The organism is Agrobacterium deltaense RV3, assembly GCF_900013505.1.
GTDB classification, from domain to species: Bacteria; Pseudomonadota; Alphaproteobacteria; order Rhizobiales; family Rhizobiaceae; genus Agrobacterium; species Agrobacterium leguminum.
The window spans coordinates 230,687-288,357 of sequence record NZ_LT009747.1 but is presented as its reverse complement, the minus strand read 5'-3'; the positions used below and the strand labels follow the sequence as shown (position 1 = coordinate 288,357).

At 57.6% G+C, this 57,671-nt stretch carries 52 protein-coding genes and 5 pseudogenes (2 of these 57 running past the window's edge); 27 read left to right on the top strand and 30 right to left on the bottom strand.

Going from position 1 to position 57,671, the window contains the following annotated elements:
* Positions 1–547 (top strand): annotated as a pseudogene (locus AGR7B_RS26595) (IS110 family RNA-guided transposase) (it extends 521 nt beyond the left edge of the window).
* A gap of 423 nt (positions 548–970) precedes the next feature.
* On the opposite strand, the gene AGR7B_RS25085 reads toward AGR7B_RS26595, so the two are convergent.
* The gene (locus AGR7B_RS25085; protein ID WP_080858426.1) at positions 971–2,317 is read right to left on the bottom strand and encodes an enoyl ACP reductase FabMG family protein; all 1,347 of its coding nucleotides are present in this window, start codon (positions 2,315–2,317) and stop codon (positions 971–973) included.
* An 828-nt stretch (positions 2,318–3,145) separates the two neighbouring features.
* Between AGR7B_RS25085 and AGR7B_RS26130 the strand changes: the two are divergent.
* The 3 genes and pseudogenes from AGR7B_RS26130 to AGR7B_RS25770 form a co-directional block, all read left to right on the top strand.
* Positions 3,146–3,595, top strand: a pseudogene (locus tag AGR7B_RS26130) (IS3 family transposase); the annotation flags it as partial.
* Complete coding sequence (locus AGR7B_RS26590) at positions 3,529–3,768, top strand: DDE-type integrase/transposase/recombinase (RefSeq protein ID WP_162934273.1); 240 nt, start codon at positions 3,529–3,531, stop codon at positions 3,766–3,768. The pseudogene AGR7B_RS26130 and the gene AGR7B_RS26590, both read left to right, overlap by 67 nt.
* Positions 3,765–4,067, top strand: a complete 303-nt coding sequence (locus AGR7B_RS25770) for an IS3 family transposase (protein ID WP_121490468.1) — start codon at positions 3,765–3,767, stop codon at positions 4,065–4,067. Before AGR7B_RS26590 ends, AGR7B_RS25770 begins: the two co-directional genes overlap by 4 nt.
* 123 nt (positions 4,068–4,190) lie before the next feature.
* On the opposite strand, the gene AGR7B_RS25070 is transcribed toward AGR7B_RS25770, so the two are convergent.
* The 8 genes from AGR7B_RS25070 to AGR7B_RS25035 form a co-directional block, all read right to left on the bottom strand.
* Positions 4,191–4,523 (bottom strand): hypothetical protein, encoded by a 333-nt coding sequence (locus tag AGR7B_RS25070; protein WP_080858425.1) that lies wholly within the window; start codon positions 4,521–4,523, stop codon positions 4,191–4,193.
* Positions 4,524–4,695: 172 nt separating this feature from the next.
* Positions 4,696–6,057: an MFS transporter gene (locus AGR7B_RS25065; RefSeq protein ID WP_080858424.1), complete on the bottom strand. Its 1,362-nt coding sequence runs from the start codon at positions 6,055–6,057 to the stop codon at positions 4,696–4,698.
* 89 nt (positions 6,058–6,146) lie between these two features.
* A complete protein-coding gene (locus AGR7B_RS25060) occupies positions 6,147–6,989 on the bottom strand; it encodes an intradiol ring-cleavage dioxygenase (protein ID WP_080858423.1) in 843 nt (280 codons plus the stop codon).
* Positions 6,990–7,004: 15 nt separating this feature from the next.
* Positions 7,005–8,087, bottom strand: coding sequence for a maleylacetate reductase (locus AGR7B_RS25055; protein ID WP_080858487.1), 1,083 nt, complete (start codon positions 8,085–8,087; stop codon positions 7,005–7,007).
* 3 nt (positions 8,088–8,090) lie between these two features.
* Entirely contained in the window at positions 8,091–9,299 is a 1,209-nt protein-coding gene (locus AGR7B_RS25050) for a flavin-dependent oxidoreductase (protein ID WP_080858422.1), read from the bottom strand.
* Positions 9,296–10,939, bottom strand: coding sequence for a benzoylformate decarboxylase (gene mdlC / locus AGR7B_RS25045; RefSeq protein ID WP_080858421.1), 1,644 nt, complete (start codon positions 10,937–10,939; stop codon positions 9,296–9,298). Before mdlC ends, AGR7B_RS25050 begins: the two co-directional genes overlap by 4 nt.
* Before the next feature lie 36 nt (positions 10,940–10,975).
* Complete coding sequence (locus tag AGR7B_RS25040; protein WP_080858420.1) at positions 10,976–12,424, bottom strand: aldehyde dehydrogenase; 1,449 nt, start codon at positions 12,422–12,424, stop codon at positions 10,976–10,978.
* Between the two features lie 37 nt (positions 12,425–12,461).
* The gene (locus AGR7B_RS25035; protein WP_080858419.1) at positions 12,462–13,793 is read right to left on the bottom strand and encodes an MFS transporter; all 1,332 of its coding nucleotides are present in this window, start codon (positions 13,791–13,793) and stop codon (positions 12,462–12,464) included.
* Positions 13,794–14,204: 411 nt separating this feature from the next.
* Here AGR7B_RS25035 and AGR7B_RS25030 point away from each other — a divergent pair, with 411 nt between their 5' ends.
* Positions 14,205–15,098, top strand: a complete 894-nt coding sequence (locus AGR7B_RS25030; protein WP_162791740.1) for an AraC family transcriptional regulator — start codon at positions 14,205–14,207, stop codon at positions 15,096–15,098.
* Between the two features lie 88 nt (positions 15,099–15,186).
* On the opposite strand, the gene AGR7B_RS25025 is transcribed toward AGR7B_RS25030, so the two are convergent.
* Together AGR7B_RS25025 and AGR7B_RS25020 are read right to left on the bottom strand one after the other, a co-directional pair.
* Positions 15,187–15,945: an SDR family NAD(P)-dependent oxidoreductase gene (locus AGR7B_RS25025; protein WP_080858417.1), complete on the bottom strand. Its 759-nt coding sequence runs from the start codon at positions 15,943–15,945 to the stop codon at positions 15,187–15,189.
* A 48-nt stretch (positions 15,946–15,993) separates the two neighbouring features.
* Positions 15,994–16,437, bottom strand: a complete 444-nt coding sequence (locus AGR7B_RS25020; protein WP_162934272.1) for a MarR family winged helix-turn-helix transcriptional regulator — start codon at positions 16,435–16,437, stop codon at positions 15,994–15,996.
* A 64-nt stretch (positions 16,438–16,501) separates the two neighbouring features.
* On the opposite strand from AGR7B_RS25020, the gene AGR7B_RS25015 reads away from it, so the two are divergent.
* A complete protein-coding gene (locus tag AGR7B_RS25015) occupies positions 16,502–17,602 on the top strand; it encodes an NAD(P)-dependent alcohol dehydrogenase (protein WP_080858415.1) in 1,101 nt (366 codons plus the stop codon).
* Between the two features lie 522 nt (positions 17,603–18,124).
* Here the strand turns inward: AGR7B_RS25015 and AGR7B_RS25010 are convergent.
* The 9 genes from AGR7B_RS25010 to AGR7B_RS24970 form a co-directional block, all read right to left on the bottom strand.
* A complete protein-coding gene (locus tag AGR7B_RS25010) occupies positions 18,125–19,042 on the bottom strand; it encodes a LysR substrate-binding domain-containing protein (protein ID WP_080858414.1) in 918 nt (305 codons plus the stop codon).
* 43 nt (positions 19,043–19,085) lie between these two features.
* Complete coding sequence (locus tag AGR7B_RS25005; RefSeq protein WP_080858413.1) at positions 19,086–20,702, bottom strand: ribulokinase; 1,617 nt, start codon at positions 20,700–20,702, stop codon at positions 19,086–19,088.
* Between the two features lie 8 nt (positions 20,703–20,710).
* Complete coding sequence (gene araD, locus AGR7B_RS25000; RefSeq protein WP_080858412.1) at positions 20,711–21,415, bottom strand: L-ribulose-5-phosphate 4-epimerase AraD; 705 nt, start codon at positions 21,413–21,415, stop codon at positions 20,711–20,713.
* A gap of 10 nt (positions 21,416–21,425) precedes the next feature.
* The gene (locus AGR7B_RS24995; protein WP_080858411.1) at positions 21,426–22,400 is read right to left on the bottom strand and encodes an ABC transporter permease; all 975 of its coding nucleotides are present in this window, start codon (positions 22,398–22,400) and stop codon (positions 21,426–21,428) included.
* Positions 22,393–23,928 carry a sugar ABC transporter ATP-binding protein gene (locus AGR7B_RS24990; RefSeq protein ID WP_080858410.1) on the bottom strand — a complete coding sequence of 512 codons (1,536 nt, stop codon included), beginning with the start codon at positions 23,926–23,928 and terminating at the stop codon, positions 22,393–22,395. Before AGR7B_RS24990 ends, AGR7B_RS24995 begins: the two co-directional genes overlap by 8 nt.
* Positions 23,929–23,981: 53 nt before the next feature.
* Entirely contained in the window at positions 23,982–25,058 is a 1,077-nt protein-coding gene (locus tag AGR7B_RS24985) for a sugar ABC transporter substrate-binding protein (protein ID WP_080858409.1), read from the bottom strand.
* A 94-nt stretch (positions 25,059–25,152) separates the two neighbouring features.
* The gene (locus AGR7B_RS24980; protein WP_080858408.1) at positions 25,153–25,557 is read right to left on the bottom strand and encodes a cupin domain-containing protein; all 405 of its coding nucleotides are present in this window, start codon (positions 25,555–25,557) and stop codon (positions 25,153–25,155) included.
* Positions 25,557–26,024: a cupin domain-containing protein gene (locus tag AGR7B_RS24975; protein WP_080858407.1), complete on the bottom strand. Its 468-nt coding sequence runs from the start codon at positions 26,022–26,024 to the stop codon at positions 25,557–25,559. Before AGR7B_RS24975 ends, AGR7B_RS24980 begins: the two co-directional genes overlap by 1 nt.
* 9 nt (positions 26,025–26,033) lie before the next feature.
* Positions 26,034–27,536 carry an aminoacyl-histidine dipeptidase gene (locus tag AGR7B_RS24970; RefSeq protein ID WP_080858406.1) on the bottom strand — a complete coding sequence of 501 codons (1,503 nt, stop codon included), beginning with the start codon at positions 27,534–27,536 and terminating at the stop codon, positions 26,034–26,036.
* Between the two features lie 742 nt (positions 27,537–28,278).
* Here AGR7B_RS24970 and AGR7B_RS24965 point away from each other — a divergent pair.
* The 15 genes and pseudogenes from AGR7B_RS24965 to otnC all read left to right on the top strand — a co-directional run bounded on the left by AGR7B_RS24965 (position 28,279) and on the right by otnC (position 41,665).
* Positions 28,279–29,190 (top strand): TolB family protein, encoded by a 912-nt coding sequence (locus AGR7B_RS24965; RefSeq protein WP_080858405.1) that lies wholly within the window; start codon positions 28,279–28,281, stop codon positions 29,188–29,190.
* Positions 29,191–29,220: 30 nt separating this feature from the next.
* Positions 29,221–29,742 (top strand): heme-degrading domain-containing protein, encoded by a 522-nt coding sequence (locus tag AGR7B_RS24960; protein WP_080858404.1) that lies wholly within the window; start codon positions 29,221–29,223, stop codon positions 29,740–29,742.
* A gap of 89 nt (positions 29,743–29,831) precedes the next feature.
* A pseudogene (locus AGR7B_RS25765) lies at positions 29,832–30,003 on the top strand (sugar phosphate isomerase/epimerase); the annotation flags it as partial.
* Positions 30,000–30,412, top strand: a pseudogene (locus AGR7B_RS26515) (gfo/Idh/MocA family oxidoreductase); the annotation flags it as partial. The pseudogenes AGR7B_RS25765 and AGR7B_RS26515, both read left to right, overlap by 4 nt.
* Positions 30,399–31,862 (top strand): substrate-binding domain-containing protein, encoded by a 1,464-nt coding sequence (locus AGR7B_RS24955; protein WP_245317771.1) that lies wholly within the window; start codon positions 30,399–30,401, stop codon positions 31,860–31,862. The pseudogene AGR7B_RS26515 and the gene AGR7B_RS24955, both read left to right, overlap by 14 nt.
* A gap of 56 nt (positions 31,863–31,918) precedes the next feature.
* On the top strand, positions 31,919–33,502 hold the full coding sequence (locus AGR7B_RS24950; protein WP_080858402.1) for a sugar ABC transporter ATP-binding protein: 1,584 nt from the start codon (positions 31,919–31,921) through the stop codon (positions 33,500–33,502).
* Complete coding sequence (locus AGR7B_RS24945) at positions 33,492–34,472, top strand: ABC transporter permease (RefSeq protein WP_080858401.1); 981 nt, start codon at positions 33,492–33,494, stop codon at positions 34,470–34,472. Before AGR7B_RS24950 ends, AGR7B_RS24945 begins: the two co-directional genes overlap by 11 nt.
* Positions 34,473–34,502: 30 nt before the next feature.
* Positions 34,503–35,363, top strand: a complete 861-nt coding sequence (locus AGR7B_RS24940) for an NAD-dependent epimerase/dehydratase family protein (RefSeq protein ID WP_080858400.1) — start codon at positions 34,503–34,505, stop codon at positions 35,361–35,363.
* Positions 35,364–35,389: 26 nt separating this feature from the next.
* A complete protein-coding gene (locus AGR7B_RS24935; protein ID WP_080858399.1) occupies positions 35,390–36,100 on the top strand; it encodes a GntR family transcriptional regulator in 711 nt (236 codons plus the stop codon).
* Between the two features lie 17 nt (positions 36,101–36,117).
* Complete coding sequence (locus AGR7B_RS24930; protein WP_080858398.1) at positions 36,118–37,233, top strand: isocitrate/isopropylmalate dehydrogenase family protein; 1,116 nt, start codon at positions 36,118–36,120, stop codon at positions 37,231–37,233.
* Positions 37,230–37,544, top strand: coding sequence for a putative quinol monooxygenase (locus tag AGR7B_RS24925; protein ID WP_080858397.1), 315 nt, complete (start codon positions 37,230–37,232; stop codon positions 37,542–37,544). Before AGR7B_RS24930 ends, AGR7B_RS24925 begins: the two co-directional genes overlap by 4 nt.
* An 11-nt stretch (positions 37,545–37,555) precedes the next feature.
* Positions 37,556–38,266, top strand: coding sequence for a haloacid dehalogenase type II (locus tag AGR7B_RS24920; RefSeq protein ID WP_080858484.1), 711 nt, complete (start codon positions 37,556–37,558; stop codon positions 38,264–38,266).
* Positions 38,267–38,280: 14 nt separating this feature from the next.
* Positions 38,281–39,759 carry an aldehyde dehydrogenase gene (locus tag AGR7B_RS24915; protein ID WP_080858486.1) on the top strand — a complete coding sequence of 493 codons (1,479 nt, stop codon included), beginning with the start codon at positions 38,281–38,283 and terminating at the stop codon, positions 39,757–39,759.
* A gap of 5 nt (positions 39,760–39,764) precedes the next feature.
* A complete protein-coding gene (gene otnK, locus AGR7B_RS24910; protein ID WP_080858485.1) occupies positions 39,765–41,024 on the top strand; it encodes a 3-oxo-tetronate kinase in 1,260 nt (419 codons plus the stop codon).
* A complete protein-coding gene (gene otnC, locus AGR7B_RS24905) occupies positions 41,024–41,665 on the top strand; it encodes a 3-oxo-tetronate 4-phosphate decarboxylase (protein ID WP_080858396.1) in 642 nt (213 codons plus the stop codon). The genes otnK and otnC overlap by 1 nt, the downstream gene beginning before the upstream one ends.
* A 461-nt stretch (positions 41,666–42,126) precedes the next feature.
* On the opposite strand, the gene AGR7B_RS24900 is transcribed toward otnC, so the two are convergent.
* On the bottom strand, positions 42,127–43,257 hold the full coding sequence (locus AGR7B_RS24900; protein ID WP_080858483.1) for a metallophosphoesterase: 1,131 nt from the start codon (positions 43,255–43,257) through the stop codon (positions 42,127–42,129).
* Positions 43,258–43,440: 183 nt separating this feature from the next.
* Here AGR7B_RS24900 and AGR7B_RS24895 point away from each other — a divergent pair, with 183 nt between their 5' ends.
* Positions 43,441–44,688, top strand: coding sequence for an FG-GAP repeat domain-containing protein (locus tag AGR7B_RS24895; RefSeq protein ID WP_080858395.1), 1,248 nt, complete (start codon positions 43,441–43,443; stop codon positions 44,686–44,688).
* 13 nt (positions 44,689–44,701) lie between these two features.
* Here the strand turns inward: AGR7B_RS24895 and AGR7B_RS26075 are convergent, their stop codons facing one another.
* The 8 genes and pseudogenes from AGR7B_RS26075 to AGR7B_RS24855 all read right to left on the bottom strand — a co-directional run bounded on the left by AGR7B_RS26075 (position 44,702) and on the right by AGR7B_RS24855 (position 51,291).
* Entirely contained in the window at positions 44,702–45,142 is a 441-nt protein-coding gene (locus AGR7B_RS26075) for a hypothetical protein (protein WP_080858394.1), read from the bottom strand.
* 599 nt (positions 45,143–45,741) lie between these two features.
* Positions 45,742–46,401: an HAD-IA family hydrolase gene (locus AGR7B_RS24885; protein ID WP_080858393.1), complete on the bottom strand. Its 660-nt coding sequence runs from the start codon at positions 46,399–46,401 to the stop codon at positions 45,742–45,744.
* A 72-nt stretch (positions 46,402–46,473) separates the two neighbouring features.
* Positions 46,474–46,892, bottom strand: a pseudogene (locus AGR7B_RS24880) (GlcG/HbpS family heme-binding protein).
* 181 nt (positions 46,893–47,073) lie between these two features.
* Complete coding sequence (gene derI / locus AGR7B_RS24875; protein WP_080858392.1) at positions 47,074–47,538, bottom strand: D-erythrulose-4-phosphate isomerase; 465 nt, start codon at positions 47,536–47,538, stop codon at positions 47,074–47,076.
* 28 nt (positions 47,539–47,566) lie between these two features.
* A complete protein-coding gene (locus AGR7B_RS24870) occupies positions 47,567–48,343 on the bottom strand; it encodes a triose-phosphate isomerase (protein WP_080858391.1) in 777 nt (258 codons plus the stop codon).
* A 4-nt stretch (positions 48,344–48,347) separates the two neighbouring features.
* Complete coding sequence (locus AGR7B_RS24865; protein WP_080858390.1) at positions 48,348–49,121, bottom strand: DeoR/GlpR family DNA-binding transcription regulator; 774 nt, start codon at positions 49,119–49,121, stop codon at positions 48,348–48,350.
* Positions 49,122–49,196: 75 nt separating this feature from the next.
* Positions 49,197–50,255, bottom strand: a complete 1,059-nt coding sequence (gene fba / locus AGR7B_RS24860; RefSeq protein ID WP_080858389.1) for a class II fructose-bisphosphate aldolase — start codon at positions 50,253–50,255, stop codon at positions 49,197–49,199.
* Position 50,256: 1 nt separating this feature from the next.
* A complete protein-coding gene (locus AGR7B_RS24855; RefSeq protein ID WP_080858388.1) occupies positions 50,257–51,291 on the bottom strand; it encodes a class 1 fructose-bisphosphatase in 1,035 nt (344 codons plus the stop codon).
* Between the two features lie 231 nt (positions 51,292–51,522).
* Between AGR7B_RS24855 and AGR7B_RS24850 the strand changes: the two genes are divergently transcribed.
* Positions 51,523–52,503 (top strand): aldo/keto reductase, encoded by a 981-nt coding sequence (locus AGR7B_RS24850; RefSeq protein ID WP_080858387.1) that lies wholly within the window; start codon positions 51,523–51,525, stop codon positions 52,501–52,503.
* Positions 52,504–52,541: 38 nt separating this feature from the next.
* Here the strand turns inward: AGR7B_RS24850 and AGR7B_RS24845 are convergent, their stop codons facing one another.
* Entirely contained in the window at positions 52,542–53,504 is a 963-nt protein-coding gene (locus AGR7B_RS24845) for an L-threonylcarbamoyladenylate synthase (protein WP_080858386.1), read from the bottom strand.
* 113 nt (positions 53,505–53,617) lie between these two features.
* Here AGR7B_RS24845 and AGR7B_RS24840 point away from each other — a divergent pair, with 113 nt between their 5' ends.
* The 4 genes from AGR7B_RS24840 to AGR7B_RS24825 all read left to right on the top strand — a co-directional run.
* On the top strand, positions 53,618–55,144 hold the full coding sequence (locus AGR7B_RS24840) for a sugar ABC transporter ATP-binding protein (protein WP_080858385.1): 1,527 nt from the start codon (positions 53,618–53,620) through the stop codon (positions 55,142–55,144).
* Positions 55,145–55,218: 74 nt separating this feature from the next.
* On the top strand, positions 55,219–56,205 hold the full coding sequence (locus tag AGR7B_RS24835; protein ID WP_080858384.1) for an ABC transporter permease: 987 nt from the start codon (positions 55,219–55,221) through the stop codon (positions 56,203–56,205).
* A gap of 31 nt (positions 56,206–56,236) precedes the next feature.
* Entirely contained in the window at positions 56,237–57,217 is a 981-nt protein-coding gene (locus tag AGR7B_RS24830; RefSeq protein WP_080858383.1) for a substrate-binding domain-containing protein, read from the top strand.
* A 58-nt stretch (positions 57,218–57,275) separates the two neighbouring features.
* Positions 57,276–57,671, top strand: partial view of an aldo/keto reductase gene (locus tag AGR7B_RS24825; protein ID WP_080858382.1) — the 5' portion only. It continues 657 nt past the right edge of the window; the window shows 396 of its 1,053 coding nt (coding positions 1–396); the start codon lies at positions 57,276–57,278; its stop codon lies off the right edge, out of view.

Genomic DNA, 57,671 nt, shown 5'->3' with positions numbered 1-57,671 from the left:
GCTCGCTGCGATTGACGTCTCAGAAATCGACCGCGTCCAGATCGATCGCGAGCTTGATTTCATCGGCGACATCAATGAGCGGATCAAGCAGTCTGAGCCACGATCCGGGCTATGACGAAGACCAATGGCAAGGTGAAGCTTTTGAAGGCCATCCCCGGTATCGGGGAGTTCTTCGCCAGGCTGATCGACGCCGAGATTGACGACATCAGCCGTTGCCGCGATCCGAAGAAGTTGGCCGCCTATGCCGGCCTTGTGCACTCGAGCTATTCGTCGAGCGGCAAGACTTACCACGGCAAGATTATCAAGCAGGGCAACAAGTGGCTGCGCTGGGCTTTTGTCGAGGCCGTTCAGCCGGCCATCGCGACAGACCCGCAGCTTCGCGCCCAGTACGAACATATGAAGTGCAGAGGAGTGAACAAGGCGTATGTTGCGATCGCGCGCAAGCTTTTGACGATCACCTTCCAGATTCTGCGTAACCAGCCCTCACGAGCGGCGCGGTACCAACAGCGAAGAAGGTCTGCCGTCGACGATATCCCGGCTGTCCTGATTGTCTTCTAGCGAGCCTGGCAGGTCCGGGCAGCGCTCTTCAGGAGCATGGGAATCCGGGAGCCGAACGCCACTCTGTGACCGAAACCGACAAACAGGCCAGTGTTAGGAGCACGAATTGGAGAATGGTTCAGCACCGCAGGACGGCAAAGGCCCGTCCTGCGAACGAAGAAGATTTAGCCCATCGGTGGAAATGCCGGTCTCGACACAATAGAGCCCAGGGAATGCGACGCAGAATAAGCATTTTGCCCCGTGAGTTCTTTCATTGGAGATGACAAGGCCGGCGGACGCCATCAAAGACATCCATCGATTGCCAGAACTGGTTGCTCCAGTCGAAGCTAACCGTTCACCACGTACGCTTGGTAGACAACTATATCGCCATCAGATGCAGTCTAACGGAAATTTGCGATCATTGCTGCTAGGATTATCGCAAACTACGGGGCCTCGCTGGCCCGGCGTCGTGTGTCGCGTTCAGTTGGCGAGCGACGATATCGTGGTTGAGCCACTGGATTGGTCCAGAGGGCGCGCTGGATGACCGGAAAATCAACTGTCCGGTTGCTTCCACGACAAGCTTGCTCAGATGGTCACTGATCAGCGCATTGCTGTCACGGTGCATCTGCGTGATTTCGTGCGATGTCCCGATCGTGAGATCGGCCTGAGCCTGACTGTTCGGCATAGGCCATGCCGAGAAATTGTAGAACGGGATCATCACATCGCTGGCCTGCATGGCGCTGATTTTTTCGATAATGTCGTTGATGGTGACATCGTCGACCAACAGAGCCTGGCACGCCTGCCACTGTTGTTCTGCCCATTCTTTCCCGCCTTCTTTTTTCAAGGCTAGCAGCAGGGGAATCAGTGGCAGTTCGATACCTGTGAACACATCAGATGAGTTCGTGCGGATTTCCGGGCAATTGTAGACGCTTGCCTTGATTCCGTCCACCCATGCCCGCTCGGCAATGCCCTCCAGCCGCATCTTGGCGTAGCCTTGGGTGTAGTTGGTGTAGGTCTGCCAACGATATTTGCCATCGATGAGGATTTCGGTGCCATGATAGCCATAGGCGATATATCGAACCTGTCCGCCAGATGCTTCGACGCGTTCACGAATGGCCGAGCTGAAATCGATCAAATGGCCGAACGTGTCCGCCGATACCGCATCGAAATTCTGCAGGATCAGCTTGCCCAAATCACTCTCGATGAGCGCCTGAGAGGACATGTGCCGGGCTCCTGTCCCTTTGTAGATGCGATTGGCGAGAACCAGAAAAACCTTTGCTTTCGGTATTCCGCCCGCCATCGTGTGGGCGAAGAACACGTTCTGTCCTTCGGAAATCATGCCGTCTACAACGCCCATTACCTCCGTGAGTGCGCCCGTGAAGCGCTCGGCGGCGATATCACGACATTGGGCTACGTAGTCCCAGTCGAGTTTGTCGCTCTCCCAACTGCCAATGGTCATTTTGGCCAAGAAATCCGTGGGCGTGGGGCCACCTTCCGGCGCATCGAGATCGAAGCCGGCCATGAGGGGAATGTTGATGACCTTGCCACCCAGACGTTCTTCGGCCGCTGCGAGCTCCTCGTCATTCAGCGGGCGCAGAGCATTGTCTTCGCCTCGACGTCCTACCGTGATTCCGACAATTTTCATGCCGACGTTGCGCGCTTCGTCAAGCAGCCCCGTGGCATAACCACGTCCGAAAAGTTCGCCAAAAAGAACAAAGACATCTCCGCATTTGAAGACGTTGCTCTCTGGGATCTGGTGCAGAGAGGACGAATTATTCAATTTCCTACACTTCTTCATTTGAGGCTTCGAGCGTCGAATTACCTAGCTGTAATGCCAAAATACGAATAAACAGGGAACTCATATTGGGTTACAGAGCATCGTATAACGTGAGTACTACTCGTATTCTTTCGACCCGCGATGCGCTCATTTCACGCGGACTCAAGCCAGCCTTCGCATAGACCCGTTAGACGGACAAGCAACGGGCATTTATTTAAGCCAAGCGCTGGAAAAGCCGATGTTCAAATTCTGTTCGCGACCTGCAGCTAAGGAGAGTATATTTATCGGCGTCGTTTGCGAATATCTCGTGGCATTCTCTTTCAAATTCGTCATAAAGTTCTCTACCTCACTTTATGAAGAATGTCTGTTGGTTTCCGCACAGAACTGAGCCGGTTATGGAGTGAACCCTTCGGGCTGGACCACGGGACACGGAAAAACTGATACACTCTGCGGGCCTCAATCGGAGAAGGCTCATGAAGTCCCGAGGTCCATATCGCCGGCATTCGACGCCGTTCAAATTGCAGCTTTGCCAAGATATCCGAAACGGCGTCATTGGACGGCGCGACGCACAGCGCACCTATAGCGTTTCGGCTAACCTCATCCAGTTGTGGCTCACGCAGTTCGATCTTGGTGAACTGAACGACGAGGAAGCAGAGGCTAGTGTTATTGCCGAGTACGAGGCACACATTGCGGCGCTTGAACGCAAGGTCGGCCAGCTTACCATGGAGCTGGACCTGGTTAAAAAAACTCCGCGCCAGCCGATCGCCGGCGACAGCGGGAACTCCTCCATCATCACCGGTCCCCGGACTGTTCTATCAGACGGGGTGCAAAATGATCGATCTTCCGAGAAGCAGCTATTATTATCGATCAACTGCGAAAGCGTTGAACCATGGGGATGCGGAACTCGTTGCAATCATCGAAGACATCCAGGACGAACTGCCCTGCTACGGATACCGACGCGTAACGCACGAGCTTCAGCTAAGAGGCCACTTGGTCAACCACAAGCGTGTCGCCCGCGTCATACGGGTCAACGGCTTCGGGATCAAGCCTCGCAAGCGGTATGTTCGCACGACGGATAGCAACCACGATTCACCGATCTACCCGAACCTTTATCGCAATGTGATCCCGTCGCGGCCTGACATGGTCTGGGTGGCTGACTTCACATACATCCGCATAGCCGTCGGCTTCTGCTATCTTGCAGTTATTCTGGATGCTTGCAGTCGGAAAGTCGTCGGTTATGGTCTGTCAAAACGCCTGGTACGCCGCTGGCATTGGCAGCGTTGCATTCGGCGCTTGAGAACAGAAAGCCTCTACCCGGCTGCATCCACCACACGGACCGCGGATGCCAATACGCGAGTGAGACCTATCGACGAGCGCTTGATGCTGCCGGTCTGCAGGGGTCCATGAGCGCCGTCGGCAACCCTTATCACAATGCTCAGGCAGAGAGCTTCTGAAAACCCTGAAAGTCGAGGATGTCTACATCGCCGGCTACGAGACCTTCGCGGATGTGGCCGAACGCTTGCCCAGGTTCATTGAGGAGATCTATAATGCCAAGCGGCTACACTCGGCCCTTGGCTATATGTCGCCAGCAGAATTTGAAACCCAACTCGCCCAGCAGGCGGCTAAGTTTGAAGCGCCTCGCTGGTCCAGCCCGAAGGGTTCACTCCAAAACAGGCTCAGTTCTGCGCGGAAACCAACAATCATGTCGCCGTTCGTGCCGGCGCGCTCGATCCTGAGACCTACATCGCGCTGAAATAACCCGATTCCTTATCAGACCAATGCCGCGGGGAGTGCACCCGTTGCCGATTTCCAGACATCGTACGGCGCCCGCCGCCCTTTGAACAAGCGCACACAAACGGCGACGGGGCGAAACGCGTCAGGACTTCAACACGACATAGGCCTCGGGATCGAGTGTCGCGATCCGCACGGCGATCTTACCCGCCACGAGCGCCGCCAGCAATTGCTGTATCGCCGCTGCGAGCGAGGTGAGCAGGTCGCGCGTCCGGTCAGGCGCGGGCAGAATATGCAATTCGACATTGATCAGGGGCTGATCGGGCAGTCCATGGACAGGAAGAACGGCAAGCTGGCACGCGGCGGGAGCGACACTCAACCGGTGGCAGACCAAGTCCCGCAACTGAGGCAGGAGGGCAACGATATCCTCCTTCTGGCTGCCGACGGTTTGGTCGATATAGATTTTGGCGTTGGGCAAAGGATCCTCCTGGCAGTTAGAGCAATTCCAGCAAAGGTGGGAACTGGCTCTGCGTCCGGAGCTGCGTGAAAACACAGGGACAGAGCATCGGAGGCGATTCTGTTTCCGCCGGAACGCTCTGGCTCGGTTGCCCACCCGAGCATCGCTCCTCCGGGTGGGCCGTTGAGAAAAGTCAGTGTGCTAGTTCGGAACGAACCGAGCCCCCAGGCTGGTCTTTCCGGGTCAGCCCCCATATGGCGACGGCGGCAACGATGGCAGGCAATGCGCCGACCGTGAATAGCGTCTGAAGAGGCATTTGCGCGGCGAGCAGCATGCCGCCAACCACCGGGCCGAGAATTGAGCCGATGCGGCCGATCGCGAGGGCGAAACCAAGCCCCGTTGCTCGGGAGGGCGTGCTGTAAAGTCCTGCGGCCAACGCATTCATGTTGTTCTGGGCACCGTTGACACAGAAACCAGCAACGAAAATCGCTACACCGAGCAGCAGGCCGCCCTGCGAGCTGACATACCCGACGGTCGCGATGGCCACTGCGGCCGCTAGCAGCACAAGCCAGAGAATGCGGAACGAACCGATGCGGTCGATGATGCGCGCCAGCACAATCGTGCCGACAATCCCACCGAAATTAAGAAGCGCCGTGAAGAGGATAGCCTTCGACAGGTCTATGCCGGCGCTCTGCAATGTCAGCGGTAGCCAATTGATGAGGAAGTAATACATCAGCAGGTTCATGAAGAAAGCTGCCCAGAGCAGCAGCGTTCTGGCAATTCGGTCGGAACCAAACAGTTCGGCCCGCGCGGCTGCCCGGTTGCCGCCCTCGACCTTCGCCGTCTCAAAACGAGTGTCCGTCGGCAGGTTGGCCTCGGGAACGGCCCTCGCGACAAGTTTTGCGACAGTCCGGTCGGTGGCGCGCCGGCCCACGAGGAAGCGGACCGATTCCGGCAGCAGTGGCACCAGCACGAACAGCAGGAGAAGAGGCGCGATGCCCCCCACCAGGAAAACGCTTTCCCATCCGAACGCCGGAATGATCTGCGCCGCAAGAAGCCCCCCAAGAACGGCTCCGAAAGGGAAACCACAGAACATCACGCCGACGGCGGTCGAGCGCCACCGGGTCGGCATATATTCAGCGCTCAGCGCAAGGACGTTAGGCATTGCCCCGCCGAGACCCAGACCCGTTAAGAAACGAAACACCAGCAGCGTTTCGACCGAGGTGGCAAATATCGTCGCCAGCGAGAACAATCCCATCAGCGCCACCGAAATGACGATAGCGAGCTTACGTCCCTTGCGGTCTGCAACTGGACCAAGCGACAGCGCTCCGACCATCATCCCGACCAGGCCGGCGGCGAAGACTGGACCGAAGGCCGTAGGCGTCAGGCCCCAGCTTTTTGCAAGAACTGGTGCGACATAAGCGATTGCTTGCGTGTCGAAACCGTCAAGGACGACGACGGCGGCGCACAGTCCGACCGTAAGCGTCTGGAAGGACGTCCATCGCCCCTCGTCGATCAGCCGATCAACGTTGATCATCTGCGCATTCTCAGCCATGTTTTCTCCTCCCAGGCTATGAATGATGGGTGTCCGGACCTTCAGTTCCGGAGCGGCCTCGATTTGCCGATGTAAATTGCCGACGGTCGTCAGCCGGACGGCGCAAGAACGAAATCGAATGGCGATCGCCAGAGCGTCTTCGCTCCGCTCAGGCGTTCATAAGGTGCGATAAGGGTATTCTTCACCCCGAAGACAGTGTCGGATTCGAGATACGGGTCCTCCCCAACGAAGGTGTGCGTGACAAGCTTCTGATATCCATCCGCCGTGACCATGTAGTGCATATGGGCCGGACGATAAGGATGGCGCCCGAGATGACCGAGCATCCGGCCGACCGGACCGTCATCGGGAATGGGGTAGGAAACCGGCCTGATCCCCACAAAACTGTATCGGCCGTCCGGGCCGGTGACGAAGATGCCGCGATTGTTCCACTTCGGCTGGATGCCCGGCTGCTGGACATCGTAGAAGCCCTCGGCGTTGTCGGACCAGACATCGATCCGCGCGCCTTCGATCGGCTGACCCTCGAGGTCCAGAACCTTTCCTTCGAAAAGACAGCTTTCGCCCTTGCCATCGAGCGAGATGCATTCCTCCATGGACCTGACCGGCGCGCCGACAACATGGAACGGTCCAAACACCGTATTTTCCGTTGCCCCAGCCGGCCGGCGATTGTTGATGGCGTCGACCAGCATGGAAAAGCCGAGCGTGTCGGACAGCAGGATGAACTCCTGCCGCTCGTCGCTGCAGATCTGCCCGGTCTTCGTCAGGAAATCGATGCCGCTTTCCCATTCCTCCTGGGTCAGCTGAATTTCCTTCGCAAAGGCATGCAGATGTTTGACGAGACACGCCATCACTTCGGCAAGGCGCGGGTTCGTGCCCGGCCCCATGCGGGCGTTTACGGCCTCGACCGAGCCGTCCTCGGTAAAATAGGATGACATTTCATTCCTCCGTAATCATCGTCCGAAGCAGCTCAGCGATCGGGGACGGCTTCCTTCCCATGCGCCTTGCAGTAGCGCCCGGATTCCAGCCTTCTCAATGGGCCTGGGGTTCCAGTAGGGGTTCCTGACCGCGAGCTCAGCGGCCTCGTCGAGGTCCGTCTCCACTACGCCGAGCGCCCTGAGCGCCTGCGGTGCACCGAGGGAGGCGGCGAAGTCATAAAGCCCTCCGCCGACCGGCCCGCCGAGGAGCTCTGCGACCGGAGCCAGCGCAGCCGACACCGCCACCTCATTGTAGCCCGCTGTGTGGGGCAGCAGGATCGCGTGCGTTTCGGCATGCGGCAGATTGAAGCGTCCGCCCAGTGTGTGACAGAGCTTGTGATGCAGCGCCATGCCGACCTGGGCGAGAACCGTCCCGCAAAGCCACGAGCCGAAAAGCGTTTCCTCGCGGGCGGCGAGATCGCCCGGCGCCGCCACCACGCCCGGCAGGCCGCTGACGAAGGCGCGGATGCCGCCAAGCGCAAGCTGGTCGGAGAGCGGGTTGCTGTCCCGCGCGTAGAGCGCTTCGATGGCGTGTGCGATCGCGTTGAGCCCGCTGGTCACCGTCATGGTGACCGGAAGCGTTGCCACGAGTTCGGGATCATAGAGGATCACTTCCGGTTGGACCTTCGGGGAACGGAGCGTTTCCTTCACGCCGTTTTCGGTCTGGCCGAGGACCGGCGTCGCCTCCGATCCCGCATAGGTCGTCGGCAGGACGATCTGCGGCAGACCCTTGCGTAGAGCAATAGCCTTGCCCAGACCAATCGTCGATCCGCCGCCGATCGCCACAAGGCAATCGGCGCCAGCCGCGGCATCAATTGCTGCCATCGTGATGTCGAGCGGTGTGTGCATGGCAGCGTCGCTGAAAAGACCATGACCTAGAGGCCCCAGAGCCGATAGCAGGGCTTCACCCTGGGGGGCCTGTTGCGGCGTCGTCAGTACAAGCGCCTTCCGCAGCCCGAGCGTCTTTAATTCAGCGCTAACCTCGTGCCGAATACCGACGCCGAGGCCCACCTTCACTGGAGGATGTCCCGCTTCAAAACCGGCATAAAAGGTCTTCATCAATCATACCGCTTTCTTCAGGAAGCCAGCAACCTGGCGGTAGTTCGCCGCGACCTCTTCGAGCTCGGCGGCAGAGATGAGGTCCTCGATCCGGTCGTCCGGGCCTTTAACCCGTGACGCTGCAATGTCCAACACCCGCTCGGGGCCGGACTTGCGATTGTTTATTACGACGTTGGTGGTGATCGGGCGACGTATCGCCTCATAGGCAGCAAGCCCCGCCGGTCCCGGCTGTGCAGCCAGTGCATCCGCGAGCGCCCGGCCGTCAAGGATTGCCTGCGACGCCCCGTTGGCTCCCATCGGATACATCGGATGTGCAGCGTCTCCAAGGAGTGTTACGCGACCGAGGGTCCACCATGGCAGCGGATCACGGTCGATCATCGGGTATTGCGTGATTTTCTGAGTGTTTGTGAGAAGCGTCGTAATATCGAGATCGGGCATATGGAAGCCAAGATATTCGGAGATAAAATCGCGATCAGCCTCCCGCGTCCAGTCTGCTTCCTCGGCCGCACGTGGATTGTCGTGACGAACCTCAGCCACCCAGTTGATTAGTGCTTTGCCGTCGCGGGCCGCGCGACCGCTGATCGGATAACAAACGAATTTCACATCGTGGTCGCCGGCGATGAACATGGTCCGGCCATCGGCGAATGGTGCCTGCAGATTGGCCCCTCGCCACATCATCGTTCCTTCATAACGGGCTGGTCCCTCATCTGGATGAAGCTGTTGGCGCACCCTCGACCTGAAGCCGTCCGCGCCCACCAGGAGGTCTCCTTCATAGAACGACCCGTCATGAAAGCTGACGCGAACACCCCGATTATCCTGTTCGAAGCCGGAAACGGCTTTACCGGTGATGACTGCGTTCTGGCCGAGACGGTCGCGGACCGTATCCAGCAGAAGGAACTGCAGCTCGCCACGATGCACCGAGTACTGCGGATACTCAAACCCGGCCTCGACACACCGCGGGTCGGACTGGATGAGATGGCCAAAACGGGTGCGGTACTCGATCGCCCGGGTGCGGATTGCAATGTCATCGAGCGCGTTGCCAAGCTCCAATCCGAACAGCACGTCTGAGGCGTGCGGCATGACATTGATCCCGACGCCGAGTGGCTGTAGTGCATCTACCGCTTCAAACAGCTGAACCTCAAAGCCTTTTTCATGAAGGCAAAGTGCGGCAGCAAGGCCACCGATACCGGCACCGGCAATTACAATCTTCATTTGGTTGTCTCCTTGGAAGGTGTGGTCTCTTCCTGTTTACGTTCTTCGAAAAGGATCGAGACAGCTTCATCGACCGCGATGTCGATGAGGGAAGGTCCGTTATGGGTGAAAGCCTGAGTGAATGCGTGATCCAGATGCTCAGGTGCCGTCACGCGCTGCGCCGAGCATCCGAACCCGCAGGCGAGCGAAACGAAGTCAAGCCCGGGCAGATCAATGCCGGGTGGTCGTTCGGCCTGCATGATCCGGCTGAAAAATCGCATGGCGCCATAACCGGAATTATTCATGACCACGAAAGTGATCGGCAGCCTGCGCTGCGCAGCCGTCCATATTCCCTGGATCGAATACATGGCCGACCCGTCACCGATCAGACACACGATGCGCCTCCCGGGGCGTGCGAGAGCAACACCCACCGAGGCCGGAAGGCTGTATCCCAGTCCGCCGCTTGCCATTGTGTAAAAACTGTCGGCTCCCCGCATGGGAAAATAGGCCTGAATTGCTGGCCGATGTGATGGCGCTTCCTCTACCACAATAGCATCTGGCGGCAGAAGCTGACAAAGTCGGCTGAGGGCAAACCCAGGCGGAATTGGCGTTGCCGATGGTGGTGCCGGCGGAATTTGCCGGCGAGCGGGGAGCTGCCTTTCCGCCGTCTCAGGCAATGCCGCCAGGAGCGCCGCGAGGGATTTCGGCATCGTGCCAATCAGGCTTTCTCCGACCGGCGACGTCGCAGCCTCGGACGGGTCGTCCGTGATCTGCCAGATAGGCGTCCCATTAGCAAAGAGATCGCAATATCCTTCCACGTGAAACGTGAAAACCGGAGCGCCAAAAACGGCGATGAGATCCGCGTCCCGCAAGGCTTCGGCGAGCGCGCCGGGCGCGGCATGCAGAAATCCCGCGAAAAGCGGATGGCGCTCGGGAAAGCTCGCTCGGCTCGACATCGGGCTTGCCCAGACAGCGGCCTTGGCGCGCTCAGCTATCGCGACCATCAGACCGACGGCACTATTACGGTCGACATCCGGTCCAACGACAAAGACGGGTCTCTTCGCCTTCGCGATCACCTCGGCAAGACGCTTGATCGCCGCGGTGTCGGGCCCAAATTCGGTGGCGATGGAGCGCATGGGAACGACGGGGGCTGTGCGAGCCCAGTCATCAGACGGAACCGAGACAAATGTCGGCCCCCGGGGATGTTGCATGGAAATCCGGAACGCCTTCGCGATCGCGGCGGGAACATCATCCGCCCTGGCCGGCTCTATACTCCACTTCACATACGGCTTCGGAAACTGGGCGGCGTCCTCGGCAAACAGATAGGGCCTGAGCGGCAGGATGCTGCGGGCCTGCTGACCAGCAGTCACGACGAGCGGCGTCTTGTTGCGAAACGCCGTGAACAGATTGCCGAGAGCGTGGCCGAGGCCCGCCGCCGAGTGGAGGTTGACAAAGGCTGGCCGTCCGGTTGCCTGGGCATAGCCGTCCGCCATACCGACGACGCAAGCCTCCTGAAGGCCCAGGACGTAATCGATGTCCGTGGGCCAATCGTGCAAAAATGCAAGTTCGGTCGAGCCTGGATTACCAAAAATCCGGTCGACCCCGAAGGAGCGCAACACGTCAAGCGTTGCCTCCCGGACAGTGAGATTGTGCGTGTCCATATTTTTAAATCTCTTCGTGACCTGCGCTGAATATTGTCAGAAGGGGTAATGTTGCGGCTCGGTCTCGATCGTGATCCAGCGCAACTCGGTAAACTCGGCAATCCCTGCCTGGCCGCCGAAGCGCCCGAAGCCCGATCCCTTCACGCCGCCGAACGGCATCTGCGCTTCGTCATGTACGGTCGCGCCGTTCACATGGCAGATGCCGGATTCGATGCGTCTGGCGACGGTGAGGGCACGAGCGACGTCCCGGCCGAACACCGCGGCGGAGAGACCGTATTCGCTGTCATTAGCGAGGCGAATTGCATCGTCAATACCTTCGGCGCGGATCACCGACACGACCGGACCAAAGCTCTCCTCACTATAAATCCGCATCGCATCCGTCACATGGTCCAGAACAGTCGCAGGAACTACAGTACCCGCGCGTTCGCCTCCGACAACACGCTCGGCACCTTTGCTAATTGCGTCATGTATTAGATCGCCGACCCGTTTTGCCGGAACTTCATCGACGAGCGATCCGATTACCACCGGGCCGGAGCGCGGGTCTCCGGCAGGCAAGCCCGCCGCCTTGGCGGCGAGTTTTTCGACGAAGCGATCGGCAACCGTCGCATCAACGATGACCCGCTCCGTCGACATGCAGACCTGTCCCTGATTGATGAAGGCACCGAATGCGACGGCTGCAACGGCAGCATCTAGATCGGCATCATCAAGCACGATCAGTGGCGCCTTACCGCCCAGTTCCAGCACCACCGGCTTGAGGTGGCGGCCGGCAAGCTCTCCGATAATCCGGCCGACGCGGGTGGAACCGGTGAAATTGATGCGTTTGACGGACGGATTTGCGATCAGCCTTTCGACAATGGCCGGCGCATCCTCCGGGGCGTTGGTGATGACGTTGACGACGCCTGCGGGGAAGCCCGCTTCGCGGAACACCTCGCCGATCAAACGGTGAGTGCCAGGGCAGATTTCCGAAGCCTTGAGGATCACTGTGTTTCCGCAGGCCAGAGGTGTCGCCACCGCGCGAACACCAAGGATGATCGGGGCGTTCCATGGTGCGATGCCGAGGCAAATGCCCGCCGCCTGCCGAACCGCCGTGGCTATACAGCCGGGCTTGTCCGACGGGATTACTTCTCCTTTAATCTGTGTTGTCAATGATGCGGCCTCGCGCAGCATGCCGCTCGCGAGCTTGACATTGAATGAAGCCCACATCTCCGTCGTGCCGATTTCGGCAATCATGGTGCGCACGAATTCGTCGCGCATCCCTTCGAAGACCTCGGCCGCCTTCAGAAGCAGCATCCGGCGGTCATTCGGGCCAAGTGCCGACCATGCGGGGAAGGCTGCCGCTGCCGCGGACACCGCCGCGTCCGCGTCCTCCACCGTTGCCGCGGGCGCCGTCGTAGCAACCTCCCTCGACAAGGGGTTGGTGCGGTCAAACGTCCTGCCATTGCTTGAAAGCAGATCCTGGTCACCGATCAGAAGATTGACATTCATGGTTTCCTCCCATTTTTATGTAATAACTCTTTCATATTCAATGAGATAGCGGTTCGTCTTTAGTTTCGTGGACGAAACGCAAAGCAATTGCAGCGGCGGCGGCGAGAACGAGATAGTAGATGACAATCGACCATGTACTGCCTGTGGCCGCGTAAAGTGCGGTTGCGATCAGGGGAGCGAGGCCGCCGCCTAGGACGGTCCCCATCTGCTTGCCGATCGACACACCGCTGAAGCGGACGTGCGTCGGAAACAGTTCCGGGAAGTAGCTGCCTTCGGTGCTGAACATCAGAGGATGAATGATGCCTGCGGCGATGATCACCGCGCCCATGACAAGGACCGCATTCTGCGTGGCGAGCAAGCCGTAGAAAACCAGCATGGAAAGCGACGCCAATGCCAGGCCCGCGAGAAAGAGACGCTTGCGTCCCGTCCTGTCCGACCAACTGCCGATGGCTGGCATGGCGATCAGCGCGACGATATTGGCCAATAGCACCGCTTGCGTCATCACCTCTTTGCTGACACCCAACTGGCGGGTTGCGAAAGAAAGGGTAAATATAGCCGTCAGATAAAAGAAGGAGGTTTGCGCCGCCTCTGCGACAAGTACAGCGAGAATTGGCCGCGGATAGGACCTGATAGCTTCGAGCGCTGGTACTTTCGGAGGCTGCACCGTCCGAGTCGTCGCCTGGCGAAATGCGGAACTTTCCTCGATCCGAATACGAATATAAATGCCAATACCGACTAGAATGCCGCTGATCAGGAAGGGTATTCTCCAGCCCCAGGAAAGAAGATCTGGTTCGGACAGACTGGCAATCGCCATCGCTGCCAGCGAAGCAAGAACGACGCCAAGCGGCCCCGCCGCCTGAATTATCGCGGCCGCGAAGCCTCGACGATCGCTGGGGGCGGTTTCAATGGCCATCAGACTAGCCGCGGTAGACTCACCGCCTAGGGCAAATCCCTGCAGAAACCGCAGAAGCACCAATGCCGCGGTCGCTAAAACACCTACCTGGGAATAGGTGGGCAAAAGACCGATGAACATTGTCGATAGGCCCATGATCAACAACGTCACGAGCAGCACGGATTTTCGACCGGCGCGATCTCCGAAATGGCCAAACACCAACCCGCCCAGAGGGCGAGCCAGAAAACCGACCGCGAACGTGGCAAAAACAGCCATGGTCGAGGTCAGCTGGTCGAACTTCGGAAAGAACAGCCTGTCGAAAACGATTGGCGCAATCAGTCCGTAGAGAAAGAAATCATACCATTCGATGGTGGTGCCGATGGTCCCGGCGACGAGAATACGGCGGCGTGCAGAGGAACCCTCCTGGCTTAGCTTCGCTACACCCTTGCTGTAAGAAAAGGTCTTGTCTGTAGACATCGGCTCCTCCCGATTGCAATGAAACGGAAGCCCTGGCGCGGGTCATGCGCGAGACTATCCGCACCCGGCGGCAGGACCGCGGGCTGAGTTATTGCACTATGACGGCTGATCAGGCTTTCCGATCCGGGCGCGTCCGGTACGGTCCGAAGGGTTAGTTGCGGTTGCAACGCCCGTTGCGCAGCCTCGGTAACATCTATGAGCGCTTGCGTTGCCCAAAGGCAAAACTCAAAGTCGATCTGCGGGATGTCCGGATTCTCGCGTTCATGTGCTTCTCCTCCGCGGTCATTGGCAAAAGTGAGCGTCTCCTGCCGCAACTGCACTTTTTTGACTTTTGGAAAGTGCCTTTTCAGCTTGCAAACCTCAATGCACATAGGTGACAATAAATGTCACTTTTTCAAACAGGGATTTGACATGCCCGAACCCTTACTCGACCGTGATCGCTTCGTCCTCGGGGATGCCTCGCAACATGTCGGCTTTCTTAATTGCGAACGCATCTCGGAACGTAGGCATATCCACGGCTGGCGCGTCGAGCCCCATTATCACGAGGGATTGACGCAGATCTTTCTTTTCTGGAACAGGCCAGTTGCGGGCCAAATCGACTTTGAGGAAACTCGCATTCAACCGCCGGCGTTGGTCTGGATGCCCCCGCTGCTAAGTCATGGCTTCAACTATCCCGAGGATATTCGCGGCTGGGTTATTACCGTGCCCAGTCTCGATTTGGTCAGGCTTGCAGCGACAATGCCGTGGATCGCTTCGTGGATCTCACGCCCGATCACCCTATCCGGCGAAGATCTGGAACACGATCTTTTGCCGATACGAGCGTTGTTCGAGGACGTCGAGGTTGAGCATGGGTTTTGGGGGGAAGAGAGGAGTGCAATCCTCGAAGGATTATTCCGAATTATTTTGGTGCGCATACATCGTATTTTGCGAACGGTTCGGTCACATGAGACCTTGGCGCGAATCCCTCGCTTAAAACTGGTCACTCGTTTTGAGGCGCTCGTTGACCGCGATCATCTGAAAAACCGGTCGGTCGGTGACTACGCAGCGGAGCTTTCGGTCACTTCGACCTATTTGACTAGATGCGTCAAGGCGGCGACGGGCCGGAGCGCGGGCGAGATCATTCATGACCGATTGCTGCTTGAAGCGCGGCGTCTTATAGTATTTACCGACCTTCCCATTGCACAGATCGCCTACCGGCTAAACTTTTCAACGCCGTCGTATTTTACACGCTTCTTCACGCAGTTGGCGGGTGAGAAACCCACAATATTTCGTAGCCGAATGCGTGCCGCGAAGCAGGCAGAATAAGACGGCATCAGGCCCAACCCGGCCGCCGCAACCGACGCCATTTATGAATTCTCTCATACGGGTCAGTTGTTCTTTATGGTAAGTGCTTTTACCTCATGAGGGAGCCGCCGTTAATGTCAAGCGTTGCACCGGTGATAAACGCCGCTTCCCGCGACAACAGGTAAACAATCCCGGCGCCTACCTCTTCCAGCGTGGCCAGTCGCTTGAATACGGAGAGTGCAGCGATGCCGGTTCGTATCTGTTCGTTCGTGTTACGGAACAGTTCCGGTGTGGCAACTGGCCCCGGGGACACGATGTTGACCGTTATACCTGCTGGCGCGAGATCGACAGCAGCTTGCCGGGCCAACCCCAACAAGCCGGCTTTGGAGACTGAATAAGCCACGTCTGTGCCATTACCCGCCAAATGGCCGGCCGTAGAGCCGACGATGACGACCCGAGCATCCGGCAACGGTGCTGCCAAGCGCAGACGTGCAAATGCCTGAAGGCAGTTGAATACGCCTGTGAGATTGAGGGCCAAGGCCTTGTCCCAGTCCGACAGCTTTGCTGTAGCTATAGTGCCGGCGTGCTCCAGGCTGGAGGTCGGCCCCCCCGAGGCAATCACGAGGATACTGGCCGGGTCGCTCGCCTCAATGGCGTCGAACGCGGCAACGATGGTTTGCGGTTCGGTGACATCCAGTCTGACGGCTTCGTGATCCTTTCCCTGAAGTTGGTCCAGAACCTTCTGGGCGCGGGCGAAGTCGAAATCCGCAACGACGGTGCGATAGCCCTGCTGATCTAGTGCATGAACCGTAGCGCCTCCGATACCGCCAGCTCCCCCTACGACAATCGCGCGACGAGGTTGTATCATGACATCTCCTTACAACGGTTGGAAAAACAAAATCGAGCGTAACGGCCGTCACGGCTCGGCGAGAGAAGTGTCGAGGGCAGTCAGGGTACGAAGAGTGATTAGAACATCGCTCCCGGACAAGCCTGCCTGAGCCAATAAACCACGCCACGTATCACGCACGGTTTTGATGGAGTGTTGCGCTTGAGGTGTGAGAAACAGGCGCGCGATCCGGCCATCCGATTCGTCCGCTCGCCGCTCTAGCTGACCTTTTTCGACAAGCCCGCGCAGTGCGGTACTAGCATTGCTAGAACGCAATCTTAGTTCTTCGCCGAGATCACCCGGCGTAACTCCCGGATACCGCTCCACGTGTAGTAGCACCAGGCACTCCAATTGGCTTAGCGGAACGATCTGCGGATCCTGCAGTGGATAGCCTCGCAGTTTGCGCGCGACGCGCAGGGTAACATCGGCGAGTTCAACGAGCGGATCAGGTGAGCTTATTCTTTTGTCAGTCACGTTGACGTCAGGCACCTATTTATGAAATCATAGCTATATTAACATAGTTAAAGAGGAGGTCAACATGATCATTACCGCTGCCATATCGCGAGCCGAAACCCCCGTTCCGCACCTTGAGGAGGTTGAGCTTGAAGACCCGCGTGCACACGAGGTGCTAGTGCGCATCGTGGCGACCGGCATTTGCCATACCGACATCAACAGTCACGCGGGGCGCGGACTGGCAGTGCCCAAGCCCATTGTGCTCGGACACGAAGGGGCTGGTATCGTGGAAGCCATCGGCGTAGGGGTAACAACCTTGCACGTAGGAGATCATGTCGTACTGTCGGGTGGATCCTGTGGCGAGTGCTCGAGTTGCATGTCCGCCCGCCCGACCTATTGCCGACACGCCATGTTGGCCGGCTTCGGTGGCGCTCGCCTGGACGGCAGTTCCCCAATCAGCCAGAATGGCCAGCCCATTGCGGGCTACTTCTTCGGACAGTCCTCATTCGGAACGTATGCCATAGCCTCGGCACGCACGGCCGTGCGTGTTCCCAAAGATGTTCCACTACACCTGCTCGGACCTTTGGCCTGCGGGATGATCACCGGTGCGGGCTCGATCATCGAGGCACTCAAAGTGCGGCCAGGGCAATCGGTGGTGGTTTACGGTACGGGTGGCGTGGGATTGGCTGCGATCATGGCAGCCAAGCTGGCGGGTGCTTCACGGATCGTCGCCGTGGATGTCAATGCGACACGCTTGGCGCTGGCCGTAGAGCTTGGCGCAAGCGATACGGTGCCTTCGGACGAAAATGTTGATAACGCACTGCGTGCAATCTTACCGGACGGCTTCGATTTCTCTTTCGTCACGGCCGCTCACCCGAGTGTTTACACGTCGGCTGTGGCCTGCCTCGCAGTCGAAGGTACTTGCGGCATCGCCGTCGCCCCGCACGGTTACTGGGCAGCCGATGCGGGTTATCTACTGGCCGGTGGACGAAAGCTGCAAGGCATAATTGGTGGCTCAGCTAACCCACACACCTTCATTCCCATGTTGATCGAATACTGGCGCCAAGGACGATTCCCATTCGATCGGCTAATTAAGACCTACGAGTTTTCTGACATCGCACTTGCGTGGTCCGACGCGACCGATGGTAGCGCGATCAAGCCGGTACTGCTGATGCCCGAGGAGTGAAAGTAGAGAGAGGCGTGGCGACACATCTCTAGCACTCCTTCAGGCGACTGTGTAACAGATGCAGTTGGCTTCTATATGTGGTGGATATTGGTGAAAAACTTCACAAAAAAGGTGTCATGCCCGTGGACCAACGGGAGCGCCTCGGAAGCGCCTAACCCTGCATCACTTCACCGGCCCTATCGACCGGGGAAACGAGATAGAAAATACGCCGCTGAATGACATGGTGGACCGCTCCTTTTTTCGATCAGTTCGGCTTCACATGCGTCTTCTGTTGCTACGACGACCTCGAAGGTGGTTATCCACGAACTGCGCAATGCGGGCCTCGAGGTTCCAACAGACATGTCGGTCGTCGAACAGCTGGAGGGTAACCAGAGAGCTCCGCGCAACGAAATCCTTCCACACCAGCTGATCGTACGGAACAACGCCGCGAAACCGAAAACACCGTGAAGCACCGGCGTCAAACCTAAGAAGCTTACGTCTCAAATAACCCGCGTCGCCTGAGCTCCACCGACAGGCGCGCCATCAAGCCCGTGCGCGCATTTCCGCCGAAGCAGTGTCCTCAAGCCATATGTTTTCGAGCCATTGCTTGAAGGCGCTCACTTTTACCGAGCGAAGCCTCGATCGGAGATAGGTCAGGGTGTGGCAACGCAGGTTCGGCCCCGTCATCCCGAAAGGAAGAACGAGGTTACCCCTCTCGACGTCACGTTGAAGCAAACAATAGCTTTCCAGGCAGACGCCGCGTCCCTCCACGGTCGCCGCAACAGACATATAGGCGTCGCGGAAACGCGAGCCGCGGTTTAAGTCGATCGCCAAACCGTGGTCCTTTGCCCACTGCTGCCAGCTGTAGAGCGTCTGCTCGGATTTGATCAGGGTGTGACCGACAAGGTCCGAAGGCCTGCGGATCGGCTTCTCCCCGTTGGCTACGTCTGGCGAGCACGCCACGACGATCGTCTCCAGCGGGAACTCCTCGGTGGCGATTGATCCCAGACGCGGCACGCTGCCGTAGCAGATGTCCACATCGACCGAACCGTCCGTCAATTTTGCAGGGTCCGACGACGACAGAAGACGTATCTCGATCGACGGATATAGCTCTTCGAACTGCTGAAGACGCGGCATCAGCCACAGGGATGCTAGGCTTGGCGCACAGCCGACGCTGAGGACGTCGACGCTGTTGCGCCGCGAAATCTCGTCAGTGGCTTGCTCGATCATTGAAAGCGCTTCCGACAGGTCGCGATGATATCGCTCACCGATTTCGGTGAGCAATACGTTTCTTCCGATACGATGGAAGAGTTTTTCACCCAAGTCTTCTTCCATCAACCTGATCTGGTGACTGATCGCAGACGGCGTCAACTGCAGCTGGGTGGCCGCTTCAAGAAACGAGCCGCGCCTGCCGGCGGCGACGAACGACTGGATCGCACGGATTGATGGAAGGGTCGTCATTGTGACCCCGATCCGTCATCGTGCATTCTGATCGAACTACCTGTCATAGCGAAGCCACCTTGCGTGCCGTGCGCTGACCGAAATCCGACCGGATAATTTCTCCGGCGGCGATACGCTTGATGTCGCCGAGAACCTGCGAGAAATCGCCAAGGCTGGATGTACCGAAGCCCATGTAGACCTGCTTGAACAACTGGTAGAGCGTCTCGTAGCGCTCGCGCGTGGTGGGATCGGGTTCGTATTTTTTGAAGCCGACGCACATTGCCGCCTGGGCACTTTCGATCGATGTGTGGTCTTTTGACGAGAGAGACGCGAAGATTCCCGAGCCAAGGCCCGTGGGGACGCCATCCGGCACCAAGATCGGCTTACCGATGACATTCGCATAGATTTGGTTCAGGATTCCGTTCTTCTGCGGAATCCCTCCGCCGTTGATCACTCGGTTGACCGGGACTCCATGCTGCTCCATCCGCTCGAGGATGATGCGGGTATGGAACGCGGTTCCTTCGATCGCGGCGTACAGCTCGTCCTGGGCGGTGTGGCCGAGATGCCAGCCCAAAGTCATCCCACCAAGGTCGGACCGGACAAGCACTGTGCGGTCGCCGTTGTCCCACGGAAAGCGCATGAGGCCCGTCTTGCCGCCTTCGATTTTCTCAAGGCCCTCGGCGAGCTTCGAGACAGTCGTTCCTGCGCGGCGGGCCACGGCTTCGAACAGGTCGCCAGTGGCAGAGAGCCCAGCTTCGACGCCCACCAAATCCGGGTGTGCGCTTCCAGGGACGACGCCACATACGCCCGGGATGAGTTTGACGCGTTCGCTGACCGCGATGATACAGGTCGACGTGCCGATGACGTTGACGACGTCACCAAGTCGGCATCCAGCGCCGATCGCGTCCCAGTGAGCGTCGAAGGCACCTGTCGGAACAGGAATGCCTGCCGTCAGGCCCAAGCGCTCCGCCCAATAGGTACTCAGGCCACCAGCGATCGAAGAGGAGGTCTGATAGCTACCGCCGATCTTTTCCCTCACGCCGTCGAAGAGCGGATCGACACGGGACAGGAATGCCTGGGACGGAAGCCCGCCCCACTTTGGGTTCCACATCCACTTGTGACCCATAGCACAAACGCTGCGGACAATCCGACATGCGTCGGTGACGCCAGTCAAAACGGCCGCAGCCATATCGCAGTGCTCGACGGCAGTCCCAAAGCGTTCGCGTTTATCCGGATTGTGCCGTAGCCAATGAAGAAGCTTGGCAAAGCCCCACTCGTGCGAATAGGTCCCGCCGCACCATTCGATCGCTTCCAAGTGCATGCTGTGTGCCATGGCCGTGATTTCTTCGGCTTCCGCTTTGGCACGATGGTCACACCAAAGGTAGTAGTCGCTGAGCGGCTGCATGTTCCGGTCAACGGGCAAGACCGACGAGCCTGTCGTGTCTACCGCGATGGAGCGTACCAGCTTGGGATCGACTCCGCACTCGTCGGTGGCCCGCTTCATCGCCAGCACCAGCGCTTCCATGTGGTCGGCGTGCGACTGGGTTGCGAGATCGGGGTCGGAGCGGCGGCGCTCAAGCGGATATTCCGCCATGGCCATCCCAAGGGAACCCTTCTCAGAATCCGCCAGCGTCACACGGACGCTTAGGGTTCCAAAGTCAACACCTACTACAATCGACATGGTAATCCCTATTTAGAATCGTAAGGCTGGCCGTAAGTCGCCGACTGGCCGTGCTTGCGTTGATAGTGGCGATCGAGCAGAGCTGCGGAGATTTCCGGATCAGCCTGGTTAAGTTGGCGAGAGTGGAACGCGATTTTGGCGACTGCCTCGAGCATCTCAGCGTTGTGGACCGCGTCGGCAGCGTCCTTGCCCCAGCAGAAGGGGCCGTGATCGTTCACCAAGGCGGCCGGGATCGACAACGGACTGTTGTTGCCAAGAGCTTCGGCGATCACCTTCCCGGTGTTGCGGACGTAGTCGTCGCGGATTTCGTCATCACTCAGCTTGCGCGTGACCGGGATCGTGCCGTTGAAGTAGTCAGCGTGCGTCGTTCCCATTGCCGGAATTCCTTGCCCGGACTGAGCCCAGGCCGTCGCGAAAAAAGAGTGCGTGTGAACGACTGCGCCGATCGCCTTGAAACTCTTGTAGAGTTCCAGATGGGTGTCGAGATCGGACGACGGCCGCATTGTGCCGTCCACGATGGCTCCGTCGAGATCCGTCACCACGATGTCCGCGGCGGTCATGGCCTTGTAGGAAACGCCGCTCGGCTTGATGGCGACAACGCCCTGCTCGCGATCGATGGCGCTGACATTTCCGAAGGTCGAGATAACAAGACCGCTGTTGTAGAGTTCGAAGTTGGCGTCGAGGACTGCTTTGCGGAGTTCTGCGTATTTCATGGCGCTCTCCTCAAGCCTTCTGGCGACGGTTGAAACGGTCGGCCGCGACCGCGATCAGGATGATCGTGCCGATGACGACCTGATGCCAGAACGTGTTGACGTTGAGCAGGTTGAGGGCGTTACGAACGACTGCCATGAGGACCGCACCAATGACCGTGCCGAACAGCGTGGCTCTACCACCGGAGAGACCCGTACCGCCGATGACTACAGCTGCGATGACGTCCAGTTCGTAGCCTGTCCCTGCTTCTGGCATGGCTGCTTCAAGGCGCGAGGTTAGGAGGACGCCTGCGAAAGCCGACAAAATGCCTACCAGAACGTAGACCCCGATCTTCACTTTATCGGTCGGAATGCCGACAAGACGAGCCGCGTCAGGGTTGCTGCCGATCGAGAGAACGAAGCGACCGAAGCGGGTGTAATAGAGCATGTAGAATGCGATCGCGAAGACAATAGCGGTCAGGATCACCGGAACGGGAATGCCGCCGACGTAGCTCTGACCAATCATACGAAACGAGGGATCGGATGCCCCGACAATCGGAATTCCTTGCGTATAGACCATCACGATGCCACGGCTGATGACCATAATCGCCATCGTCGCGATGAAGTCAGTAATGCCGACCTTCGTGATTAGGATGCCATTCACAAAGCCGATGATCGCACCGACCGCGATGCCGCCAGCACAGGCTAGAGCGACTGGATAACCGAGAACGATCAGGTTGGCCGTCACAAGACCACTAAGAGCCAGCGTCGAGCCGACCGACAGATCGATACCGCGCATGCCGATGACGAAGGTCGCACCAAAGGCAATGACCGCGATCGGAACTGCTTGACGCAGGACGTCGGTGAGATTGCCGAAGGTGAAAAAGCGCGGAGCCGCGAAAGCGAGCCCGATCAGAAGAACGACGAAGGCGAGATAGACGCCTGCATTGCCGCTGTTGCGTGCGAACTTGAAGCCCGAGCGCGGGCGCGTAGCTGCGATATCAGCCATGGATTCCTCCCTGAGTAGGCTGGCCTTGAGGCGGCCGGACCGAATGAAGCGCGAGTGTTTCTTCTTTTGACGTCGCCGCATCGACGACGGTGGTGATCCGCCCTTCGAACATGACCGCGACGCGGTGACAAAGGCCGAGCAGTTCGGCGTTGTCGGCCGAAACCACGATGACGGCACAGCCTTCCTTGGCCGCCGCCTGGATAAGCGCGTAGACTTCCGCTTTGGCGCGAACATCAACTCCGCGCGTGGGCTCCTCAAGCATCAGCACCTTGGGCTGCGTGAGAAGCCACCGGGCGAGCATCACCTTCTGCTGGTTGCCACCTGAGAGCGATGTGATGTCGGCTGAAGGGCCGTCACATTTCACACCCAGCTTCGAAATGTAGCCCTTGGTGATGTCGCGCTCGCGGCTCGGCTTGAGTGTGACCTTGCCCAGGGTGCCAAGATTGGCGATCGAGAGGTTCCAGCCCACGGAGTGCTCCGGGAAGATGCCCTCGGTTTTGCGCTCCGCGGGCAGGAACGCGAAGTTCTGACGGATAGCGTCTGTCGCGTCGGAAATCCGCGCCCGCTTGCCGTCGATATGGATAGAGCCTGAATCGAAGGAGCGCTGCCCGAAGATGGCACGTAATACCGCGCTCTTCCCGGAGCCCTCGAGACCCGTGATACCAAAGATTTCCCCCTTGGCTACGGAGAAGGTGACGTCTTCGAAGACGCCCTTCTTCGTCAAACCGCGAACGTCCAACGAGGGCTCGGACCTTGCCGGGACGCGGGGAGGAAACTGTTTGGCCAGCGATCCACCGATCATCGCGCTGACAACCTTATCGACGTCGAGCTCGGATACAGGCAGATCGGCGACCGTGTTGCCGTCGCGCAGAACCATCACGCGGCTGACGATACCGAGAAGTTCCTGGATGCGGTGTGACACGTAGATGATGGCTTTGCCCGCCTGCTGAAGCTTCTTGATGATAGCGAACAACTGTTTGCGTTCGACCTCTTCAAGTGCCTCGGTGGGTTCATCCATGATGATGATGTCGGCATTGGTGCTGATCGCCTTGGCGATCTCAATCATCTGCCGATGAGACAAGCTGAGCTCGCGGACGGGTCGGTCAATGGGCACGTCGACGCCAAGTTCGCCTTTGAGAATGCGGGATGCAGCGGCGCGCATAGCCGAGTGATCAAGCGGCAACGCGCTTGAATTTCCACGGCGGAGCTCCCTGCCCGCGAAGATGTTTTCCGCAGCGTCGAAGTCCGGGAAAAGGCTGAGTTCCTGGTAAATGATCGCGATCCCAGCCTCGGAGCCGTCTTTGGGATTGTCGAGATCAACGACTCTACCGCGCATCGAAATCGTGCCCTCGTCGCGTGCATAAGCGCCCGACAAAATTTTCATCAGCGTACTCTTCCCGGCACCATTTTCACCGACCAAGCCAAGGACGTCGCCTGGATTGAGTACTAGGTCGATCCCACTAAGAGCCTTCATGTTCCCGAAGCGTTTTGTGATCCCCTTCATTTGCAGCAGCGGAGCGTTCGTCATCTAAGTCACCCTTTGCGATGGGCGGCCCCTCGCGAAGAGGAGCCGCGTACGTGTCACATCTTCTGCTGCGGAATGTAGACGTAGTCGCTCTGGTCGAACGTCTTGATGTTCTTGGCATCGTAGGTCTTGGGAGCGACGAAGATTTTCTTCGGCAACGGGTTGCCCTTCATGACGAACTCGTCGACCGCCCGGATGATGTTGCGGCCTTCTTCCTTGGCTCCAGTATCGACTGTCGCCGAGAAGTCGCCCGTCAGGATCGCGTCGTTGGCTTCCTTCATGTTCTCGTAACCGACGATCGCTACCTTGCCGTTCAGCCCCTTGGCCTTGAGAGCCTGGAGACCGCCGAGGGCCATTTCGTCATAGAGCGCGACCAGGACTTCGATGTCCGGGTTAGCCGTGAACATGTTTTCAGTTACCGATAGACCCTGGGCGCGAACCCAGCCGGCAGGCTGCTTGGCAACGATTTTGAAGTTCTGGTGCTTCTCGATGATCTCGTTGAAGCCCTTCATGCGCTGGCTGGTGTGCGGACCAGGCAGGCCTTCGAGGATGCCGACCTTCACTTCCTTGTCGCCGTAGGTGTCGACAAGCCACTGAGCCTGCGCGCGGCCGCCGTCGGACTGCTCGTAACCAATGTCGCTGACGTAGTACGGATTGTTGGCGACCGGAGAGTTGAACAGGAAGACCGGGATACCTGCCTCGGTGGCGCGGCGGATCGAAGGAAGCAAGGCACCTTCGTTGTACAGGGCGACGGCGATCGCATCGACGCCGTCATTGATCCAGGCTTCCATTGTTCTGATCTGGTCGTCCGTGGCAGATTGGCTGCTCGGAGCCTGGACAAGAAGCTGGATTGCGGCGTCACCACCACGCTTGTCGATTTCTTCCTTCACGCCAGCGAGAACGCGCTGGTAGTAGGTGTCCATCGCCGTGGGAAGGAAGCCGACCTTGAGCGGCCGGTTGTCCTTCTTGACGGGCTTCACTTCCTGCCCAGTCGGCTTGATGTCCTTGTCCATCAAGATGCCGGGAAAGACCTTCGAGTAGTCGGCCTGCTGCGCAAACACCGAGCTGAAGGAAAGCGTTGCGGTGACGGCGATTGCCGCACCGAGCATTAGCGTACGTCTGGATATTGTCACATTATCCTCCCTGGTTGTGACAAGACAACGGTCTCCCGTCCGCGGACACACGTCCGCGGAGGAACTCTGCAAATTGGAAGTCAAAGATTCGGGCTTAGAGCCCGGGAGCGATCGTAAAGACCGCACGTATCGGGTTAGCGCCGTAGTTCAGGCACTGGTACGTCGTGCCGCCCGGCAGGAAGAACGACTCCCCGTCACGGATGTGGAACGTCTCGTCGATATCGGCGAGGTAGAAAGTCGCAGGTCCCTGAAGGACGTAGAACACCGCGTCACCTTCGTGGCTGTCAGGTTCGCTCGCGCGCGGACCGACACCACCGACAGGGATCACCAGTTCGCCGAGGTGCATCCAGTCATTGCTGACCGCAAACTGGATCAGGACAGGATGGTCGGCACCCGAAACGATGTTCAGGCGGTCATTCTTGGAGACCTTGATAAGGTCGCCCTTGGCGCGGGCCTCAGCACCGTCGACAGGATACGCTCCGAGTTTATCGAGGCTCATCATGCTCTCCCTTCGTGCTTGTAGAGGCGGGTTGGACCGTCATAGGCAATCGGAGGACCGCTTTCGTCCCAGATGCGCGGCGCGATGCAGAACAAAATGACCGCGGGCTTGTCGCTGAAGTTATAGCCTCGGTGCCAAGCGCCCTTGGGGATCAGCACGGCGTCGCCCTCGATGAGTTCCTCGGTCTGACCCGTGGCCGGGTTCAAGAGATGAACGGTGCCTTCCAGCACGTAGTACACTTCGTCCCCGGCATGAATGTCGGCCGGATCGAAGTTGCTGCCCGGGGCGAGCTGGTATATGCCTGTCGTCTGCTGATCCGTGCTGCAAAGCAGGTAGTTCAGATCGCTCGAATAAGGCTTTGTGCCCGTATAGATAAACATTTTGTACGCGTCGCGCGTCAGATGGGCTGGCTTTTTCTCGCTTGGCGGACGCGGGAAATTACCGAAGTAGGCTGGTAGTTTTGACATTTCGATACCTTAGGTCCGGAGTTCGGCAAGTAGCGACTTGAGGAGCCGCCAGGTTGAATCCACGGTCGTGTGGTTGAGGCGCTCGCGGGTCGTGTGGACGTCGAACGCTTCCGGTCCGATGGACAGCATGTCGATATCCGGCACCTTCTTGCGAAAGAGACCGAGTTCGAGGCTAGAATGGGAGACCTCGACGTGCGGCTGTTCGCCGAACTCGCGCTCATATGCAGCCTTGGCGGCGTTGAGCATGCGGGAGTCCGGGTTGTACGGCCATTCCGGGCAATCCGCGAAGGTCTCAACCGTCGCGCCGTTGCCGATGAGCTCCGACAGCTGGCGGATTTTGTCGACGATGTTGTAACGACGCGAGCTGACAGCGCTCGGGATCGTGTTGACGATCTCGACTTCGTTACGGTCGTTCGAAAGCAACGCGACGGTGTTCGAGCTTTCGACGAGACCTTCGACCTGAAGGCTCTTGCTCTGGACGCCGTTCGGAAGCAAGTTCATGGCGTCAACCATGGCGCGAGCGGCCTGAGCCGAAAACACCTCGGTGAACTGCGTCTGCGTTTCGTTCAAGCCAACCTTGAGATTCGGATCGCTGGTCTTGTATTCGAAAACAATGGCAGCGCCTTCGGCTTCGATCTTCTGCTTGAGCTCGGCGACCTTAGAGGCGTCGACCGAGATGATGGCTTCGGCCTCGCCCGGAATGACGTAGCGGTTCACGCCACCGTTCACTTCGGCGACGCTTGCGCCGGCTTCGCGGATCGCGACACGGAGGAGACGACCCAACTGCACGATCGCGTTGGCGCGCTCAAGGTGGATGTCGAATTCCGAGTGCCCACTGCTCAGGCCGGAGACGCGCAACGAAAAAGCGGTCTGCCCGGAAGCGCGTGACTCCCACTTGAGCGGAATCTTGAAACGAGCAGAGATATCACCGGCGCAGCCCGCAAAAAGGGACTTGGGATCGTGCCAATTCATGTCGAGCAGGCGCTTGCCGCTGAGCTTGTCACCGGCGAAATGCTGGGCACCCCCCTTGCCGACTTCTTCCTGCACTGTCAGTACGACTTCGAGCGGCGGGTGAGCGATATCGTCCGACGCGAGCAGCGACATCGCGAAAGCTACGCCGACGGTGTTGTCCGCGCCGAGCGTGGTGCCCGTGCCATGAATGAAATCGCCGATGACCTGAAGCTTGATGCCTTCGTTCTTGAAGTCATGCTCGACGCCTTCGTCGCTTTCACAGACGATGTCAGTGTGGCCGTGCAAGATCAGTGTAGGCGCGTTTTCGTAGCCAGGGGTACCCGGCTTCTTGATGAGCAAATTGAAGATATCGTCCTGATAGACTTCAAAACCACGAGAGCGAGCGAAATTGGCGATATGATCGCTGACTTGCTTCTCGTTATACGAACCGCGCGGGATCGCGCTTAGTTCTTCAAAAAAACCAAAGAAAATTGTTGGTTCCAGGCCTGCAAGTACAGAATTGGTGGGTCTGTCGACAGTCTTTCCGGCAGGGACACTCATTCAGTCCTCCTCCTAATCCAAATCAGCGCAATACTCACCTGTTCGCCGAAACCCAGTCTCGGCGATTGCGTAAAACCGTATTGCCTCATTTCTTACGCACTAAGGCGATCTTGGCTCAGATGCCCTCCACGGCATGAAACATCTTAGTTCCGAGCGAGCATTTCAAACGCATTATTCAGCGAAATAGGTGAGAAACTTTCACCTGAATGCGAATACGCATAATATAACGTATACTTTAATGTATCCACGTACGTCAAGCTCACCAACTATTTGGTCTTGGGCTTGGAACGCGCTTACTGGCATCGTCCTCCACTTTCAGTTGAGTGCTAACTTAGGATAACGACTGCTCGAAAGAACTTTTTCGCGTTCTTTGCGGCCTAGATTTAAGCTATTAAAAAACTGTTTTAATTGAATTTCTTCATATTCATTCGCGCCGTCTTAGTCGTTTTAATAGCGGTGGCGCATCCTCCCGCCATTCCGTGCATAATGCGATCCCAGAAGGGTTATTGACAAACTCTCGACGCAACCAATACCGTATGCACTAACACATGCATTGCTGCATGCGCCTCTAACCTCGGGAGGGAGTGGCAATTCTCGAGAACGGGCCACATCGCTGCTCGCTGGAGCTTTCGCTGCACGTCGTCGGTGTTCTTACGGCGATCCTGTCATCCGCGGAAACAGGTTCGTTCGAGCGGCGAACCTGCATCGCTGTTTTTAATTGCTATCACGAGGAGCACCGAACATGCGCCCCAAAAACCCGCGACGTCTTAACCACGGACAGGTTTCGCAACTCGTTGTCTCGTCGCGTGACGGACGTGATATCGAGGTTGTTTACGAGACCACCGATCTGATTGAGGCTCCAAACTGGACGCCGGACGGGAAATGGCTGGTCTATAATGGTGACGGACGGCTTTTCAAAATCTCGCCGGACGGCGAGGTCGGACCTTCGCGCGTCAATACCTCCCCGATCGAAGACCTCAACAACGACCATGTGCTCTCTCCCGATGGCGGCTCGGCGTTCATCAGTGCGAACGATGGCCACCTCTACAAGGTTTCGATCGACGGCGGCGTACCCACCCGAGTTTCGAACGAACAAGACCCTGCCCGGAAGTTCCGCTACTACCTCCACGGCATCTCGCCTGACGGCAAAATGCTGGCTTATGTAGGATGGGAAAACGGGGGCGGCAAAGTGGAGACCCGTATTTTCACTATTCCTTCCGATGGCGGAACCGATGTCCAGTTGACGGACGGAAGCTGCCCGGTAGACGGCCCAGAATACACAGCAGACGGCACGTGGATATACTTCAACTCCGAGGCAGCGGCGACCGTGCCCGGTCACGCACAGATTTTCCGAATGCGCCCCGACGGATCGGATGTTCAACAGCTCACCTCGGACAACCGCGTTAACTGGTTTCCGCACCCTTCACCCGACGGCTCGTTGGTCGCTTACGTCTCGTTCCCGCCAGGAACCATCGGTCATCCTGCTGACAAGGAGGTCATCATCCGGATCATGAACCTAGACGGAAGCGAAATCCGGGAAATCGATTTCTTCAACGGTGGACAAGGAACTATGAACGTCGCCTCATGGTCGCCGGATTCGCGCTTCTTCTCCTACGTCCGCTACCCCAAACCTGAACACCCCGCAGCCCACTAAGCGTAAACATTTTGCCGATTGGAGAAAATAGTGACCTCGTACACACCAACCTTGCCTACGATCGCGAAAGAACGCGAAGCGCTTCAGCTCGATAATTTCGACTACGAGTTTGCCTGGAACCTCGGATCGAAGATCAGGGCAAAAGCGGTAGCGGGCAATCTGCCAGTCGCCATCGAAATTCGTCATGGGACAGATGTCATCTTCTCTACTCTGGTCGGCAATGCGACGATCGACAACTTCGACTGGGCTCGCCGCAAGGGCGCTGTAGCTCACCGATTCCACAAAAGCTCGCTAGAAGCCCGGCTCGACGCACAGGAAAACGAGTACGACTTCAACGCGCGCTTCCGAATTCCCGCTGCCGACTACGTCGCCAGCGGCGGTGGGTTCCCACTTGTCATGCGCGGTGGCCTGCTAATCGGCACCGTCGCAGTGAGTGGCTTGCCGGATGTCGAAGACCATCGGTTGGTTGTCGAGGCGCTCAAGGAAATGACTGCCTCATCCCCCACTCAGACCACCAAGCCGTCCGGTAATTCTGACGACTTCCGCTACTGACTGGGCTTTGATCCTCTCTAATTGCGACTGCCACTAGATCATTTTTTGGCAGTCATTTCGCTGCATTCGATGCTCAATAAGGTCTTGCTATGAAAACTATCAAAGTCGCTGGCCTGTTTCTCGGGCAGTTGGCGGGCCACGTCCCGCCGTTCAACCCGTGGGTTTCGATTACCAACTGGGCAGCCGATATCGGCTACAAGGTTATACAGGTTCACATGGACGGGCCAGCTGATCGACCTCAAGAAGGCGGATTCCTCAAGGCCAAGGGGTCGGAAATGCTGGAAAAGCACATGCTTTCGTGCAGCCGCGTCGCCCAACAACGGATTCAAAGTCCATGTCTACGACACCATTGTCTGTCTGGGGCAGGCTGATCCGCACTATCTTTGGTTCAAAATATTTGGCGAGCCAAAACGCCTGAATCACCCGCAACTGTGCAAGCTTTGACCCAGCCGCCGCCCGCTTCCAACGCATCCCGTCCGGCCAACCTGAGGCTATCTCACAGCTTTCGAGACGATCTACTCAGCAGCCGCTCGTGCCATTAACGCCCACAAGGCGGCGAACGCGGTCGATGAGAAAGTAGAGAAATTCTATCCGACGGTCGATGACGGTATGAGGGGCGTGGCCTTTGGAGACACGCGTGAGGTCGTCCGAGGGAAATGGCGCTTGGGTCGCACCTGCGGGCCTCAGGCGTTTCCCGTCGGCGCATCGTCAGCGGGACCAATCGTGGGGAGACGCGCTATCTATTTCGTTGTCGCTCGACAACCGATGCAGGTAGCCCAAACGGCATCTCCTCCCCCGATGAAAAGAAACAACTGACGTTCTCACAACTTTCGATCGGCTATTTCTCGCATTCTCCTCATAATTTCAGTTCGGCCCACTTGCGTACACGAGAGTTCGATGCGGCGATCTGCCGATTGACTCTCTCCACAAATCCGTTAATGTATACGTTATTGCATTCGTATTTGCCGGCAACATTGGGAGGAACCACAATGCCGTTGAACATGCGTAAGCCACTCCGAAGCCTAGCTATCGTAGCCGCGTTGGCGATGAGTGCGTCCTATGCGCCCAGCGCATTCGCAATTGACGTCGACCAGCAGATCAAAGACATCGAAAGCCATCCGGCAGACGGCCCCAACGGCGAAAAGGCCGTTCTTGCAAGCGACCTCAAGCTCTCTCCTGAAGAAATTGAGAAAATCAAGGCTAAGAAGGCCAAGGCCGCCATTGTGATGCACTACACCGCGTCTGATTGGGCCAAGGCGCAGATGGCCGGGCAGAAGAAGGCTCTCGAAGAACTTGGCATCCAGATCGTCGCGACGACTGACGCAGGCTACCGCGCCGAACAGCAGGTTTCCGACATTGAGAGCGTCATGGCGCTCAAGCCAGACGTTATGATCACGGTCCCGGCCGAGCAGTCGGCGACGGCTGCCGCATACAAGAGGGCAGCTGCTGCCGGTGTCAAGATCATCTTCCTCGACCAGACGGGCGCGGGAATGAAGGCCGGCAAGGACTATGTCAGCTTGGTGTCGTCGGACAACCGCGGCATGGGTAAAGTAGCTGCTCTCCTGATGGCGAAGTCACTGAACGGTAAGGGCGAAATCGCCCTCATCCCACACGCTTCCGACCTCTTCGCGACGAAGGAACGTGTCGTTGGCTTCAAGGAAGCCATAAAAGACTACCCGGACATCAAGATAGTCCAGGAAACGGGCGTCGGTGGTCCTGACTTTTCCAGTGAATCCGAACGCGTCGCCTCAGCCATGCTTACCGCTCATCCGAACCTCAACGGCATCTGGGCTGTCTGGGACGTTCCGACCGAAGGCGTCCTTGCCGCTGCTCGCGCAGCCGGCGCTTCCAAGGACCTGGTCATCACGACCTGCGACCTTGGCGTGAACATCTCGCTGGACATGGCCAAGAAGGGCTACGTCCAAGGTACGGGTTCGCAACGTCCGTATGGCGCAGGCTACGCTGAAGGCATCCTCGCCGGTTATGCGTTGCTCGGCAAGGACGCACCTCCATACGTCGTTCTCCCTGCCCTCGCCGTCACTCGCGACAACCTTATCGAGGCATGGCCCCAGTCAAACGGCGACCAGCCTCCGAAGCTCCTGACCGACGCAATGAAGTAACGACGCCCTGGGGAGTGGCACTGCCACTCCCCCTTTCGAAAGCGGCGGATGAGATCATGAATACACATCTAAACTCGGATAATGTCGCCGCCGTGAGGATGAGCGACGTCAAGAAATCTTTTGGCGGTATACACGCACTCCGTGGCGTCAGCCTGACGATCCAGCCGGGTACTATCCACGCGCTGGTCGGCGAAAACGGGGCTGGAAAGTCCACCCTCCTCAAAATTCTCCAAGGCGTGTTGAGCCCTACAGAAGGTACTATCGAGGTGTTCGGCGAACGCATGATGGAGAACTCTCCGGAGAACTCCCGCCGACTTGGGATTGAGATGACCTTCCAGGACCTCAGTCTGATACCGTCATTATCGGTCGCCCAGAATATATTTCTGAACCGCGAACCGCGCCGGATGTCTTTGCTGGTGGACGAGCGCCGTGAAATCGCCTTGGCCGCCGACATTATAGGCCAGCTTAATCTTCAGGTGGACCCTCGTACGCCAGTTTCGGAACTCAGCCCCGGTCAGGCGCAGCTGACGGAAATTGCTAAGGCGATTCACCAGAAAGCCCGCGTCCTAATCCTCGATGAGCCGACCTCGTCTCTCAGCGCGCAGGAAGCGGATACCCTCTTCGGAATGCTGCGCAAGCTGACCGCCGCAGGAACCGCCGTCGTCTATGTTTCGCATCGCATGACTGAAATCATGACGATCGCCGACGAGATCACGATCCTGCGCGACGGTCAGAACGTGACCTCCGGCAAGACGCCCGATTTCACGCTCGATTCCATCGTACGGAACATGGTTGGAAAGCGCGTTACCGGATTTCAATACCAAGCTCGTCCCATCAATCGCTCGGGGGCACCAGCTCTCAAAGTTCGCGACCTATCAGGTCCATCCGGCAAGCCGGCGCATGTTAGCTTCGAAGTGCACAGGGGCGAGATCGTCGGCATCGCGGGCTTGATGGGTGCAGGACGTAGTGAGCTTGCCCGCCTTCTCTTCGGCGTCGAACGGCCCAGGGCCGGATCGATCGAACTCGACGGCAAGCCTTTAGAGTTTCGCTCTCCTGCCGACGCCATCAAGGCAGGTATCGTGCTCGTGCCAGAAAGCCGTCACGACGAAGGTCTCATCGTTGAACACAGTGTCGGGCACAACCTCGGCCTCCCTCAAGTCGATCAGATGGTTCGCGGCCCGTTCATCGATCCTGGACGGGAAAGCTCACTCAACGCCGACCTTATTTCGCGTCTCCGCATCAAGACACCGAATGCCGAAAACAAGGTCCGAAACCTTTCAGGTGGCAACCAGCAGAAGATCGTCATCGCGAAATGGCTCGCAACCGATCCGTCGGTTGTTATCCTCGACGAGCCGACTGCTGGTGTCGACATCGGCTCGAAAGCAGAAATCGTAGAATTGATCCGCAGCGTCGCGTCATCCGGCAAGTCCGTGATCGTGATTTCGTCCGAACCTGCCGAACTCCTGGCTACGAGCGATCGCATCCTCGTTATGAGCAACGGCAAACTCGCTCGTGAAATCGAGCGCGACGAAATCGAAGGCTGGGCCGAAAACGCCGGCGACGAAACCCAATCTCCGCTGATCCGCAGGGAACTCGGCCTGCAGGTGGCGATACAGAAAGTAAGCAAAAATGTCCACTGAAATCAAGGCGTTGAACGCTAAACCGGAATCAGAAATTCAACGCCGATCCTGGCGCAGCAACTGGCGCGACTACGTTGTCTATATCGGCTTCGTCGTCATCTTCATCGTATTCGCCATCCTTCTCCAGGACCGCGGTTTCCTTTCATCAAACAATCTGCTGAACATCCTCAGACAGACGGCTATCGTTGCGATCGTGGCCATGGCCATGTCGTTCGTCCTCTCGGCGGGTGAAATCGACCTCTCCGTTGGCGCGATCGCGGGTCTCTCCTCGGTAGTCGCAGGCATAGCCCTTATGCAGTACGGGTTGGTCCCCGGCATTTTGGCGGGCCTGGCGCTCGGCCTTCTGGTTGGCGCGATCAACGGCACCCTTACCTCCTATCTCAACATTCCGTCGTTTCTCGTGACGCTAGGGATGATGGGGATCGCACGCGGCGTCGGGATGTGGGTCAGCGGAACTTCCCCGGTCCCGATTGTCGACGAGACCTTCGTCTTTGTCTTCGGCTCCGGCAACATCGGTCCTGTCCCGGTGCTCGTCATCTGGGTCGCTGTACTCGGCACCTTGGCACACGTGGCGCTGCGCAAGACCCCTTTCGGCCGGAAGGTCATGTCGGCAGGCGGCAATTCGGTGGCAGCTCGTTACAGCGGCATCAATGTCCGCAAGATCAAGTTCCAGGTCCTTCTTCTGACGGGCGTTGCGGCTTCGATTGCCGGCATGCTTTACGCGGGCCGTCTTCAGTCCGGCCGCTTTCAGCTTGGCGAAGGTGACGAACTCTCGGTTATCGCGGCAGTCGTTCTCGGCGGCACCAGTCTTTTCGGCGGCCGCGGAACAGTCATAGGTTCTATCGTCGGCGCGCTTTTGATCGGCGTCATCAACAACGGCCTGATCCTTGGCGGCCTTGACTACAGCCAGCAGCTGATCGCCCGCGGTCTGCTCATCATACTCGCGGTCGCGCTCGGTCGCAGTCGCTAATAACAAGCATTTTTCAGGAGGTATTATACAATGAGAGTTCTCGTAACTGGCGGTAGCGGAAAACTAGGTCGAGCCACCATCAAACACCTGCTTGAAACGGGCCACGACGTCATCAACGCAGATACCGTTGCCCCGCAGGAAAGCCTCTGCCCTTTCATCAAGGTGGACTTCGAAGACATGCGCGCGACCGTCGAGGCAATCAGCGGCTTCGACTGGGACCATAACCGCAAGACCGAGGCAGTCGTACATCTCGCAGCCGTCCCGATGCCGGGCCGCGTCGCACCGGCGGAAGTCTTCCGCGTGAACACCATCTCCACGTTCAACGTCTTTGAATCCTGCCGTCTCCTTGGCATCAAAAACATCGTGTGGGCATCGAGCGAGACCCTCCTCGGCATTCCGTACGAGATTAAGCCGGACTACTTCCCGGCCGACGAGGAATTCGAGTCCCGTCCGGAGACGTCATATTCGCTTTCCAAGCACCTCGGCGAAGAAATGGCCAAGCAGTACTGCCGCTGGGACAGCGAACTGAAGCTGGTGTGCCTGCGCTTCTCGAACGTCATGGAGGAATGCGAATACGCTGATTTTCCGGATTTCGAGAAGAATCCGGGCAGCCGTCGCTTCAACCTCTGGACCTACATCGACGCACGTGATGGCGCGCAGGCGATCCGCCGCTCCCTCGAATGGAACGGCAAGGGCGCGGAGGTTTTCGTCATTGCAAACGAAGATGGCGTCATGACTACCTCAAACGAAGAACTGGTTGCGAAATGGTACCCGGACGTCCCCTTCAAAAAGCAAATGAGGGAGAACGAAACACTGCTTTCGATCGACAAGGCCAAGCGGGTTCTTGGCTACAAGCCGGAACACAGCTGGCGGAAATACGCGCGCACCTAAGAGAGCGCGGAGCCGGGAGAAAAGTAATGGCCACAATGAAACAGACGGAACGCGCCGCGGAGGCAAAGGAAGAATCGCTCGCGAAAACAATGACCGCGACTGCGCACCTGCGTCTTCGCCAGCTTATTCTGGACAACAAGTGGCCACCCGGCTACCAAGCGACCGAACAGGATGTTGCTTCGCAGCTCGGTATGAGCCGAACACCTGTCAGGGAGGCGCTGATGCGTCTCCAGCAAGATGGGCTCGTGTCCGTCATCCCACGTCATGGCGTGCGGGTCTTACCAGTTTCGATGTCGGACATGCGGGAAATCTACGACATCCTAACATCTCTGGAGAGCACCGCCGCCGAATTGGCCGCATCGCGTCATCTTTCCGAGGTACAAATTCGGGGTCTCGAGAAAGCCACGGCCGACATGGACAGGGCGCTGGCTGAGGACGACTTGGAAAGTTGGGCACAAGCGGACGCGCGGTTCCATGAACAGCTTCTTGAACTTGGCGGCAACCAGATGCTGAAATCGGTGGTCCTGAACTTTATCGACCGAGCTCATCGCGTCCGAATGCTGACCCTTAAAATGCGTCCCAAGCCAGTCAACTCTACACGCGAGCATGCCGACCTGGTTCGTGCCATTAGGGAAGGAGATCGCGACAAAGCACGCAACATTCATCGGGCGCACAGAGCGCGCGCGGGCACTGAATTGCTCGCTCTCCTTGAACGTCTCGGCCTCAATCACCTTTAGAGAATAGGTAATCAAACATGTCATCGCTCAAGAATAGCTTCAAGGTCGCAGTCCTGCCGGGAGACGGTATCGGCCGTGAAGTGATGCCTGCCTGCCTCGAACTCATTGACGCCTCGATCAAGCTCGCTGGCGCTCCCTCGGTTTCGTTCGAGATCCACCAAGCTGGTGCGCAGCACTACGCCGAAACCGGTGAAGCTCTCCCCGCCGCCGCACTCGAGGCCTGCCGCTCCTCCGACGCCATCCTATTCGGGGCGATGGGTTGGCCCGACATCCGTTTCCCTGACGGCACCGAGATCATTCCGCAGCTCGACCTACGTATGGAGTTCGGTCTGTTCGCGGGCGTGCGCCCAATCCGTTGGTTTCCTGGCCTCCCGAAGGTCCTCTCCGACCCACGCGCTGAAGGTATCGACTTCGTCTTGGTTCGCGAACAGACCGAGGGCCTCTTCTATGCCCGTGGCCGCGGTGAAATCCGCGATGACCAAGAAGCATACGACACCATGCAGATCACGCGCGCCGGCACCGAGCGTGTCACCGAGTTCGCCTTTCACCTCGCCGCAGAACGCAAGCGCCGCGGCAAACCGGGCATTGTAACATGCGTCGACAAGGCGAACGTATTCGCTTCGATGGCGTTCTTCCGCAAGGTATTCGACGAGGTGGCCGATCGCCATCCGGACCTGAACCGGGATTACGCGTATGTCGACGCCCTCGCGCTCAACATGGTCAGGAAGCCATGGACGCTGGACGTTCTCGTGACCGAAAACATGTTCGGCGACATTCTGTCGGACTTGGCTGCTGGCTTGATCGGTGGCATGGGCATGGCTGCCTCCGCCGATATCGGTGAAAACCATGGCCTCTTCCAGCCCGCACACGGCACTGCACCTGATATCGCTGGCAAGGGGATCGCGAATCCGAGCGCAATGTTTTTGTCGGGAGCGATGATGCTAGATTGGCTGGCCGTACGCCATGGGGAAAACAGGCTTGCAGATGCAGCACGTCTTATCGAAGCCGCTGTTGAGCACACCCTCTCAGAGGGGCTGGCTATTCCGATGGAATACGGCGGCAAAGCTAATTGCGTCGACATGACCCGTAGTGTCATCAGCTCGCTTAACGCAGTCCAGAAGGAGGTCGCATGAGTGTGGAACAGACCAAGCGGTTCGTGGTCGTCGTCGATTTCGTCATACATGACGAACATGTCGAGAGGTTCCGCCCAGCGATAATCGCCAACGCGGCCGCCTCGGTGAACGACGAGCCGGGTTGCACGGTGTTTGACGTATGCGTTGATCCGGCGAACCCGAAGCACACTCACCTCTACGAGGTGTACAACACCAAGGCGGATTTCGATTTCCACCTGAAGACGGAACATTTTCTGAGTTTCAACGAGCTTACCGCTCCATGGGTTGCTGACAAGCGCGTCCAGACCTTTGAACTCGTGATGCAGGCATGAAGGAAGGCACGATGGCAAACGAAATCAAAGCGATCGTCTTCGACACGTTCGGTACCGTCGTCGACTGGCGCGGCTCGATCATCAATGATCTCAGTGCTTGGGGCAAAGCGCAGGGGCTCGAAGTCGACTGGGCTGCGGTCGTGGACAAATGGCGCGACCGCTATAACCCCCAGAAAGCACGTGTCCGTACAGGCGAACTCCCGTGGACGAACCTTGACGAGCTCCACTTCGACTCCCTGAAATCGGTCTTCACCGAAATGGGCATTCAGGAACTTGAACATGACAAGATGATGCACATCAACAAGGTCTGGCACCGCCTGGAGGGGTGGCCGGACGCGTCTAAGGGCCTTCACCGCCTCAAGACCAAGTTCATCATCGGCCCGCTGTCGAACGCGAACGTTGCGATCCTTGTCAACATGGCCAAGCACGCAGACCTGCCATGGGATAACGTGTTCTCTTGCGAGCTGTTCAAGCACTACAAGCCGGACCCCGAGACCTATCTCGGCGTCTGCAAGCTCCTATATCTCGAGCCAAGCGAAGTCATGATGTGCGCCGCGCACAACTACGATCTCGCCGCCGCCCGCAAACTAGGCCTCAAGACGGCGTTCATCGCCCGTCCGACCGAACTCGGTCCAGGCCAGACCGTAGACCTCCACGCCGAACAGGACTGGGAATTGGTCGCCGACGACCTTGAAGACCTGGCCACGCAGCTCGGTTGCTGAAAGAGAGAAAGACCATGCAAACATATAAGATGTTTATCGACGGAAAATGGGAAGACGCCGCCAACGGAGAGACCTTCGAGACGCGCAACCCGTTCACGGGCGAAGTCTGGGCTCACATTCCGAAGGGTGGTAAAGACGACGCCGAGCGTGCGATTGTCGCTGCGCACAAGGCGTTCACCAGTGGTCCCTGGCCGAAGCTCACGGCAAGCGACCGCGGTCACCTGCTACGCCGCCTCGGCGACCTGATCGCCGAAAACGCCGAGCATCTCGCGAACACCGAGGTGAAGGACAATGGCAAGCTCATCAACGAGATGCTATTCCAGCTCAAGTACATTCCGCAGTGGTACTACTACTTCGGTGGTCTTGCTGACAAAATCGAAGGCGCTGTCATCCCGATCGACAAACCGGACACGTTCAACTTCACTCGCAACGAGCCGCTGGGCGTGTGCGTCGGTATCACTCCATGGAACTCCCCGCTCCTGCTTCTCGCCTATAAGCTCGCTCCGGCGCTCGCCGCCGGCAACACCTTTGTAGCTAAGCCGTCCGAGTTCACCTCGGCTTCGACGTTGGAATTCGCCAAGCTCGTGGAAAAGGCGGGCTTCCCGACAGGCGTCTTCAACGTCGTCACTGGCTTCGGCGCGGACGTAGGTGAAACCCTGACCGCGCACAAATATGTCAGCAAGATTGCTTTCACGGGTAGCGAAGGAACGGGGCGCAAGATCGGCGAACTCGCAGCTCGGAACTTCAAGAAAGTCACGCTGGAGCTCGGCGGCAAGAGCCCCCACATCGTCTTCGCTGACGCCGAGATCGACAACGCAGTGAACGGCGTCATCTCTGGCATCTTCGCCGCGACGGGCCAGACCTGCATTGCGGGATCGCGACTGCTTGTAGAGCGGAAAATCCACGACCAGTTCCTAGAAAAGGTCGTCGCCTTGGCCAAGACCGCAAGCATGGGCGATCCGATGTCGACCGCGACGCAGGTTGGGCCGGTGACAACCCCTCCTCAACTCGACAAGATTTTGGGCTACATTGAAATCGCGAAGAACGAAGGCGCTGAATGCCTACTAGGCGGTGGTCGCCCGAGCAATCCCGAGTTGTCTAACGGCTGGTTTGTCGAGCCAACGATCTTCTCAGGGGTGCGCAACGACATGCGCATCGCGCAGGAGGAAGTCTTCGGTCCGGTGCTTGCGGTTATTCCGTTTGACAGTGATGAGGAAGCGATCCACATCGCCAACGACACGAACTACGGCCTCGCTGCGGGTTTCTGGACACAGGACATGCGCCGTATCCTCAAAGTGTCGTCAGCGATTCAGGCCGGAACCGTCTGGGTAAACACCTACCGGACCATCAGCTACATGTCACCTTTGGGTGGTTACAAGCACTCCGGTATTGGTCGCGAGAACGGCATGGCGTCGATCCAGAACTATATGCAGACCAAAAGCGTGATGATCTCCACGGTTGAGAACGTTGCAAACCCCTTCATCATGAGGTGATGCCGATGGCCCCCCTTCTGATTGGCTGCGTCGCCGATGACTTTACTGGCGCGACGGATGTGGCGAATATTTTCGCTCGCGGCGGTCTCAAGACCACGGTTCTTATCGGCGTGCCTTCTGCAGACGAGCCCTTGGACGCAGAAGCCATAGTGATTGCCCTCAAGACACGGACGATCCAGCCGTCGCTCGCAGTCGACGAGTCTATTAGTGCGCTACGCTGGCTCCGCCAGCGTGGTGCAAAGAGATTTTACTTCAAATACTGTTCTACGTTCGACAGCACAGCGAAGGGAAATATCGGTCCAGTAACAGAGGCTCTGCTAAAAGAGCTTAATAGCGATTTTACGATCGCCTGCCCTGCTTTTCCTGCGAACGGACGCACTATCTACAAGGGAAACTTGTTCGTTGGTGACGTTCCCTTGAACGAGTCCGGTATGCGGAACCACCCGCTAACGCCTATGAAGGATTCGAATCTTGTTAGGGTCCTCGCGGAACAAACGAAGCTAAACGTATCGGCATGCTTTTACGACACCGTCCAGCGAGGAGCATCTGCAATCAGTGAATGGGCCGAAAAAGCAATGTCTGACGGTACCGATATCGCTGTCATTGACGCGTTGGGCGATGCCGACCTCGTGGAAATCGCGAAAGCGTTCGAAGACATAACCCTTTTCACGGGGGCATCTGGACTCGCTTACGGTATTGTCGCAGCCCTCGGCAGGGATGCGACAGCCGTTGATGCCGTATCGAAGACTGAAAAATCGGGCGCGAGGGCTGTTATCTCAGGAAGCTGCTCTGTTGCTACAAACGATCAGGTTGAGACAATGCTTCGAGACCATGAAGGCTACAAGATCGATGTCGATGACCTTGCCTCGGGAAAAGACGTGGTTGGTGATGCGCTTCGCTGGGCGAAAGCTAGGCTAGGCTCCAAACCAATTCTCATCTACGCGACAGCAAAGCCTGAACAGGTGCAGTCCAATCAGGATAAGCTCGGTGTTGAAGCTGCAGGAGCGCTCGTTGAGGAAGCCTTGTCGTCTATCGCACTTGCCCTAGTAGAGAATGGGGTTTCCGAACTGATCGTAGCCGGCGGCGAAACGTCCGGCGCGGTGGTCAAAGCCCTTGGCGTGAAGGGGCTCAAAATCGGCGGCGAAATTGCTCCCGGCGTTCCGTGGGTTCGGACGAACCACAACAACAAATCTATTGCCCTTGCCCTCAAGTCCGGAAACTTTGGCAATTCCCGCTTTTTCCTCGATGCGTGGGAGAAACTGTGATGTCATCTGTTCTGTCCGAAGAAGCGAGGACGCGCGACGAAATAGTAAGCGTCGGCAGGTCGCTCTTTGATCGTGGCCTTACGCCTGGGTCCTCAGGCAACATCAGCGTTCGAATGTCGGACGGGCGAATGTTGATGACGCCTACGAACGCTTGCCTCGGCGAACTCGATCCGGAGCGCATCTCGTTGTTCTCAGTCGAGGGCATCCATGTCGGCGGGGATCGACCTACCAAAGAAGCATTCCTGCACAAATGTATGTACTGCGGAGGAAGGAATCGGAATGCAGTTGTCCATCTACATTCCACCTACGCAGTTGCAGCGAGCATACTAAGAAACATCGACGCTGGTGACGTGTTGCCTCCGCTGACAGCATACTACGTCATGCGTGTCGGGACGCTCCCTCTTATTCCTTACTTTCCACCCGGTGACGAGAAGCTTGCGACTGCGGTAGGAGCGGCTGCCGACAGACATCATGCTGTTCTAATGGCTAATCATGGCCCTATTGTAGCGGGGAAGTCCTTAAAAGACGCTCAGTACGCCACAGAAGAACTAGAAGAAACCGCAAAACTGTTCATTTTGCTTCAGGACCACGAGGTTCGCCCTCTTACTGCGGCACAGAAAGCTGCTTTGGCAAAAATCTGAGGGCAAACGGTCTGACCTTGCCCCGTTGAAATAATCCATTTTGAAGTAAGCTCTGGCCCATTTGATGTGCTCCCCGAATTTGGGCCAGCGGGAGCTGGAATTTTCTGGGGTTTTGAGGTGCTCCCGCCCTCAAAGACGAACCGACGGCCACCATCGAGCATAGTGTTGATTGCCGCTGAGAACTGACCCGAGGGGGTCACTCTCACGCTGGGTCAGTTCTCAGTGGCAATCAACAGACACGCTTTTACGTGATAAAATTTAGTCCGCTTAATCGTCACGCTGGATTCTATACACTAATACTTCTTTCCGGAAAACTCTCGCACTCTAAAAAACGGTGTTGACGCCCCAAACAAAGCCGCTCCGGTGTACGCGAAGAAAGCTTGCTTATGTTTCGCATCGGTCTCGACCGTCACTGCCGTTTCAGTTCGCAATTCTTCGGTACTCTTACACATTGCATATCCTTATCGCACCGTGTTGTCCGCGCGTGTCAATTTCAGAACAGTCAATTCAGATGGCACTCCTATCCGGAGAGCGAACCCAATCCAAAGCGCAGTTCCGTTGTTTACGTAAAGTGTCATTCCATCAACGTCGTATAGCCCTGACACGAAGCCATTGTTGAACTGTGCTATGAACCTATCAAAACCAACGATCATCCCACCGTGTGTATGACCCGATAGCTGGACGTCTACTCCAAGGCGGGCTGCATCAGCTGCATTTTTGGGTTGATGATCCAGAAGTATGACCGGGGACCCCGATGGCGCACCGCTAATCGCCTTGCCGACGTCAGGTCCAGGAAGACCGAAGTTAGCGGCTGACAGATCGGTGACTCCGGCCAGAACGAGTTTAGAGTCTCCTCGAACGAGAATGACGTGGCCGTTGTCGATCGCGTTCATTCCGAGGTCTTGGTACTGGCGCATCCAACCGTCGTGGCCGAAGTAGTACTCGTGGTTCCCCGGAATAACGAAGACGCCATCCTTAGCGCTCAACCTGGCCAAAGGCGCTACATCTATCTTGCGAGCCTGAAGATCGCCGTCGATCAGGTCGCCAGTAACGACGATCAGGTCCGGGTTTTGGGCGTTAGCAAGGTCCACGGTCTTGCTAACCCAATCGGCCTGGAAAAGGCGGCTGATGTGCAGGTCGGTGAGCTGGACGACACGATATCCTTCGAATTCAGCAGGCAGGTTCGCGACAGGAAGCGAGACCTCCTTCACCGCAGGCACTCTGATTGCCTGCGACACGCCTAACGCGGAGATCGCCACGGCAGCGAGACCGACCGCATATCGTATATGGACGCTAGGCCGAAAACGTCGCCGCAAAGCCAGCGCAAGAACTATAAGTACGAAATCGATCGCAAACTGGGCCGCGGCGAGCAAGAGCACGCTCCCGGATAGCCAGTTCGTAGTGATCATCAGCCAGCGCGGCACCTCCGGCGAGAACATGGTTCCGAACACCAGGAGGCTGATGAGGCTGTGCTGGAAAACGATCATCAAGACGGCAGAGATCGTTCCCCGGAGCCAACGCGGCCATGGCAGGGGAAGTACGAATCGCACGACGACGTAGAGACAAAGGAGAGCTTTTACAGAATGGAACACCGCCGCTCTATAGACGGGCCACCTCTCGCTGTGGAGCCAAATTATCCTCAGCACCACGATGAGTTTTGCTCACGTAACCATTTGTGGTGCTCATGTATTGTCGGGTGCTCGCTCCCATTGCCCCTTACTCGACGGAGCTGCACAAAATGCAAGCAAAACGCCTTTGGGCGAGAAAGCGACCATATGATTCCGAACACCCTACGCGCCGCCATGCTTACCTTCACCGCGCTCGCCGGACTTCCCGCGATGGCCGCGGACCCACAACCAGCTTGGCGGTATTGGGACGCAACTGCTTCCAATGTGCCATTGGCATCTAACCTGCACGCGCTAGACGCAGCAATGGCAGACGTGGATTCTGATGGCGACCTGGATGTCATCGTTGCCGTCGAGATGGACGCAAGCCGTCTCTATCTGAATGACGGCAAGGGGAAGTTGACGCTGAAAAGCGATGCTTTCGGAGGGGGGATACACGATAACGAGCACGTGCGTGTCGCCGACTTTAACGGTGACGGCAAAGCCGATGTGATTTTCGTCGCGGAAGAGGACGGGGAGCACCAGCTCTATTTCGGCGACGGCAAGGGGAACTTCACAAACGCCACCAACAGGCTTCCCGGAAAGAGCCAAGGCAACGCTCTCGCGATAGGCGACGTCAACGGCGACGGTCTGACTGACATTGTTGTTGGCAATTCGGCAGAGAGCCGACGGGGCGCAGAAACTCCCGATCCGCGGGATTTCCTGTGGCTGAGCGACGCCGAGCGCCTAGGATATTTCATTGACGCGAGCGAAACCCATCTGCCCAGCGACAAAGAAGACGCGCAGGGCATCGCCCTAGCCGACCTTGATGGCGACGGTGATCTCGACATGGTTGTGGCGAACCAGACACCTCCCAATCGCCTGCTGCTGAATGACGGAACTGGGCACTTCACGGATGCGACTGACTACATGGAGCGGACGACGCCGCTGGAGAGCCGGGAAGTCCATATCTTCGATGCCAACGCCGATGGGAAGCAGGACATCCTCTTCTTCAATCTGACCAGCAACAATCAAGGCTGGGATAAAGACCCGCAAACACGGTTGCTAATCAATGACGAAAGTGGGCGGTTCGTAGACAACACGAACACCCATTTGCCGAAGCACAAGTTCTCCAGCTGGGGCGGAACCGTTACAGACTTCAACGGCGACGGAAAACCAGACCTTCTCGTTAGTGCGATCGACGTGCCCGGGTTCAAGGCTCTTCAGGTCAAGGCTTGGCAGAATGACGGCACCGGCAAGTTCACCGATGTGACCGCGGATCTTGTGCCCAAAGAGACTGTCGGTCGCAGTTGGAGCATGGCGACGGGAGACCTCGATGGTGACGGGCGTGCGGACATCTTTATCGGCGGCTGGGGTACACAAGCCCGCTTGCTGCTGACGGGCGAACGCGACAGCTAAGGCTGAACGGAGCTCATCGCTCCATTGAATTGTGCGCGTTTTCAAAATCGGTCAGTCCGGCGGATGGTGAAGATTGAGGCTGAGCCTCATCGCCCCAAAACTCTTCCGCCGGACTGCCGATGACACAACGACTGACAAACGCCATTTCGCGCACCGAACTTATTTGCCTAATCGCAGCAGTGATGGCTCTGAATTCGCTCGCAATCGACATCATGCTGCCGGCCTTGCCCGCCATGGGGGCTGCTTCCTCTAGCCCGCATGGCGTCATAGCCGCACTGCCATCGCGGTATCCGAACACTTGAAAGCGGCGGCCAAGCCGCTTCCATGTAGTCGAAGTCGTTGAAGCCAGCGATGCCCATCCTCGGGAATTGCAGTCGAACAACGCACCAATCGCTAGGACGTCGATAGTGCAGAGGACGGCATCTGCATCGGGGGCGTCGATCCAGCAGATCATACATCATCACCCGGCCCTCCGCCGCAGTCGAAATCTGTTGGGAGTCCTTCGGCGGCCGCGCAATCTAGCCGGCGCTGGATGCCACTGCTTCATTTTCTCGCTTCGTAAGTTCGAGCGATAGCTTGCGATTGTCCAGCAGCGCCAACATATGATAGTCGGCCAACTCCACTAGCGCGGTGGCAACGTCGTCGGGGGCCGCCCTGACTGAACTGCGTTATCGGTCACCATAGAGATCGCCGCCTCCCATAAACTCATGTCGTTTTCATCAGACCAAGCCTAACATCACCGTGGGATTAGCGGTGATCGCTTGATCATTTCGGTTGCCACATCGCCGCAGGCGCGCTGTATCGGACGCCTTAGTGCTTGGTCGTAGGAGCTCTTATTGATCGGATGGGCAACCTAGTTTTTCAAAGACGCTCGCGTTGGCAGAGGGCTAATACAACCCTTGTGGCATTTGCTACATCATCCCGGAACTTTATGATAGCGGCTACCGCTCGCTAGATAGCATGGCGACGATACTGATCGGCAACTACGTCGGTCTGGCTGCCACTCGTGTGAACGCGCCAACCTCTGACCCTGTCCACTGACGATCGGCGAAACTAGCCTGAGAACCTGACGGACAAGCCGTCGGCTACCGAAACAGCCCTAATGCTGCGGTAGTTGGTGATGCTCGGCCTATCGACTAATGTCGCGGTCTCCGTTTCCATGATCACGAGGACGGAGCATCCCGCAGCCTCACCTGATCGTATCCCCGCGTCAGCGTCCTCGAACACTAGGCACCGCGACGGCGCGAACGAAAGCAACTGCGCACCTGCCAGAAACGGGTCGGGCGACGGCTTACCTCTTTTGACGTCCTCGGCTGCTATGAGATTCCGCGGCATACGGAGGCCGGCCGCACCGATGCGACGGAGCGCCAACGCTCGAGGCGCGGACGTGACAACAGCCCATCTCTCCGGCGGCAACAATGACAAGAAATCGGCAGCGCCAGGGATCGCCGTGACACCGTCCAGGTCTTCAAGTTCACGAGCCTCGATCTCTGCAGCGGCACGTAGAGGATCGATACCCGTGTGACGGAGGTCGGCCATCGTGTCCTGAACACGGCGGCCGTGATACGGCGGAGTTGGAATGCCGTTATCCCTCGCCCATCCACCCCAGACTCGATCCGAGGCCGCACGAGAATCGAGGATTGTCCCGTCCATGTCGAAAAGGAACGCGTCAAACAACATGGCTTCGAGCGCAAATGCTTTCAACTTCTTCATCCAACTCTATTGTTGTCACGGCGAGGGACGCTCGCGTCCACTCCTCGTTCTTGCACCAAGCAGGTTTGTCGATCAAACAACGTCTGCACCGATCGCGGCCAATGCGGCCCGAGCCACCTCGAAGTCCTGATCGCCGGTCCCAGAGCCGACACCGATAGCACCAGCGAGCTCATTATCAAACCGGATCGGCAGGCCACCGGGAAGATGAGTGACACTGCCCCGCGAAGCGATCCCAGCTGCGACACCGAACTCGGCATTCATCGCGCCCGTTGGCGAATTGATTGACGCCGCAGTCGAGCCTTTGACCTAGCGGTGTGCATCGAAAGATACTTCGCGCCATCCATGCGAACGCTCGCCAAGGTTTCGCCGCTCCGGTCAACGATGAAGACGCACTGCGGAACGTTCATGGATTTGGCATGAGCTACCGCGGCCGACAGGGCTTCCGGTGCGGCGTCTGACGTTAGCGTGATCGTGTTTCGAAACTTGGTCATAGCCTGCTCCTTGTCGATGTACACCTTACTAAATCGAAGACCCCAGGTTTAGGAAGTTTGATCGAACAGGTTTTGTTCGCCTTCGGCAACAATCGGACAGACGGAAGCAAAAGCGGCCACCAGTGAACAGGGCGAAGTCTCGACGTCGACCGGGGCCCCCGCCGAGGAGGATCTCCTCTTCTTATTTGGTAGAAGCACTGCTGTACTTGGCATCCAGTTCATTGATCGCAGTCACGTTTCCAGCCGATCGACCGTTTTCATCAAAATGCTGTGAAAGGAAGGCATCAGCGATCGCTTTAGCCGACTCAGGACCGATCACTCGAGCACCCATCGTGATGATCTGCGCGTTATTCGACAATGCCGCGCGCTCGGCCGAGTATGTGTCGTGGGTTAGTGCCGCGCGGATACCGGGAACTTTGTTCGCAGAAATGCAGACGCCGATGCCCGTCCCGCACACCAAGATCGCCTTGTCGTATGTGCCGTCGATGACACCAGAAGCGACACGCTCAGAAAGGTTGGCATAGAAAGCGTCGGGACCGTCGCTGGTTCGCGACACCTCGGCAACGTCAAAGCGGTCTTTGAGATGATCGGCGAGGATTTTCGCCAACCCTTCGCCTGCGCTGTCACCTGCGATTGCGAGTTTCATGGGTATTCTCCTTTCCTTGGTGATGAAACTACCGAGCGAGCGCTGCGCTGCACTTGGCTAGGATGTTGAGATATCCTTCGACCTTCCATGCGGAACGCCCGATGAAGAGGCCGCCCACGCTTGGGCACGAGATCAATTCCTCGCAGTTGTCCGGGTTCACGGAACCGCCGTATAGACAAGGAATTCGACGCCCGAGGACGTCCTGAGCAACAGCGATGATTTCAGCTTGTCTAGCATCTGCGTAGTCGGAAGATGCGGGAATGCCATTTACCCCGATCGCCCACACTGGCTCGTAGGCGAGAAGGATATCGGCGTTCTTCTGATCGCCTGCGAGCTTGGAAAGAGCGCCGCGAACCTGAGTTTCAAGTACCTCGGCGGCGCGACCGCTTTCACGATTTTCGAGTGTCTCGCCGATGCAAATGAGTGGGATCAGGCCGTGGCGCACAGCGGCCTCAGTCTTGAGACCAACCGTCTGGTCGGTCTCGCCGAAAAATTCCCGCCTCTCGGAATGGCCGAGTTCGACGATATCGAGATTGCAGTCCTTGAGCATCAACGGTGATATTTCTCCGGTCCAAGCACCCTCATCAGCCCAATGCATGTTTTGCGCCCCGACCTTTGCCGAACTTGCAGATAGAATGGATTTGACCTCTCGGACGGCGGTGAATGGCGGGATCACGAAGCGCTGAATTCTGGGGTCTGCCGACGCGTCTGCCTCCGACAGCGCCTGCGCAAATTGCCGAGCTTCGGACTGCGTTTTGTTCATCTTCCAGCTGGTTCCGACCCAGAACTGCCTCGTGTCGTTCATGTCGTCATTTCTCCTCGACGCTGGCAATTTTGACGATTGTAGGCTTGTTCTTGAGGCCGTCCGCAGTTTCGGGAGGCAGCGGGCTGTCGGAGATGATGGCATCGAAGTCAGACAAACTCGCGAGGCGGTGGAGCGCACTGTGTCCAAACCGTCGACTGTTGATCAGCAAGCAGTTTTGGCGGGACGCCTTCATCATCGCCTGCTTAGTCCGGACGACATGCTCGTCCATGTGGTATGCGACCCCGCCTGATGCGGCTGGTGCCGAGATGAACGCGATATCGGCGCTCAGCTGGGACAATGCGTTGTCGGTGATCATTCCGAAGTAGGCGTTGTACTTAGCCGAGTAGACGCCGCCCAAGGTAATCAGGTTGAGCCCGCTTTCGTTTCGGGTCCGGTCCATGATGGCGGCGCTGTTTGTAATAATGGTGAGTGGACGTTTGGCGAGCAGGACCTCGCCGAGGATCGCGGCCATCGAACCGTCGTTGATGATGACTGTCATCCCAGGCTCAACCAGTTCGGCGGCGGTCGTCGCGATAGCCAACTTGACGTCGGCTTCTTGCATTTCACGAATACGGAAGTCGCTTTCGAATTGGGTACCCGCGTCGATGGTCGCACCACCCCTTACCTTTCTAAGGACCCCGGCCCGCTCGAGCTCGTCAAGGTCCCGATGGATCGTCATTTTTGACACGGCAAACCGACTGGCGAGATCGTCGAGATCGACGGCTCGCTTCTCGACGAGGAGATTTATGATCTCCTGCTTCCGGTCTTCTCTTTTCATAGGTTCTCCCTTTCCACTCAAGCGTTTGGCGCAGATCGATTAAAGCGTATTATGCCAAACCGAGCGAGTTCCCAGTCACCTGGGACAAAGCGAACCCGACAAGTAACGCACTCTCATGTCCGCCAGGGATAGAGGCCGAATTTTTTCGGCATTGCCTGCGGAGCCAAAGGCCTCGAACCGCTCCTTGCAAAGCTTGGTCACGGCTTCCATCGAGGGCTTTAGGTACTTTCGAGGATCGAACTCGGCTGGGTTTTGGGCCAAAACTTTCCGTATCTGTCCGGTCATCGCCATACGACAGTCCGTGTCGATGTTAATCTTCCTAACCCCGCTACGGATGCCGCGCTGGATTTCCTCGACGGGAACGCCCCATGTCGGCTCCATTTGGCCGCCAAACTCATTGATGATCTCCTGAAGCTCCTGCGGCACAGAAGACGACCCATGCATCACGAGATGAGTGTTTGGAAGCTTTCGGTGGATTGCCTCGACGACGTTCATTGCGAGGACGTCACCGTCCGGCTTACGCAAAAACTTGTATGCGCCATGACTGGTCCCCATTGCCACAGCCAAGGCATCGATCCGTGTTTCCTGAACAAATTTGAGCGCGTCATCGGGGTCTGTCAGAAGCTGGTCGTACGACAGCTTGCCCTCGGCACCATGGCCATCTTCAGCCTCGCCCATTCCGGTCTCGAGCGAGCCGAGAATGCCGAGCTCCCCTTCGACCGAGACGCCGCAAAGGTGGGCCGCTTCGGTGACTTGCCTGCTGACCGCGACATTGTAGTCCCAATTCGCCGGCGTCTTGCCGTCAGCTTCCAATGAGCCGTCCATCATGACGGAAGTGAAGCCTGCCTGTATCGCCGTCAAGCAAGTACCCGGCTCATTGCCATGGTCGAGGTGCACGCAAACCGGTATTGTTGGATGGATTTCCACGAGAGCCTCCATCATGTGACGCAGCATGATATCGTTGGCATAGGCACGGGCCCCTCGCGACGCTTGAAGTATGACGGGAGAAGACGTCGCAGCTGCCGCCTCCATGATCGCGAGCGCTTGCTCCATGTTGTTGATATTGAAGGCAGGCACCCCGTAGCCGTATTCGGCGGCATGATCCAGCAATTGACGAAGCGTAATTTTTGCCATCTTAGACTTCCTTGCCCGCGCGGCTTTCATGGATGTATTGCGAGAGCTTGTTGACCTCATTGATCGATCCGAAGACCAATGGGGTACGGGAATGGTAACTCGCGACCGCTTTGCTGAGAATCGGTCGGGCACCGTCGGTTGCTGCTCCACCCGCTTGCTGCATGAGGAACGCTATCGGATTAGCCTCGTATAGGTGACGAAGCCGCCCGGTGACGTATCCGGGCCGATCATCGCCGACGTAGAGGAAAATGCCGCCGCGGCGGACAATCCGGTGCAGCTCGCCCACGGCTGCCCCTAGCCACCTCATGTTGAAGTTCTTGCCGCGCGGGCCTCCAACGCCTGCCATGCAGTCTGCCAGATAGAAGGCAACACCTTCTTCCGTGTAGCTTCGGACTGAGGCGTTGAAAGCGAGCTCTGCGGTATCCGGCTTAACCATCGCGTTCTCGTCAAGAATGACGAACTGCGTATCCACGGGATCGTAAGTGGCAAGAACCAGACCGTTGCCAACGCTGAAAGCTATGTCGAGTGAGTTTCCGTACGAAACATAGCCCGCCGCGACGATGTCGTTTCCGGGACGAGTGAAAGGGTCGACACCTGGAGCCTCGGGAATAATCGAGAAGAAGGTTCCCAATGGCGCGCCGAGCCCGACATTGCCAGAACCGTCAAGTGGATCGATCGCGACGGCATAGCCCTCATCCCTCCCGCTTTTTACGGGCAGATCGGCCTCTTCCGAAAGAACGCTCGTCGCTCCGGCTTTTAGAAGCAGACTTACGAATAGATCGTGCGATGCAACGTCCAGAGCCTTCTGATCGTCGCCGTCTGAATTGACGCCACTCAAGGCGCTGAGATCACCTGGCACAGCGCCACGAGCGATCCGGACTGCGAGCGCCTGTCCACCTCGACTGATCGCCTCGATCAGGGCAGCGATCTGCCAGCGCCGATCATCCGAACCCTTCCAATCGCGAAGGTACGCGGGGACGCTCCGCCGCCGGTGATCAGGCGCGTCAGTTCTGAGTTCGAAGACATATTCCGTCACTGCGGATGACCTTCTTGCCAAAGGGCTGCAGCGATGACCGCCGCAGCGCAACGTCCTCACGGACCGAAGTTTCGAATGCAGTTTGCCACAGTCGCCAAAAATCACAATATAAAAAATAAAAATCACAAAAATTGTGATATATTGTTATAATTTCGATCATCCCTTTTGACTTTGCGACCGCACGGTAATTTGCTAAAGGTAGATCATACATCATACCTTATGGAGAGAGATATGGAATATGTCCGTCTAGGAAAGACCGGCTTGAAAGTTTCCAGATTGGCGCTTGGGTGCATGAGCTACGGCGTACCCGAACGCGGCAACCACCTGTGGACGCTCAATGAAGAGCAATCGAGGCCGCTATTCCGGCAGGCGCTGGAGGCTGGCATAACATTTCTCGATACGGCTAACGCCTATTCGGACGGGACCAGCGAGGAGATCATAGGAAAGCTCCTGAAGGAGTTTGCGAAGCGCGACGAGGTCGTGCTTGCGACCAAGGTCTATGGCCGCATGAACGGCAGCGCGAACGGCGTGGGTCTGTCGCGGAAGGCAATCCTATCGGAGGTCGACAACAGCCTTCGCCGCCTCGGTACCGATTACATCGATCTCTATCAGACCCATTTCTGGGATAACGACACGCCGATTGAGGAGACGCTTGAGGCGTTAAACGATGTCGTACGGGCGGGAAAGGTCCGCTACATCGGCGCAAGCAATGCCTATGCCTGGCAGTTCGCCAAGGCGATCCAGATATCCAAACGCAACGGCTGGGCAGCTTTCTCCTCGATGCAGGCGCACCTGAACCTGATCTACCGAGAAGAGGAACGTGAGATGCTTCCGCTTTGCCGCTCGGAAGGAATCGGTGTTATGACCTTTAGTCCATTGGCGCGGGGGATGCTTACAAAGGACGCAGGCTTGCAGAGCAAGCGTTCTGAGACAGACAACGTGACCGGGCGCTTCTACCAGAAGGCCGCCGCAGCAGACCGCAACGTGATTGACGAAGTTGCCAAGGTCGCCTCCGAACGCAACCTGCCTCGAGCGCAGGTCGCGTTGGCCTGGGTTCTTCAGAAGGATGGCGTCACCTGCCCGATCATTGGCGCGACCAAGCCGGGCCACTTGGAAGACGCGGTGGCGGCGCTTGGCGTAAAGCTTACGGCGGAGGAAATCCGTCGGCTAGAAGCTCCGTACGTCGCTCACGACGTAGTTGGCCTGAACTGAAGATAAAGTGGCGCGGGAAATCGAGCCACCCTCGGCACTCAGGGACGCGGTGCCGCCGCGCGACGAAGTCTGTCATTTATTGCGATACCGATCCCTACTTCGGGGATCGGCATGACGGCGATACCGTTGGGCACGATTTCGTCTGCGGCCTTCAACATAGCGTAGAGGTTTCTTGCGGATTCTTCTAAGTCACCTGCCAAACTCAGATGAAGAATAGCAGTGGCCAGTTCATAACGGTGTGTCGTCGGCCCGAAGGTCAGCAGCACCTCCCCCGCCCTGACATCCACGGCGTTCAGTCGAACGGCGGCATTTGGAGCGTAGTGGGACTCCATCATGCCAGGTGCGACGATTTTCTGGTTCTGATCTTTCGCCAAAACTTCGATTCCCGTGGCTGCCGCAATGCGTTCAACAGTCAGCCCGCCGGATCGCAACAGATGCACCTCCCCACTGGCGACCTTCAAAATCGTAGATTCCACTCCGATCGACGTCGGGCCATCGTCGAGGACGAGACCGACAACGTCTCCAAGGTCCGCGATCACGTGGTCCGCAGACGTCGCGCTCACTTTTCCGGAGATGTTCGCACTGGGAGCGGCAAGCGGTTTGCCAAAAGCCTTGATTAATTCGGACGAAACCCCTGAGGGCACTCTAATCGCGACCGTCTTGAGCCCCGCGGTCGTGATTGACGGAAGCTCAGCATCCTCTCTCATCGGGAGCACGAGGGTCAATGGGCCCGGCCAACATGCCTCTGCCAATGCCTTAGCCACCGGATCGAAATGAGCCAACCGCGCTGCCATGTCGATGTCCGAGCAATGACAGATCAACGGATTGAAGGATGGCCGCCGCTTAATCGAGAAAATGCGTTGCACTGCGTGTTTATTGGTTGCATCGGCGGCCAGACCATAAACGGTTTCGGTTGGCATGCCGATAACTTCCCCACGTTCGAGGGCCGCGCAGGCGGCTGTCATTGCCTTGCTGCGATTTTCCTTGACGCTGAGTTTCATGGCTTTTTCCTTTCGATAACTGAGAGTGGGTTAATCAAAAAAAAATATCTTGTCAAAAGAGGTATGACCTTATACCTATTATCTCAGGCGGTGGGAGCTCGCTTGGAGGAGTTATGGAAAACAACACTAGAAAACCCCAGTCTGGGACCGCGTCTTCCGCGTTCAACGAGCTGCTCTTGGCCGAGCATGTTGCGAAGTCGTTCAACGGAGTCGCTGCCTTGAGGGACGGTTTCCTCAGCCTCAAACCAGGCACCGTGCACGCACTCTGCGGCGGCAACGGCGCAGGAAAGTCTACCTTCCTGAACATCGTCATGGGCCTTCTTCGTCGCGACAGCGGCTCGATCAAGGTAAAGGGTGAGACGGTGGATTTCCGATCTGCAAACGAGGCTCTGTCCAAAGGGATCGCAATCATCACGCAGGAGCTGTCACCGGTTCCCGAGATGACAGTCGCAGAGAACATTTACCTCGGACGCGAACCAAAACGGCTCGGGACTTTCATCAACTTTGCCGCGCTTGAGCGTAAGGCGCAGGATTTGCTCGACGACATCGGTTTCCCCGTCCGAGCCAACGCCCGAATGGCGTCGCTTAGTCTGGCTCAGACGCAGCTGGTCGAGATTGCCAAGGCGCTGAGCTACGACGCAGACATTGTCATCATGGACGAGCCGACGTCCGCCATCGGCGAGCACGAAGCGCACATCCTGTTCGATGCTATCCGTCGCCTCAAGGCGCGTGGTGCGGGCATCGTCTACGTCTCGCACAAGCTGTCGGAAATTTTTGAGATCGCTGACGAATACACCGTTTTCCGCGACGGCGCGTTTGTCGCGACCGGTCCGATGAGTGGCATTACAAGGCAAGAACTTGTCACGCAGATCGTCGGACGCGAGGTCAAATTCGTGGAGAAGGAGCGCCCAGGTGACGGCGCGCCCATCCTGCTCGAGGTCCGCAACCTCTCGAAGGGGAAGACCTTCAACGACATATCGCTTTCGGTCGCAGCTGGAGAGGTCGTAGGCATTTATGGCCTCCTTGGCTCGGGACGCACCGAATTTCTCGAAGCAGTTTACGGGATGGAAAAGCCAAGCTCCGGCGAGGTCATTCTGGATGGCAAGCCCGTTCCGAGAGGAAATCCACGTGAGTCCATCAAGATGGGCATGTCGATGGTCTCCGAAGATCGCAAGGATAGCGGCTTGGTCCTGTCGTCATCTATTGCGCACAACATCACCCTCTCCGCGCTGTCCCTGATGGCGGTTAGCGGTTTCGTGCAAAAGCAGAAAGAGAGCGAAGTCGTCTCTGAAATGATCCGCGTGCAGCGGATCAAGACGAGCTCTCCGGAAAGACACGTAGATACCCTGAGCGGTGGCAATCAGCAGAAGGTCGTATTCGCTCGATGCCTCACGACCAACCCAAGGCTGTTGATCTGCGATGAACCCACTCGCGGCATCGACGAGGGTTCGAAGCAGGAAATCTACGCGTTCCTGAGGGATTTCGCGACCAAGGGTCACGGCGTGCTCGTCGTCTCGTCAGAGGCCCCCGAAATTCTCCAGGTCAGCGACCGCATTGCCATCTTCAAGGCGGGCAAGATGGTCGACGTGGTCGACGGGCATGCAACAAGCCAGCAGACCCTTATGGAACTCGCTAGCTAACAGCTACGCGCTTTAGCCCTCCCTCGCGGATAACCGAGGCAGGCAGCGACGAGCGGCAAATCAGGATTCAGAAAATGAGCAACCTCACCAATACCCTGACGGGGTCATCACAAGGCGACAGCCGAAGCCGCAAGACCCAGGAGCTTGTGAAGCAATCCAGCATCATCCTTGTGTTCGTCTTCATCTGCGTGCTCTTCACGTTCTTGAATGAGTACTTCCTGACGTGGGGCAATTGGCTCAACCTTCTGCGCCAATCCAGCATCAATGGCATTCTCGCTATCGGCGTCACCTTCGTCATTCTGACCAAAGGCATCGACCTATCGGTGGGGTCAATCATGGCGTTGGCCGGTATGTTGGCCGCAAGCTTCGTGACCACGGGGAATGAACATTTTGTTGGCATCGCGGTCGCCGTCGCGCTTGGAACTGGCGCTCTGATGGGACTTGCCAATGGCGTGATTATCGCACGGATCAACGTCCCACCCTTCGTCGCCACACTCGGCATGTTGAGCATGGCGCGAGGGCTGACACTCATTTATTCTGATGGCCGTCCTACCGCAAACCTTTCGGCGGCGTTTCGCTGGATCGGTAGTGGTAACATCCTCGGCTTGCCCCTCCCAGTGATCATCTTCTTCGCGGTGTTTATCATCGGCTGGATCACGCTCACGAAGACGACCTTCGGACGTTATGTCTATGCGGTCGGCGGCAACGAGAAGGCTGCAAGGACGAGCGGTATCTCAACCCGCACCATTATCGCAGCGACCTACGTGATTTCGGGCCTGTTGGCGGGCCTTGGCGGCCTCGTATTGGCCGCCCGCACGACAGCCGCCCTGCCCCAGGCGGGAATTGGCTACGAGCTCGACGCTATCGCGGCAGTCGTCATTGGCGGCACGAGCCTTTCAGGCGGCCGCGGATCGCTCGTCGGCACCCTCTTTGGCGCGCTCATCATAGGCACTATTAACAACGGAATGGACCTCATGGGCGTGTCTTCTTACTACCAGCAGCTACTCAAGGGAGGCATCATAATCATAGCTGTTATCGCAGACCAGATCAGGAAGAACTAAGTGAAATAACTATTTTGTGGAGGAGAAACACATGAAAAGACGTCTATTCCTTGCAGCCCTGGCCGCCTCGACGGTGGTTCTGTCAGCGCATTATGCAGCCTCAGCAGACAAGGTTCGCATCGCCGCCCTCTCCTTTGGCGAGTCCGGCGAATACATGAAGGCCTGGTCTGAGGAGATTCAGAACCACCCAGCAGTGAAGTCCGGCGAAGTAGCGATCACCGTTTTCGATGGAAAGTACGATCCGCTTGTGCAGGACAACCAGATCGACACGGCGATAACCCAGCGGTTCGATGCCATCATCATGGCACCGTTCGATCTGGAAGCATCCGCACCGTCGATCGACAAGGCAGCTGAAGCTAAAATCCCTGTAATCGTCTCGGCTCTGAAAACCGCGTCGAAGAATTATACCTCGTCGATCATCGTCGACGACCGCGCCGGCGGCAAGATCATTGCTGAGGAGATGGCGAAGCGCCTTCCCAACGGTGGGAACCTCGTGTTGATGGAAGGTCCGATCGGACAATCCGCCCAGATCGAACGTCGCGCTGGTGTAGACGCGGGCATGGCCGAGCACACCAATCTGAAGCTTCTAATCGACAAGAGCGGCAACTGGAGTCGCGCCGAGGGCCAGGCCCTGATGGAAAATTGGATTTCGGCCTATCCGAACAAGATCAACGGTGTGCTCGCTGAAAATGACGAAATGGCGCTCGGGGCCATTGAGGCGATGAAGGCAGCGAACTTGGACCTGAGCAAGATTCCGGTTATCGCGATCGACGGCATCCCGGACGGCAAGCGTGCGGTCGCAAATGGCGAAATGGCCGTGACCCTCTACAAGTACGCCAAGGCTGAAGGCCAGGGCGCTGTCGACCTCGCGCTTCGCCAGGTCAGGGGCGCGGACTACAAGCCGCAGTCGGAAGTCTGGAAGGACCTGATGCAGTGGAAGGGCGGCATGGAGAAGGACTACACCGTTCCGTGGCTCGTGCTCGATAAGGACAACGTCAAGAAGTACCAATAATCAAGGTCTTCGGCAGGTCCGTATAATACGGACCTGCCATTTTGCAATGAGGTTTGAAATGAGTGTGCTTGAGAAGAGAAAAATCGGAAATACGGGTGTCGAGCTGACCTCCCTCGGCTTGGGGACATCCCCGCTCGGTGGGCTGGGGATCGATGTATCGTTTCAGCAATTCGAGTCCGTAGTTCTTAAAGCATATGAGCTCGGCGTCCGGTATTTCGATACAGCACCACTCTATGGTCTCGGGAAATCCGAACACAGCTTAGGCCATATCCTTCGAGTCAATGGCCTCATCGACAAAGTTCAGCTGAGCACCAAAGCGGGACGCATTCTCAAGCAGGAAAGACGTGCCAAGAGGGCTGAGAGCCTATACGCGATCAATTGGGTGAATTCGCTCCCTTACGTCGACGAGTATGATTATTCATACGACGGTATCATGCGCGCGTTCGAAGACAGC

What these genes read in the sequence shown, in the direction of transcription:
- AGR7B_RS25040 (WP_080858420.1), bottom strand. Translation starts at nt 12,424, where the DNA reads ATGAATGTCAATCTTCTGATCGGTGACCAGGATCTGCTTTCAAGCAAT.
- AGR7B_RS24980 (WP_080858408.1), bottom strand. Translation starts at nt 25,557, where the DNA reads ATGAGCCTCGATAAACTCGGAGCGTATCCTGTCGACGGTGCTGAGGCC.
- AGR7B_RS25025 (WP_080858417.1), bottom strand. Translation starts at nt 15,945, where the DNA reads ATGATACAACCTCGTCGCGCGATTGTCGTAGGGGGAGCTGGCGGTATC.
- AGR7B_RS24925 (WP_080858397.1), top strand. Translation starts at nt 37,230, where the DNA reads ATGAGTGTGGAACAGACCAAGCGGTTCGTGGTCGTCGTCGATTTCGTC.
- AGR7B_RS24870 (WP_080858391.1), bottom strand. Translation starts at nt 48,343, where the DNA reads ATGAACGACACGAGGCAGTTCTGGGTCGGAACCAGCTGGAAGATGAAC.
- AGR7B_RS24845 (WP_080858386.1), bottom strand. Translation starts at nt 53,504, where the DNA reads ATGAAACTCAGCGTCAAGGAAAATCGCAGCAAGGCAATGACAGCCGCC.
- araD (WP_080858412.1), bottom strand. Translation starts at nt 21,415, where the DNA reads ATGAAATACGCAGAACTCCGCAAAGCAGTCCTCGACGCCAACTTCGAA.
- AGR7B_RS24965 (WP_080858405.1), top strand. Translation starts at nt 28,279, where the DNA reads ATGCGCCCCAAAAACCCGCGACGTCTTAACCACGGACAGGTTTCGCAA.
- AGR7B_RS25055 (WP_080858487.1), bottom strand. Translation starts at nt 8,087, where the DNA reads ATGAAGACCTTTTATGCCGGTTTTGAAGCGGGACATCCTCCAGTGAAG.
- AGR7B_RS24830 (WP_080858383.1), top strand. Translation starts at nt 56,237, where the DNA reads ATGAAAAGACGTCTATTCCTTGCAGCCCTGGCCGCCTCGACGGTGGTT.
- AGR7B_RS24945 (WP_080858401.1), top strand. Translation starts at nt 33,492, where the DNA reads ATGTCCACTGAAATCAAGGCGTTGAACGCTAAACCGGAATCAGAAATT.
- AGR7B_RS24915 (WP_080858486.1), top strand. Translation starts at nt 38,281, where the DNA reads ATGCAAACATATAAGATGTTTATCGACGGAAAATGGGAAGACGCCGCC.
- otnC (WP_080858396.1), top strand. Translation starts at nt 41,024, where the DNA reads ATGTCATCTGTTCTGTCCGAAGAAGCGAGGACGCGCGACGAAATAGTA.
- AGR7B_RS24930 (WP_080858398.1), top strand. Translation starts at nt 36,118, where the DNA reads ATGTCATCGCTCAAGAATAGCTTCAAGGTCGCAGTCCTGCCGGGAGAC.
- AGR7B_RS24850 (WP_080858387.1), top strand. Translation starts at nt 51,523, where the DNA reads ATGGAATATGTCCGTCTAGGAAAGACCGGCTTGAAAGTTTCCAGATTG.
- AGR7B_RS25010 (WP_080858414.1), bottom strand. Translation starts at nt 19,042, where the DNA reads ATGACGACCCTTCCATCAATCCGTGCGATCCAGTCGTTCGTCGCCGCC.
- AGR7B_RS24995 (WP_080858411.1), bottom strand. Translation starts at nt 22,400, where the DNA reads ATGGCTGATATCGCAGCTACGCGCCCGCGCTCGGGCTTCAAGTTCGCA.
- AGR7B_RS24975 (WP_080858407.1), bottom strand. Translation starts at nt 26,024, where the DNA reads ATGTCAAAACTACCAGCCTACTTCGGTAATTTCCCGCGTCCGCCAAGC.
- mdlC (WP_080858421.1), bottom strand. Translation starts at nt 10,939, where the DNA reads ATGGACACGCACAATCTCACTGTCCGGGAGGCAACGCTTGACGTGTTG.
- AGR7B_RS25065 (WP_080858424.1), bottom strand. Translation starts at nt 6,057, where the DNA reads ATGGCTGAGAATGCGCAGATGATCAACGTTGATCGGCTGATCGACGAG.
- AGR7B_RS24835 (WP_080858384.1), top strand. Translation starts at nt 55,219, where the DNA reads ATGAGCAACCTCACCAATACCCTGACGGGGTCATCACAAGGCGACAGC.
- AGR7B_RS24955 (WP_245317771.1), top strand. Translation starts at nt 30,399, where the DNA reads ATGGCGCTTGGGTCGCACCTGCGGGCCTCAGGCGTTTCCCGTCGGCGC.
- AGR7B_RS24840 (WP_080858385.1), top strand. Translation starts at nt 53,618, where the DNA reads ATGGAAAACAACACTAGAAAACCCCAGTCTGGGACCGCGTCTTCCGCG.
- AGR7B_RS25050 (WP_080858422.1), bottom strand. Translation starts at nt 9,299, where the DNA reads ATGAAGATTGTAATTGCCGGTGCCGGTATCGGTGGCCTTGCTGCCGCA.
- AGR7B_RS24990 (WP_080858410.1), bottom strand. Translation starts at nt 23,928, where the DNA reads ATGACGAACGCTCCGCTGCTGCAAATGAAGGGGATCACAAAACGCTTC.
- AGR7B_RS24940 (WP_080858400.1), top strand. Translation starts at nt 34,503, where the DNA reads ATGAGAGTTCTCGTAACTGGCGGTAGCGGAAAACTAGGTCGAGCCACC.
- AGR7B_RS24935 (WP_080858399.1), top strand. Translation starts at nt 35,390, where the DNA reads ATGGCCACAATGAAACAGACGGAACGCGCCGCGGAGGCAAAGGAAGAA.
- derI (WP_080858392.1), bottom strand. Translation starts at nt 47,538, where the DNA reads ATGAAACTCGCAATCGCAGGTGACAGCGCAGGCGAAGGGTTGGCGAAA.
- AGR7B_RS24970 (WP_080858406.1), bottom strand. Translation starts at nt 27,536, where the DNA reads ATGAGTGTCCCTGCCGGAAAGACTGTCGACAGACCCACCAATTCTGTA.
- fba (WP_080858389.1), bottom strand. Translation starts at nt 50,255, where the DNA reads ATGGCAAAAATTACGCTTCGTCAATTGCTGGATCATGCCGCCGAATAC.
- AGR7B_RS25035 (WP_080858419.1), bottom strand. Translation starts at nt 13,793, where the DNA reads ATGTCTACAGACAAGACCTTTTCTTACAGCAAGGGTGTAGCGAAGCTA.
- AGR7B_RS24865 (WP_080858390.1), bottom strand. Translation starts at nt 49,121, where the DNA reads ATGAAAAGAGAAGACCGGAAGCAGGAGATCATAAATCTCCTCGTCGAG.
- AGR7B_RS25005 (WP_080858413.1), bottom strand. Translation starts at nt 20,702, where the DNA reads ATGTCGATTGTAGTAGGTGTTGACTTTGGAACCCTAAGCGTCCGTGTG.
- AGR7B_RS25060 (WP_080858423.1), bottom strand. Translation starts at nt 6,989, where the DNA reads ATGTCATCCTATTTTACCGAGGACGGCTCGGTCGAGGCCGTAAACGCC.
- AGR7B_RS26075 (WP_080858394.1), bottom strand. Translation starts at nt 45,142, where the DNA reads ATGATCTGCTGGATCGACGCCCCCGATGCAGATGCCGTCCTCTGCACT.
- AGR7B_RS24920 (WP_080858484.1), top strand. Translation starts at nt 37,556, where the DNA reads ATGGCAAACGAAATCAAAGCGATCGTCTTCGACACGTTCGGTACCGTC.
- AGR7B_RS25015 (WP_080858415.1), top strand. Translation starts at nt 16,502, where the DNA reads ATGATCATTACCGCTGCCATATCGCGAGCCGAAACCCCCGTTCCGCAC.
- otnK (WP_080858485.1), top strand. Translation starts at nt 39,765, where the DNA reads ATGGCCCCCCTTCTGATTGGCTGCGTCGCCGATGACTTTACTGGCGCG.
- AGR7B_RS24950 (WP_080858402.1), top strand. Translation starts at nt 31,919, where the DNA reads ATGAATACACATCTAAACTCGGATAATGTCGCCGCCGTGAGGATGAGC.
- AGR7B_RS24895 (WP_080858395.1), top strand. Translation starts at nt 43,441, where the DNA reads ATGATTCCGAACACCCTACGCGCCGCCATGCTTACCTTCACCGCGCTC.
- AGR7B_RS25030 (WP_162791740.1), top strand. Translation starts at nt 14,205, where the DNA reads ATGCCCGAACCCTTACTCGACCGTGATCGCTTCGTCCTCGGGGATGCC.
- AGR7B_RS24885 (WP_080858393.1), bottom strand. Translation starts at nt 46,401, where the DNA reads ATGAAGAAGTTGAAAGCATTTGCGCTCGAAGCCATGTTGTTTGACGCG.